The sequence below is a fragment of the Rhizobium sp. PRIMUS64 genome (assembly GCF_023006465.1).
GTDB lineage: Bacteria > Pseudomonadota > Alphaproteobacteria > Rhizobiales > Rhizobiaceae > Rhizobium > Rhizobium leguminosarum.
Map to the genome: position 1 here is coordinate 1 of NZ_JALBGX010000057.1, position 41736 is coordinate 41736.

The window sequence follows — 41736 nt, forward strand, 5'->3', positions numbered from 1 at the left end:
CCACGGGGCGACCAGCCGCGCGGCGACCGGCAGGACCGTGGCGATCGCAAGGATCGCGGTGACCGCAACGATCGTAACGACCGCAACAACAATCGCGGCGGCTCGCAGCCGCTGCGCTTTGAGGCCAAGCCGCCGCGCAAGGAGAAGCCGATCGATCCGGATTCGCCTTTCGCCAAGCTCGCAGCCCTCAAGGAGCAGATGAAGAAGTAGTCATGAGCGGGGAGACACAGCCGACAAGCGGTTCGCGCCAGCGCATCGACAAGTGGCTGTTCTTCGCGCGCATGGCGAAGTCACGCTCGGTGGCGCAGAGCCATATCCAATCAGGCCATGTGCGCATCAACGGCGAGCGCTGCAGCCAGCCGAGCCAGTTGGTCAAGCCGGGTGACCGTATCGAGCTGACGCTAGAGCGGCGCGATGTCGTGCTCGTCGTGCGCCTTGCCGGCGAGCGGCGGGGGCCTTATGAGCAGGCGCGCCTGCTTTACGACGACCAATCCCCGCCGCCCGATGAGGCAAAACGTCTCACGCCCTACGAGCAGGCGATCCGGGCGACCGGCACCGGCCGTCCGACCAAAAAGGAAAGACGTGCAATCGACAGGCTGATGTCGGACGAGGATTAGAAAACTCTGTCTGCGGTGGCGGCTTTTGCAGATCGTTTATCCTTGAAATCCGGCGATAAAGCCGATACGTCACTGACAACCTGCCGGAAGCGTGCTTGCCTCCCAAGCCTGCTCACGCTTTTCCTCCGGCACGGGGATAGGCGCGACGTTCCAGGTTGCCCGGCCCCATCCGCATGGAAATCCTGGAGTTCTTCATGACCTATGTCGTGACCGACAATTGCATCAAGTGCAAATACACCGATTGCGTGGAAGTCTGCCCTGTCGACTGCTTCTATGAGGGCGAGAATTTCCTCGTCATCCATCCCGACGAATGCATCGATTGCGGCGTCTGCGAACCGGAATGTCCCGCCGAGGCGATCAAGCCCGATACCGAGCCGGGCCTCGACAAATGGCTGAAGATCAACACCGAATATGCGACGATCTGGCCGAATATTACGGTCAAGAAGGAGCCGTTGCCTGAGGCCAAGGAAATGGATGGCGAGGCCGGAAAATTCGAGAAATATTTTTCCGAGAAGCCTGGTTCCGGCGATTGAAACAGTGTCCACATTCGGTCGCCGGACTCGGGCGACCGCGGGGCGAAACGTTGTAAAAGCTGCGTGAGGCATATGGGTGACATGTGTTGTCCGCATGACTCAAGCGAAGCAAATTATTGATTTCCTCATATTTTTATGATAGGTTTCGGTTACTGTTCCATTTGTGGCATGACGCATGCCCAAAACCATCACGAAAGCAAAACCAATCCGTACGCGGTTTCCGTGACATATCAACGCTTTGAGCGCCGGGTCCCAAGATCGCGCGCAAGAAGTCTTTGCTTTTGCCCGATGGGACCAGAGTGAAGTCACCCGACGGATACTACCGTCTCACCCGGGCCTGACTGACCCGGCTCCGGCCGCCGCCGGAAGCGTAACAGGGAGTTTTTGAATAGAATGACGACTCAGCAGAAAAAGCCTTCTACAGCACGTCACGGCTTCAAGACCGGTGAATCGATCGTCTACCCCGCTCATGGCGTCGGTACCATCACCGCTATCGAAGAGCAAGAAGTTGCCGGCATGAAGCTCGAACTTTTCGTTATCGATTTCGAGAAGGACAAGATGCGTCTGAAGGTTCCGGTTGCGAAGGCCATGAGCATCGGTATGCGCAAGCTTTCGGAAACGGATTTCGTCGAGCGTGCATTGAAGGTCGTGCAGGGCAAGGCGCGCGTCAAGCGTACCATGTGGTCCCGCCGCGCCCAGGAATATGATGCCAAGATCAATTCCGGCGACCTGATTTCCATCGCTGAAGTTGTGCGCGATCTCTATCGTGCCGAGAACCAGCCCGAGCAGTCCTATTCCGAACGCCAGCTCTATGAGGCTGCGCTCGACCGCATGGCGCGCGAAATCGCCGCTGTCAACAAGATGTCGGAAACCGAAGCCGTCCGTCTCGTCGAGACCAATCTCAACAAGGGTCCCAAGCGCGGCAAGGCGATTGAAGAAGACGATTCGCAGGACGAAGCCGCGTAAAGCGACCCTGTTTTTCTGTCAAAAAACCCGGCCTTCGTGCCGGGTTTTTTTATTGGAACTTTTTCCCGACTGCCGCGTTTATCACACGTAATTGCGGACTGCTCGTCAGGCAATGGCCTCAACGAGCGAACTGCTATTACGTCAATGTTCGATGAGGAGCGGATCATGCCTTTTCTATATTGCCCATCCGGCAAAGTGAAGAAACAGGTCCAGCCCAGCCGTCTTACCGGCACATGATGAGAAATAGGGCCTCCCCCTGAAAAGTCCAGGGGCGAGGCTTTTATGCATTCAGAACCCATTCAATCTGGACAGCGATGTTCCGGAACACGAGTTTTATTGTTCATTTCAGGGCGAGAGGCCTGCTTTGGGAGATCGAAATGAAGAACATGTCTGCAGATCGGCGCATGATCAAAATCGCGATGGCCGCCCCCTATCTTGCCCGTCAGGAAGAGCACGATCTCGCCACCCGCTGGAAGGATCACGACGACCGCGGCGCGCGCAACCAGATCGCCATGGCCCATATGCGCCTCGTCATATCCATGGCTGGCAAGTTCCGCAATTTCGGCCTGCCGATGAGCGATCTTGTGCAGGAGGGCTATGTCGGCCTGCTGGAGGCCGCCGCACGCTTCGAGCCGGAACGCGACGTGCGCTTTTCGACCTATGCAAGCTGGTGGATCCGGGCTTCGATCCAGGATTATATCCTGCGCAACTGGTCGATCGTTCGTGGTGGCACGAGTTCAGCGCAAAAGGCGCTGTTCTTCAATCTGCGTCGTCTGCGCGCCAAGCTCGCCAAGGGTGACACACAGCTGACGCTGCAATCCATTCACCAGGAAATCGCCGCGGCCCTCGGCGTGAGCCTCGCCGATGTGCAGACGATGGATGCCAGGCTTTCCGGTAACGACGCTTCGCTGCAGGCGCCTTCGGTCTCCGGCGATGCCGAGAGCGCAGAGAAGATGGACTTCCTCGTCAGCGACGATCCCCTGCCGGACGAGCAGGTTTCAAACATGATCGACGGCGAGCGTCGCCGCGTCTGGCTCGCTTCGGCGCTGAAACATCTCAACGAACGCGAGATGAAGATCATCAGCGCCCGGCGTCTGGCGGAAGACGGTGCCACGCTCGAAGAACTCGGTGCCGATCTCGGCATTTCCAAGGAACGTGTGCGTCAGATCGAAAGCCGGGCGATGGAAAAACTCCGCAGCGCCCTCGTCAGCGCCGATCCGCATATGGCGGCCTACGCCTGAACCGAAAGCGCGTCGCGATCTTTCAGATTCGCCGGTCGCGCTTTTAGGTGTTTTTTTTACGCATGTCGTTATCGCAAAACCGCTGCCCACTTTTGCGCGACATGCTTGTCCCCTCCAGCAGCACAGACTGGCCCGGCGCAAGCCGGGCCTTTTTTATTCGGCGATGATCTTGACGCGATCGCCTGTTGAAACGGCTGCACCCGTGGGCAGGGCGTTGATGAGCTTGAAGAGATCGAGCTTGCGGTCGGTGCCCATCATGCGGGCAGCGAGCGTCGAGATATTCTCACCCGGCCGGACGGTGACGACGCGGATGCGCAGCGGCTTTAGCGAGGCCGCCTCTGCCGGCGTCATGCGGCGGAAACTCGCGCGTAGCACATTGGCCGTTGGCTCAAGGGCGTCGCTGCCTTTCGGCACGGCGGTCAGGAAACGGAAGATCTGCGAATTGTTGCGGATCACGGTGACATCGAAATCCCAGCGGTCGGCGCTGGCGCGCGCGGTGGCTGCTTCCATGCCGTTGATGGTGATCGGCTGGATGGTCGACGGGTCGAGGCCGGTTACCCAGCCGCTGGAGATATAGTTGGTGAGACTCTGGTTCTGATTGTCGGCGACGCCGTCGAAACGGACGGCGATGTCGTTCGGACCGGTGGCCATCACCGCCTCGACCTTGTTGTCGATGTGGAAATCCGGCGGCACGTCGAAGCGGATGCCGAGGCCGCCATGCAGGAAGGTCTGGCCGCGCACATAGCCTTCTTCCGGGCTGTCGCCGTACAGCAGTCCGTCTATGCCATCGAGATAATAATCGCGGCCTTTGTCGCCGACAGAGCCTTCCTGGCCGAAGGCGCGGGCGTGGGTGCGGGCAAGCTCTATGCGCTGGGCGGAATTCGGATGGCTCGACAGGAAGTCGAGGCTCTGGTCGGCTTCGGGATCAACCGACATGAAGCGACTGTAAGCGGCCATGGAGTCGAGGAAACGGGCAGCGGCATAGGGGTCGTAGCCGGCTTCGCCGAGCATGCGCACACCGATGACATCGGCCTGCAGCTCCTGCTGGCGGGAGAAGGCGGCGAGCCGCAGCTTGCCGCGGGCAAGCGCCTGCTTGCCGGCGATGTCGCTGGAAAGGACTTCGGCGACGACGCGGCTGGCGATGACCTCAGCCTCTTCGCGCTTCTGCCGCTCAATGCCGTGGTTTGCCGTCACATGGCCCATTTCGTGCGACAGCACGGCGGCAACTTCCGAAGCGTCGTTGGCAAGGGCAAGCAGGCCGCGGGTGACGTAGAGATAACCGCCCGGCAGCGCAAAGGCGTTGATCGCCGGCGAATTCAGGATGGTGATGCGGTAGGACTGGCTCGGATTTTCCGACACCGCCGTCAGCGCGCCGGCGATGCGGGCGACGAGGCGCTCGGTTTTGGCGTCCTTGTATTCGCCGCCGTAGCTTGCCACGATGCGCGGATGCTCGCGGGCGCCCATCGCCGCGCGCGGGTCGTTCTTCTGCACCTCGTCGACGATTTGTGGATTGGAAGAAGGCGAAACACTCGGCTGATAGGATTGGTCGATCAGCGTTTGGCAGCCATTCAGCGCCATTGCGACGGCCGAAAGCAGGATCAGGCGACGCGCGAAGCGCCGCGGCGCGGAGATGGCATCACTGGAAAGCGCGGGCGATTTCCACGTCGTCAAGCTGTCCAGTCTGTTTCTCCGCATCATGTCGTTGTTTTGCCGGTTTGCCTGAGATTCGGACCGACCATGGCAAAGGGAATTCAACAGGTGCGCACCCCTGATCTCGCGCTGCACAATCGGCCGATACAAGTCTTTGCTGTAGCTGATTTACGCATCGGTTGCATAGCGAGACTCTGCTTAAATGTGGCGCCGTTGCATTTTGGCAAGCCTCAGGCATTAAGGCCTCCCTTCGCTCGGATGAAATTATGGCGAAAGTTCCGTCACAAAGCGGAGATTCGTCGACGGCGCGGAAAAAGAACGGACCGATTGAAATAACCAGCCCGATAGCGACAGCCATGCGTGAAAATTGCAACCAGAAATATGTTCGCGGTGAGGAGACGCCTCTTGGTAAGGCATTTCCGCGGGGCGATTCGACTATTCGGCAGCTTCCGCTGTCGCCGGTTGCGGCCTCGTCGTTTCGCTGGCGCGGGGCAGTTGCATCGGCTTCAGCATGATGGCGGCCGCAAGGCCGATCAGCGCAATGGCGCAGGAAGTCATGAAGAGCGGTGAGAAGGCGGCGGCATAGGTATCGGCAACGGCCTGGCGGCTCGCTTCGGGAAGGGCGGCCATCATCTTCGGCGTCAACTGCTCGATATCGGCGACGCCGGGAATAGAGACGCCGACCTTACCGAGCTCAGAGGCGATGATGGCGCCGTAGATGGAAATAGCGATCGAGGCGCCGCCCATGCGCGACAGCGTCACCGAGCCGGTGGCGGCGCCGACGTCGCGGGCCGGTGCTGCATTCTGTACGCCGATGACGGGAACCTGCTGGGCAAGGCCGATGCCGATGCCGTGCAGCATCATGATCGCGCCGATGAAGACGATCGGCGTTCCGGCGTGGATCTGCGACATCAACGCAAAGGCAGTGGCGCTGCAGGTGAGGCTTGCGATGGCGAAGGGCTTGTAGCGCCCCGTCTTCGAGATGATCCTGCCTGCTGTCAGCGATCCGCAGACGAGGCCGCCGGTCAGGAGGATGAAGAGCAGGCCGGCGGCCGACGGCGAAAGGCCGGTCGTGGTCTGCAGGAAGAGGGCGAGATAATTGACCATGCCGATGGCGATGGCGCCGCCCATGATCGAGATCACCAGGAGCAGGCCGAAGGTGGAATTGCGAAACAGCTGCAGGGGAACGATCGGCTCCGGCGCGCGGCGCTCTGTGAATACCCAGGTGACGGCGCAGATGACGCCGAAGGCGACGATGCCGATGCTCTGCGGCGAGATCAACGCGCCGAACAGCTCGCTGCTGTCGGTGGCAAGCACGATGCTTGTCGTCGTCATGGCAAGCAGGAGCGCACCGGCATAATCGATCTTGGGGCGGCGATGCGGTTTACGGTAGGGCAGCATGAAGGCAAGACCGGTGAGCACGATGAAGCCGATCGGCACGTTGACGAGGAAGATCGAGCGCCAGCCGAAGAGATCGCTCATCGTGCCGCCAAGCACAGGGCCGATCGCGCCCGATGCCATCAGCACAAGGCTGGAATAGCTCTGGTAGCGAGCCCGCTCGCGCGGTTCGAACAGATCGGCGTTGACGGCGAAGATCGACACCATGATGCCGCCGCCGCCAAGGCCCTGCAGCACGCGGGCGGCGATCAGCGTATTCATCGAGACCGCAAGGCCGCAGACCGCCGAGCCGACGGTGAAGATCATGATCGCCGTCATCATCACATATTTGCGGCCGAACAAGTCGCCGAGCTTGCCGTAGAGCGGCATGACGGCGCTCAGCGACAGGAGATAGGCCGAGCCGATCCAGCCGAAACGCTCGAGATGGCCGAATTCACCGACGATCGTCGGCAGAGCCGTGGAGACGATCTGATTATCAAGCGTCGCCATGAACATGGCGGTCATCAGGAAAAGGAAGAGGATAAGCCGGCGACGAGGATCCGTCACGAGCGGCGCAGGCGCGAGTTGCATGTCCATGGGAGGCATCGTTCCGGGTTGATGTGCTTTTATGTGCTAACAGCATATAGTTGTCAATGGCACATTAATGACGTCGGCATATTCAATTTTCGAATCGGCTCTGTTATGGTCCAGTGATGAGCGACGTCCTGACCAAGACCCTTTCTGCGGAGCCGGCCGAGCCGGATCGTGAAAACGTGCCGCGTATCGGCCGGAGCATGGCACGCATGCGGCTGATGACCGGGCGTCGGCTGATCGGCCGGCTGGCGATCCAGAGTGCTGCACCAGGCCTTGAGCTTTCGCATCTCGACGTGCTCGATGCCGTGCGGAGGGCGCAGCCTGCCGGCGAGGTCACGGTCGGCCTGATCGCGGAGATGCTGCGCATCGATCCGTCACGGGCAAGCCGGGTGGTCGCCGACATGGTCGGGCGTAACGTGTTGCGCCGCGAGGCCTCGCAGGCCGATGCGCGGCGGATCGTCGTCGTCATGACCGAGGTCGGCCAGGACCTGCTTGCCGAGATCGTCGCGCAGAAGCTTGCAATCATTTCCGAGATCGTTTCCGACTGGCCGCAGGAAGATGTCGAGCGCTTCGCAGCGCTTTTCGAGCGCTTCATCGGCGGCTACGAGGCGGTCTTCCTGTCGCGCGACAAGGATACGCCGGGCTAGGCGGCAGTTCAAAGTGATCGAGCGTCCTGTTGGTGTTGGACGCGCGGCGCTTTCAGGCAAGCGGCGCCCCTTCCCCTCGACCCCCCGTTTGCGCTAAGGGCAATGCCCATGAGCCAATCCACCTTCACAATTCTCCTTGGCGGCGAACTCAGCCTGACGGAGCGCCTGCGCCATGCCATCGCCGACAGCCGCTTCATTGCGGCCGATGGCGGCATGCGGCATGCGGCAGCACTCGGCATCGAGCCGGAGCTCTGGGTCGGTGATTTCGATTCGACACCGGCCGATCTCGCGAATGCATTTCCCAATGTGCCGAAACAGCCTTATCCGGCAGCGAAGGCGGCGACGGACGGCGAAATCGCCGTGGCGGAAGCAATCGCGCGGGGCGCGCGGCGGCTCATCCTCGCCGGCGCGCTCGGCGGTGAACGCTCCGACCACGCGCTTCAGCACCTGCTGTCGGCCGTCAGCCTGGCGGAAGAGGGTTTCGACCTGCTGCTGACCTCGGGCAAGGAAGAGGCAGTGCCGCTGGTTGCCGGTACGATCGAACTGGACCTTCCCAAGGGCAGCCTGTTTTCCGTGCCCGGATTCAGCGAGCTGAGAGGGCTTTCCATCGAGAATGCGCGTTATCCGCTGGCGGATTTCCATCTGCCTTTCGGCTCGTCGCGCACCATTTCCAATGTTGCGGAAGGCACCGTTCGCTTTTCGCTCCGCAGCGGCCGGGCAATCGTGCTCGCCCGGCCCTATGATCTTTCCGGAGTCTGATTTTTGGCCCCTCCCATTCTAAAACTCGACGATATCTTCCTGAGCTTCGGCGGCGCACCGCTTCTGGCGGGTGCTAGCCTGCAGATCGAGGCCGGTGACAAAATCTGTCTCGTCGGGCGTAACGGCTCGGGAAAATCGACGCTGCTGAAGATTGCCGCCGGCCTGGTCGAGGCACAGTCCGGCGAGGTCTTCCGCCATCCGTCCTCGACGGTGCGCTATCTCGAACAGGCGCCGGATTTTGCCGGCTTCAATACGGTGCAGGCCTATGCCGAGGCCGGCCTCGGGCCGGGCGATGACCCCTATCGTGTCACCTATCTGCTGTCGCATCTCGGGCTGACCGGCGATGAAGACCCCAGAATGCTGTCCGGTGGCGAATCGCGGCGCGTTGCCCTTGCCCGGGTTATGGCACCGGAGCCGGACATTCTTCTGCTCGACGAACCGACCAACCATCTCGACCTGCCAACGATCGAATGGCTGGAAGGCGAGCTGCAAAAGACGCGCAGCGCCCTGGTGCTGATCTCGCACGACCGGCGTTTTCTCGAAAAGGTCTCGACGGCAACCGTCTGGCTCGACCGCGGCACCTCACGCCGGCTCGACCGCGGCTTTGCGCATTTCGAAGCCTGGCGCGACCAGGTGCTGGAGGCCGAAGAACTGGAGCAGCACAAGCTCGGCAAGTCGATCGAGCGCGAGGAGCACTGGCTGCGCTATGGCGTCACGGCGCGGCGCAAGCGCAATATGCGCCGTCTCGGTGAGCTGCAGACGATGCGCTCGAACTATCGCGGCCACAAGGGGCCGCAGGGCACGGTGCAGGCGACGGTTTCGGACGCGCAGGAATCCGGCAAGCTGGTCATCGAGGCCGACAAGATCACCAAGAGCTTCGGCGAGCGGGCAATCGTCACGCCGTTTTCGATCCGCGTACATCGCGGCGACTGCATTGGTCTCGTGGGGCCGAACGGCGCCGGCAAGACGACGCTGCTGAAGATGCTGACCGGGCAGCTTGCGCCTGATAGCGGCACGGTGAAGCTCGGCACCAATCTGGAGATCGCGACGCTCGACCAGAAGCGCGAGGATCTCGACCCCGAGGATACGCTTGCCAATTATCTGACGGACGGGCGCGGCGAAAACCTGCTCGTCAACGGCGAGCAGCGCCATGTCACCGGCTATATGAAGGAATTTCTGTTCCAGCCGGAACAGGCGCGTACGCCGATCAGAAACCTCTCCGGCGGCGAACGCGCCCGGCTGATGCTGGCGCGCATCCTTTCGCGCCCGACGAATCTCTTGATTCTCGACGAGCCGACCAACGATCTCGATATCGAAACGCTCGATCTCCTGCAGGAGATTGTCGCCGGCTTTCCCGGCACCGTCATTCTCGTCAGCCACGACCGCGATTTCCTCGACCGCACCGTGACCTCGACGATCGCACCCGCCGTGCCGGATGCGCCTGATGGCCGCTGGATCGAATATGCCGGCGGCTACTCGGACATGCTTGTGCAACGCAAGGGCGCGCTCGAGGAGCGCAGAAAAGCCGAGAAGGCGGCGGAGAAGCCGAAGACGCAGGAGGCACCAGCGCCAGGCAGCTCGAAGGTCAAACTCTCCTTCAAGCAGAAATTCGCACTGGAAAACCTGCCGAAGGAAATGGCGAAGGCCGAAGCCGAAATCGCCAAGCGCGAACAGGTGATGGCAGATCCCAATCTTTTCACGCGCGATCCTGCCGCCTTCAACCGACTTGCCAGCGAGATGGAAAAACTGCGCGCCGGCCTGACAAAGATGGAAGAGGAGTGGCTGGAGCTCGAAATGCTGCGGGAAGAGCTGGAAGGCTGAGATTTTCTCGAGGCTGAAGGCTCACTTTTCCTTGATTCGTCAGTGTGTCGTCCTGCGGCATAAGGTGCCGTCCGGCAGCCGGGGATATTGCCGATCGCAATGGCGACAAGGAAAAGTCAGATGTCTCGCAAGCCCTATTCCGGAATTTTCACGGCGTTTGTCGCCGGTAGCCTCGTGACCCTTGCCCTGTCGCAAGCCGCGCAGGCGCAGGATGCCCAGCGCATTCGTGTTCGCGGCGCCATCGAAAGCCTCAGCGGCGATACGCTCGTCGTCAAGACGCGCGAGGGCAGCGATGCGACGATCGCGCTGAAATCCGGCTGGAAGGTCGGCGGCATCAAGAAAGCCTCGGTCGAGGATATCAAGCCCGGCGATTTCGTCGGCGTCGCTTCACTTCCGAAGGGCACGGGCCCGGACGGGGCGATCGAGGTGCTGATCTTTCCGGCGTCGATGAAGGGAACCGGCGAGGGCAACCGTCCCTGGGATGCGCAGCCGAACAGCCAGATGACCAATGCGACCGTCAGCAACGCCGTCAAATCCGTGGACGGCCACACGATCACGCTGACTTATCAGGGCAAGGAAAAGACGATCGCGATTGCCGATGGCACGCCGATCGTGACGTTGGCGCCTGCGACCAAGGATGATCTGAAGCCCGGCGCCGGCGTCGTCGTCACCGGCGAAAAGGCGGCGGACGGCAGCATCTCGGCCAGCCAGATCGCCGTCGGCCTCAACGGCATCACGCCGCCGATGTGACCAGCGGCTCAAATCCTTACCTTATGCAGGCCGTCATCCCAAAACAGCTCCACACTTTTGGGCGGCATGTATTAAAGCGCCGGCGCGGGCACGGCGGCAGCGCCCGCACTGGCGCTGGCGCCGGTCTGGGCGACAGGCGGCTCCTCGGAAATTGACGGCAGCGCTTGCAGATGCAGCACGCGCGGCTTCAGCGCCTCGAGATAGGCCTCGGAGCGGCCGATATAGATCATGCCGCTTTCGGGCATGGAGACGAGCAGGTTGGCCATTGTTTCCTGCAGTTCCGGCTCCATGCCTTCCAGCACTTCGTCGAAGATGATCCAGCGCGGGCGCACGAGCAGGAGGCGGGCAAATCCGATCGCTTTCTGCTGGTCGCCTTCGAGCAGCTTGTCCCAGCGGGCGCGGGTATCGAGCCTTGCGATCAGCGAATGCAGGCCAACCTTGTCGAGGGCCGCCTCGACGGCGGCTTTCTCGTAGGCTTCGGGACGTTCGGGAAAGGCCAGCGCCTCGCGCAGCGTGCCGCCGGGAACATAAGCAACCTGCGGAACGAAGAGCATGTCGTCGATTGGCGGCAGGCCCATCGTGCCACTACCGCACGGCCAGAGGCCGGCCATCGCCTGGAACAGCAGCTTGCGGTTGACGCTGTGATCGCCGTTGATCATGATCCTTTCGCCGGCCTTGATCACGACATTGGTTTCACGCAGTCGGAAACCGCCGCATTCCTCGATATCTTCGCCGACTTTGGCGACGATCACCACATCCTTCAACGTCAGTGTGTCGGGCGCGGCGTTTTCATAGGCGATGCTGTCCTTCAGGTCGAAGTCCTCGTCCATGTCGAGCAGCGCCTGGCGGAAATCGGTGACGCGCATCAGCGTGGCGCGCCACTCGGCGATCGGGCCGAAATTGGAGACATACCAGCGCAGCGCCGTGTTGACCTGGTTGAAGGCGCCGACCGACATCATCAGCTGGCCGAGGGTGAGGCCGCCGGAGAAATAAGCTGGGGCGGCAACGATGATCGGGATGACGATTACCAGCCAGCCGTAGCCGGCCGAAACCCAGGTGAGATTGGTATTGGCCATGGCGAGCCGCTTGACGACTGTCAGTACCGAGCTGATGTCGGTGTTGATACGTCGGCGCTCGTTCTCCTCGCCGCGGGCAACGGTGATCGCCGGCATGTTCTCATTGGCATGCATCAGCGTGAAGCGAAGCTCGGCTTCTTTCGAAAAACGGTCGGCATTGAGCTTGACCAGCTTGCGGCCGACGACCTGGCTCAGCACCGAGGCGGAAGCGGCATAGAAAATCGCCGCCCAGACCATGTAGCCCGGAATGGAGAAGCTGTGGCCGCTGATGCGGAAGATGAAGCCGCTCGAAAGCTCCCAGAGCACGCCGATGAAGCTCACCAGGAGGATGGTCGACTGCAGCAGGCCGAGAACGAGCCCTGTCGTGCTTTCGGCAAGGTTGCGGGAATCCTCGTGCAGACGCTGGTCCGGATTGACGCCGATCAGGCCGCTGGAGGCAAGCCGCAGTGCCCGCTTGCGCTTCAGCCACTGGTCGACGAGATCGCGTGACAGGCCTTCACGCATATAGAGCGCCGTCATCTGGTTCAGCCAGGCCTGCAGCACGTTGAGCAGCAGCAGCGTGCCGGCGATCATCGCGAAGATTTCGAGTTGGTGGAAGAATTCGCCGAGGTCGCGGCGCTCCAGCGAGTCATAGAAGGGCGCATTCCACTCGTTCAATATGACCTGGCCGTAGGACGTCGCCAGGATAACGAGGATCAGCACGGTCGCCAGAAACAGCACCCTGCCACGCACTTCCGAATTCCAGAATGCTGAGAACATGACGCCGAGGCGATATGTCAGGCTGAAATCATACCCTACCCTATCCTGCCTCCGGATGCCCGGCCTCCCCTCAATCTTATCTGCCATTACGCTTTTCCAAATCGCCCATGCCCCTATAAATAACATGGTGGCGTTACGGGTCTATCAACAGATTCTATCATTCATTAAACTGTGATGATGCGGCAGAGGTCACTTGACTGCAGTCGACAGTTGATTCGCGACCCGACTGGGTCTAATTAAAGCGCTCCGTGGTGATTTGGCCGGCCGGCTTGCAGCCACGTTAAAAAAATCGCTAAAGGGCCGCGTGCGGACCGGTAGCGATTTTTTTCGCCGCCGGTTTTTGTTTTTGATCGAGTGACCGCAATGCCCATCAAGATCCCCGATACGCTGCCCGCCTTCGAAACCCTGGTTCAGGAAGGTGTGCGGGTGATGACCGAGACGTTGGCGATCCGTCAGGATATCCGACCGTTGCAGATCGGGCTGCTCAACCTCATGCCGAACAAGATCAAGACCGAATTGCAGATGGCGCGTCTCGTCGGCGCCTCGCCGCTGCAGGTGGAACTGTCGCTCATCCGTATCGGCGGCCACAAGGCGAAGAATACGTCAGAAGATCATCTGCTTGCCTTCTACCAGACCTGGGAGGAGGTAAAACACCGCAAGTTCGACGGCTTCATCATCACCGGGGCGCCGATCGAGCTCTTGCCCTATGAGGACGTCACCTATTGGGCGGAGATGCAGCAGATTCTCGACTGGACGGAAACGAATGTCCATTCGACGATGAACGTCTGCTGGGGCGCGATGGCGGCGATCTATCATTTCCACGGCGTTCCGAAATACGAGCTCAAAGAGAAGGCCTTCGGGGTTTACCGCCACCGCAACCTGAAGCCTTCGTCGATCTATCTCAACGGCTTTTCCGACAATTTCGAAGTGCCGGTGTCGCGCTGGACCGAAGTGCGCCGCGCCGATATCGAGAAGTCCGAAAACCTGGAGATCCTGATGGAATCACCCGAGATGGGCGTGTGTCTCGTGCACGAGAAGAAGGGCCGGCGGCTCTACATGTTCAACCATGTCGAATATGATTCCACCTCGCTTTCCGACGAGTATTTTCGCGACGTCGATGCCGGCGTGCCGATCAAGATGCCGCACAATTACTTCCCGCATAACGATCCGGCGCTTGCGCCGCAGAACCGCTGGCGCAGCCATGCGCATCTCCTGTTCGGCAACTGGATCAACGAAATCTACCAGACGACGCCCTTTGATGTGGAAGAGATCGGCACGGACCTCTGACCTTGCCGATCGCGCCCCGAGCCGGTGCCGCCGCCTCACTGCTGCGGCATTTTCTTTCTGATCCGCCGGTTGCGGAATGAAGCAAATGCGGGCAGGTTCCTGTCCCGAACCCTACCACACCGCGCGTCTTCATCGGACGTGCAATGCACAGTTTGAATCGCTGCAAATTCCTCAAATCGATTCCGAATTGAGGAATTCGCATCAGAGATAGAATGGACGGTCGATCATGTCGGATAAGTTGGAGCGGGACGTTTTCGGGCAGACGAAGGCGGGCGAAACCGTCTATCGCGTCGTGATCAAGGGCGGTGGGCTGACGGCCAAGATCATAAGCTGGGGCGCAGTCATCCAGGATTTGCGCCTCGAGGGACATGACGCGCCGCTGCAGCTCGGCTTCGACGATTTCGACAGCTACCCCCTCTATTCATCCTATTTCGGCGCGACACCCGGCCGCTGCGCCAACCGCGTCGGCGGCGGCAGGTTTACGCTTGACGACAAGGACTATCAGCTCGAACTGAATGAAAACGGCGTGACGCATCTGCATGGCGGCAGCGACAATATCGCCAAACGCAACTGGACGATCGTCGAGCATGACGTCGACCGCGTGGTGCTGAAGATCGTCGATCCCGATGGCCGCGCCGGCTATCCCGGCAATTGCACCATCCAGGCGACTTTCTGGGTGCATGGCAACGGTGAACTGTCGATCACCTACGAATCGACCAGCGACCAGCCGACGCTCGCCAATGTCTGCCAGCACGCCTATTTCAATCTCGACGGTCGCGACGATGCGCTTGGCCACGATATCATGATTGCCGCCGATCATTATCTGCCGACCGATGAGAAGCAGGTGCCGACCGGCGAGATCCGTTCCGTCGAGGGCACCGAATTCGATTTCCGCGAGATGGCGCCGATGAAGCGTTTCGTCGGCAGCGAACAGGTGTTCTACGACCATAATTTCTGCCTGTCCGCCGAGCGCACCGCCAAACGAACCGTTGCGCTCGCCCGCAGCCTTTATTCCGGTGTGTCGCTGGAAGTGCGCAGCACCGAGCCAGGCGTCCAGTTCTATGCCGGCTTCAAGCTCGATACCGGGGCTCCCGGCATCGGCGGGCGCAAATACGGTCCATTCGCCGGCTTCTGCCTGGAGACGCAGGTCTGGCCGGATGCCATCAATCACCAGGGTTTTCCGAATGCGGTTCTGCGCCCCGGCGAAGTGCTGCGCCAGGAGACGGATTATATCTTCACCAAGAACTGAGCGTCCTCCAGCGCCGCGCGTTTCTAACGCGGGGCGCTGTCGACGCACGGTTGTCAGATTTGGTCGCTATGAAAACCCTCGCCGGCCCGCCGGCGAGGGTTTTTTCTTTCGGCACTCGATTCTGTCTTGCCGATTGGTCCTATATAGGTTCTATTGCGCGTCCATGGATAGAACCAGTCTGATAGCGGAATTGAATAGCCGCGGCCTGCGTGACGAGGCATTGACCGGGCCGCTCTACAAGCGGCTGGCGCAGACGCTGACCGGCCTCATTCAGGAAGGGCTGCTGAAGCCCGGCACCGCACTCCCGGGCGAGCGCGACCTTGCCGAAGCTCTGAAGCTCGGCCGTGTGACCGTGCGCACCGCCTATCGCGATCTGATGGCGTCCGGCGCATTGGAATCGCGCCACGGAAGCGGTACTTTCGTGTCGAGCAGAGTGGAGCGGATGGAACAGTCGCTCTGGCGGCTTTCCTCCTTCTCCGCCGACATGCGTTCACGCGGGCGTCTGCCGGCCGCACGGATATTGTCGCGGGCGGTCAATACGCCGTCGCCGGAGGAATCCTTCCTGCTCGGCCTCGGCGGCGACGAGCCGGTGCTGAGACTCGACCGCTTGCGCCTTGCCGACGGCCTGCCGCTGGCGATTGAACGCGCCGTGGTGCCGATCAAGTTCCTCGGGCACGATGCCGGCGGCGAGGGATCGCTCTACGATGCGCTGACGGCCAGCGGCCACAGGCCCGTGCGCGCGCTGCAGCGGCTGACGGCGGTCACGCTCGACCCGTCCTCCGCCGCAATCCTGAACGTCAAATCAGGCGCGCCGGCGCTCCTGATCGAACGCGTCTCGCGCCTGGAAGACCAGCGCGTCGTCGAATACACCCGCTCGCATTATCGCGGCGATGCCTATGATTTCGTAGCCGAATTGAGAATCGGAGATGACCTATGAATGACAACCAGTCACTGATGCTGCAAGAAGCCGGCCAATCGCCAGAGGTGGTGGCCACGCTTCTCGAAAAGGAAAAACCGGTCTTTGCCGAGATTGCCCGGCTGTTTTCGTCCGCCCGCCCGAGCGTGGTGACGACGGCGGCGCGCGGCTCCTCGGACCACGCCGCCACCTTTTTCAAATATCTTTTCGAGATTACCTGCGGCGTTCCGGTCGCCTCGGTCGGTCCGTCGATCGCTTCCGTCTACGGTGCGGCGCTGCATCTGAAGGGCGGCGTCCATTTCACCGTCTCGCAGTCGGGTGCCAGCCCCGATATCGTCGCGTTGCAGGATGCGGCGAAGAAGGGCGGAGCGACGACGATCGCCGTCGTCAACGTCACCGACAGCCCGCTTGCGAAACAGGCCGATATCGTTCTCGGCCTCAATGCCGGCGCGGAAAAGAGCGTCGCGGCGACGAAATCCTTCATAGCCTCGGTCGCCGCCCTTGCCGGTGTGACGGCTGCGATCGGCGGCGCGTCCGACCTGCAGGCCGCGCTCGACAAGCTGCCGCAGGCGCTGTCGGCGACCGCCGGGATCGACACGGCGGCAGCCGAGGAGGTGCTGTTCAATGCGACCTCGCTCTATACCGCCGGCCGCGGCCCGGCCTTTGCGATCGCACTCGAAGCGGCGCTGAAGGCCAAGGAAACCTCCGGCCTGCATGCCGAGGCCTTCTCGCTGGCGGAACTGATGCACGGCCCCATGCGCCTGGTGCAGCCGGGCTTCCCGATCGTCGCCTTCGCACCCGACGATGCGGCCTTCGCCAACAATGTCCAGGCGCTGGAGCGCCTGCAGAAGCTCGGCGCCACCACTGTCGGCTTCTCGGCGCAGCCGCTTTCCGGTGTCCATCTGCGCGTGCCGACAACGGGCAACGGCCTCGTCGATCCGCTGGTGTCGCTGCTCGTCTATTACCGGCTGATCGAGTCGGTGACGCGCCGCAAGGGCTTTGATCCCGACAAGCCGGCGAACCTGCTCAAGGTGACGGAGACGGTCTGATGGTCCGCAAGATCTTCCTCGGCGCCCGCATCTTCGACGGCGAGCGCTTCCATGACGACAAGGCGCTCATCGTTGCCGATGGCCGCGTCGAAGCGATCGTCGCCAGAGATGATCTGCCGGACGGCGAGGTGGTGACGCTTGCGGGCGGTATTCTGTCGGCCGGCTTCATCGATGCGCAGGTCAATGGCGGCGCCGGGCGGATGCTGAACGACGAGCCTTCCGCCGCCTCGATGGACATTATCGCCGGCGGGCACCGGCCCTATGGCACGACGTCGCTGCTGCCGACACTGATTACCGATACATCAGAAGCGTCCATTGCCGCCATCGAGGCGGCCAAGGAGGCTGTCAAGGCGAACCGCGGCGTTGCCGGTCTGCATCTCGAAGGTCCGCATCTGGCGCCTGCGAGGAAGGGTGCGCATCTGGCCGAACTGATGCGACCGGTGGAGGACCGCGACGTCAAGGCCTTCATCCAGGCACGCGAGGCGATCGGCACTCTGCTCGTCACAATGGCGGCCGAGCAGGTGACGGTTGCCCAGGTGCGCGAGCTTGCGGAAGCCGGTGTCACCATCAGCATCGGCCATTCCGATTGTTCGAGCGAGGCGGCGGAAGAGCGTTTCGATGCCGGCGCGCGGGGCGTCACGCATCTCTTCAACGCCATGAGCCAGCTGGGACACCGTGCGCCTGGTCTCGTCGGCGCGGCGATCGATCATCCCTCGACCTGGTGCGGCATCATCGCCGATGGCCATCACGTCGATCCGAAGGCCTTGCGCACGGCACTGCGCGCCAAGCGCGGCGAAGGCAAGCTGTTCTTCGTCACCGACGCGATGTCGCTTGTCGGCTCGGAGAAGGATTCGTTCACGCTGAACGGGCGCACCGTCCGGCGCGAAAGAGGCGGCTTCTGCTCGAAGCTGGTGCTTTCCGACGGCACGCTGGCCGGTTCCGATGTCGACATGATCTCGACGATCCGTTACGGCGTCACCTATCTCGATCTGACGCTCGCCGAGGCGTTACGCATGGCGACCCTTTATCCGGCCCGGTTCCTCCGGCTTGCTGATCGCGGCCATCTCTCGCCGGGGACACGCGCCGATCTCGTGCATCTGACCGATGCGCTTGCCGTCACCGCCACCTGGCTCGGCGGCGAAGCGGCCTGAACGCTAAGGCGCGTTGCGATCTTTCAGATTCGCTCTTCGCGCTTTAGATCTTTGTTTTTACGCATGTCGTTATCGCAAAACCGCGGCACACTTTTGCGCGACATGCTCTAGGAGAAGCGGGATGACCGACATTACCGATGCCTATTTCTCCAACCTGATCGGCCGGCTGGAAGAGCTGAAGCAGGTGCTTGCCGAGCCGATGGCGCAGGCAGCAGCCGTCATCCTTGATGCTGCCCACGGCGACAAGCGCGTCTATGTCTTTGGCACCGGCCATTCGCATATGCTGGCGGAAGAGGTGCACTATCGTGCCGGCGGGCTCGCTTTCACCGTGCCGGTGCTCGTCGGCTCGGCCATGCTGCATGAGGGTGCGGTCATCAGTTCGGTGTATGAGCGGACACAGGGCCTGGTGCGGCCGATGCTGGAGCGTTACGGCATGCAGCCGGGCGATGTCATCATCATTGCCTCCAATTCCGGCGTCAACGCCGCGCCGATCGAGGCCGCCGACTATGCGCGCGAAATCGGCGCAAAGGTGATCGCCATCACCTCGATCGCCTATTCCTCAGCGATCGCCAATGGCCGCCGGCGGCTCGCCGACGTGGCCGATGTGGTGCTCGATAACGGGCTGCCGCCGGGTGATGCCGTTGTCAATCTCGAAGGCACGGGGCTTCGGGTCGGGCCGGTCTCGACGGCGGTCGGGGTGACGGTCATCAACGCGATCTTCGCCGAAGTCGCCTCGGAGCTTTCGAAATCCGGCGATGCACCGGTCTATCTCAGCGCCAACATGCCGGGTGCTGCCGAGATCAACCAGAAGCTCGTGCGGAAATACCGGCCGCGCAACCCGCATCTCTGATGATGGGAGCGAAGCGGTGTCGCAATCACAGTTCCGTATGTCACGACATGCTCCTGACGCGATCAAGCGGCAAGAATGGAGCTGACCATCCGAGCCGTCCGCGGTGCCAGCGTCAAACCGATATGCCCGTGTCCAAAAGCAAACACCACGTCCCTTCCTCCTCTTGAAGGCCGGATGACCGGAACGGAATCGGGCATGGAAGGGCGGAAGCCCATCCAACTGCGGCTTGGTTCGCCAAGCGTCGGGAAAATCCTGCGAGCGTTTGCCAACAACACTTCGAGGCGCCTTGGGTTCGAAGGCGCGGTGATGCCTCCGAGTTCCACAGTGCCGGCCACCCGCAGGCGGCCGCGCATCGGGGAAAAATAAAATCCATGATGCGTCGGGCATACCGGTCGTTCCACCGGCAATGTTTCCATATCGAATTCGAGATGATAACCCCGCTCGGTATCCAGGGGGACCCGCTCTCCGAGCTGCAGAGCCAGACCGCGGGAATGGGCGCCGGCAGCGATCACCGCCGCTCGGGCATGGATGCTGTGGGCCGAAGCCATCATCCTCACTCCGCTCCGCTCACGCGAAATAGTCGTCACCGAGTCTCGAACGAACTCGACGCCCGCTCGTTTGGCGGCGGCTTCCATCACGCTCATGACCTGGCCGGGATCGGTGAAGTTTATCGCTTTCGGAAAGAAAAGCCCTCCGCCATGGACCTGCGGCAGCCGAGGCTCCAGGCTTTGCACCTGGTCGGGTGTGAGAAGCTGCTGCGCTATCCCATAGGTTCGGCGAAGCTCGACATCCGAAGCGGCTGCCTTGAAGGCCTCGGGCGTCTGGTAGAGATAGAGGCATCCCTTCGCGCTCAAAAGATCGGATGCGCCGATCTCTGCCGCGAGTTCGAGCCATTCCGATGAAGCGTCGGACAGAAGGTCGGCGATGCGGCTCGTATTGTCTCTGTATCTGTGCGGGAGAGATTCGTAGGCAAAACGCATCAGCCAAGGAAACAGCGTGGGCAATGCCGTTTTGCGGATGGACAGCGGGCTGTCGGAATTGAGAAGCAGCGAAGCCAGGTTTTTGAGGACGGCGGGCGTACCGACGGGAATGATTGCATAGTCGGCGATCGTTCCAGCATTGCCGTAAGATGCTCCCGAACCGGGTTTGTTAGGTTCGATCACTACGACATCGCGACCGTCTGCACGTAGCCGCAGCGCGGTTGCCACGCCGATCACACCGCCGCCGATGACGGCGATATCTGTCGTTAGTTTGTCCATGAAATTATGTATCTACCTCGGCGCCTTGTGATGCCGCGATCCGTTATGTGAATTCGCCAACCCGGCGGCGCCATGCGCCGCCGGGCCGGTTCGGTTCAATCGAGGACTAAGGCGCGTCGCGATCTTTCAGATTCGCTCCTTGCGCTTTAGCTCTTTATTTCTACGCATGTCGTTGCCGCAAAACCGCTGCACACTTTTGCGCGACATGCTTTAGCCTGGCGAAGCGTAGCGCGCGACATAAGCCGCCGTGCGTGCTTCGGTTGGACGGTCAAGGACATCTCCGGCGGTTCCCTGCTCGATGATAAGACCACCGTCGATGAACACGACCCAGTCGGACACTTCCTTCGCGAAGGGCAGCTCATGCGTGACCAGGATCATCGTCATGCCGTCGGCCGCAAGTTCCCGCATGACGCGTAGCACTTCCCCGGTCGATTCAGGATCGAGCGCCGATGTCGGCTCGTCGAACAGCAACACCGTTGGTTCTAGCGCCAGGGCGCGTGCGATCGCCACACGCTGCTGCTCGCCGCCCGACATCTGTTCCGGATAAGCCATCGCCCGTTTGGCGAGGCCTACTCTCGTCAGAAGTTCCACGGCCCGTTCCACAGCCTCTCTCTCGCCGATCCCGGCTGCATGCATCTGAGCGAGAACGACGTTCTCCACGGCCGTCAGATGCGGGAACAGATTGAAGCGCTGAAACACCATGCCGACACGTTGCCGAAGCTTTGCAAGGTTGCGGCAGGTCACCTCGCCATTGGCGAAGATCGTCTCATCGCCGACGGTGATCGTTCCCTGACCGGGACGTTCAAGCAAATTGACGCAGCGCATGAGGGTGGTCTTTCCTCCGCCGCTCTGGCCAATGATGCTCACGATCTTGCCAGCGGGAACCTCGAGATCGACGCGGTCAAGCACCAGGCGCCCATCGAAAGACTTGCGCAATCCGCTGATTTTGACGGCCGGGCGTCCGACCGGCTGCCGTGACACGAAAGGAGTTTTGGCAGGGATGGTCGTCATGGGCAGATCTTCCCCTCGGCGAGGTAGGTCCTCGCTAATTTCAGCCGGCGCCTTCTGGCCAAGGACAATGGCACGCCCGCATGGATCTTGCGCTCCAGCAGAAGCAGACATTGTGACACCGGGTAGCAGATAGCGAAATAGGCCGTAGAGATCACGAGATACACTTCAAGCCCTCGGAATGTTTCCGAGGCTATCAACTGTGCCTGTGTCATCAGTTCGGCGGCGGAGATCGTGACAAGCAGCGAGGTCGACTTGATCAGGTCGACGAACATTGTGTTCGTACCGGGAAGCGCGAGCCGCACTGCCTGCGGCAGGACGACATGGGTGAACGTTTTGCCGCGCCCTAGCCCGAGAGCTTGAGACGCCTCTTGCTGTCCTTGGTGTACGCCGGCGATAGCGGCCCGAAAGATCTCGGACAGGTAAGCGGCGTAGAAGAGCACCAAGCTCAACACTCCAGCCTCGAAAACCTCCAGCCTGATGCCTACGGAAGGCAGGCCGAAGTATGTGAGGAATATGATCGCCAGAAGCGGTACGTTTTTAAAGAGCTCGGTATAGAACGCTGCAGGGACGCGGACGAGCCGCAGCCGGTTGAGCCTCATCAACGCAAGTGCAAGACCAAGAATCGTCGCGCCAATGAAGCTGGCCACGGTGTAGCCGAGGGTCCTGAGCAGACCCCCGGCAATGCTTCCGACGTAGTCATTCCAGGGAACCTGGAAAACATCGGTGAAGGATGACAGCGCCGTCATGCCCCGATCTCACTTCGCGATGGAAGGCGGGTTCCAGTCGGCGGGACGGTCAACGCCGCGCCGCTGTGCCGCCATCTCGGGCGATGGAACCAGGAACTGCTTGGGATCGCCGCCCCATTTCGTGATCAAAGCCGCAAGGGATCCATCCTTGTACATGCCGTCGATCTGATCGGATACAGCCTTGGCCAGCTTCGGCGACTGCTTGGGAAGGTAGAATCCGGTCATGTAGGCTTGAAAATATTTGTAATCGGGGTGTGCGGCCACCTGTTCGTTTGTCGGCGGCTTCAGATATTCGATGCGGACCTTCATGTCGGGGCGCTGCTGCTGTTGATAGGTGATCAGCAGCGGATCAAGAAAGCCAACGTCCAGACGTCCGGAAGAAATATCCTGGAACACACCTTCGGCGTTCGGGAACGTATGTGGTGATGCGTTAGGGACCTGCGCGATCGATTTCGCCCAGACATACCCCGTCACAGTGCCGAGATTTTTGCCTTCCAGACTCGCAACATCCGGAAAGCTCGCCGTGCCGCTCACCGCCATGGCCGGCGGCGAATAGTACGGAGGGTCCGTGAACAGGCCGACCTTCTGGCGAGCGTCGGACCATGCAATTCCGCCAATGGTTATATCAGCCCGCTGCGTCTGGACGGAAGCCAGCATGCCTGGAAAGTCGGTGACGTTGATTTCCATTTTGAGGCCGAGCTTATCGGCCACGGCTGTCAGGATGTCGCTGTCGAGACCGACCAGCTTTCCATCCTTGACCGCCGTATAGGGCATGTAAGGCTGCACTGCAACGACGAGTGTGCCCGGCTTCATCAGCTCCAGATCGTCGGCGTTTGCAGTGGATGGCACCGCCGTCGCGAATAGCCCCAAACCCAAGACCGCCAAGGCAATAATCCCGTTTGCCTGCGATTTTTTCGTCAATTCAGCATGTTTCATTGGAACCCCTCTTTGTGGTTATATATTGCTGATATATTAAGAATATGCAGACATGATATGGAGTCAAGCAGATTCGTTGAGCGGCTTTTTTCTAGGCGGAAAAGCGTCTAGCTATGCGGAAACGGGCAGAGAGAGGAAAACGCTGAATATGTCGGCATTCGAAGTGGATTACGAAGCGGCGGAATCGACACTGGCGGAACGGACGTACATTCGGCTGCGCGACGACATCATTACGACGCTGCTTCCTCCGGGCACGCTTCTGCGCGAAGCCGAAATCATGAAACGCATGGACGTCGGGCGCACGCCGGTCCGGGAGGCGATTCAGCGTCTGCAATATGATGGTTTCGTTGTCGTCAGCGCGCGGCGCGGCACATTTGTGAGCAAGATCGATATCAATGATCTTACTGCGGTTTATGAGGCGCGAGCACGGATCGAGTCCTGGGCGACCCGACTAGCTGCGGAAAGGCTGCGCGAGTTCGAGCGGCAAGAAGCGCGGCAACTGATCGATGAGCTCAAGCAAACAACCGGTCCGATGGCGTTGGAGGACATACTTGCTCTCGATCGCCGGGTTCACCGCTTCATTTACAAAGTGGCGAAAAACCCTTTCCTGTCCGATACGCTGGATCACTACCACAATCTGTCGCTGAGAATCCTGTACGTCGCCATGAAACGGTTTCCAAGTTTGGTGCCGCGCCTTGAGGACGTCTTGCATGATCAGGTCCTCATGCTTGAGGCGGTGTGCAGAGGTGACGCAGATGAGGCCGAAAAGATCGCGATGGCTCATGTCATGAGCTTTGAGAGCGAGGTCCGGAAGGTAATCTGAATTCGGATCTGGGGATTGGATGCAGCTTCAGCTGAACGAAGATATTTCCGGCAGAATGGGCCGTCTGAAACGATCTCGTGCTGCGAGTGGACTCGGCATCGACACCTGCCTGAATTCCACATCTCAGTGAGAGGCCGGCGTGAGCCGGCCTCTTGAATAGGCTGAAACCAGGATCAGTCCTTGGCGCGTTCGACGTAGGAATTGTCTTCCGTGGCGATGACGACGCGGGTGCCGGCATTGATGTGCGGGGGCACCAGAGTGCGGACGCCGTTCGACAGCATGGCCGGCTTGTAGGAGGACGATGCCGTCTGGCCCTTGACGACCGGTTCCGTCTCCATGATTTCGAGCGTGACGTGGCGCGGCATCTGGATCGCCAGCGCAATGCCTTCATGCATTGACAGAACGCAGGTCATGCCTTCCTGCAGATAAGCTTTGTCGTCCCCCATCGTGTCGACATCGACGACGACCTGATCGTAGTTTCCAGGGTTCATGAAGTGAAAGCCTTCGCCGTCCTCGTAGAGGAATTGATGGTTCACGTCCTCGACGAAGGCGCGCTCGACCTGTTCGGTGGTGCGCCAACGCTCGGAAACCTTCACGCCGTCGACGATGCGGCGCATGTCGACCTGGGTGACCGGTGTGCCCTTGCCCGGATGAAAGTTCTGGGCGGTGAGAACGACGTAAAGCTTGCCGTCGACATCGAGAACGTTGCCCTTGCGGACCGAAGAGGCGATGACCTTGACCATAAGACTTCCTTGTAACTCGGCTTTCGGCGTCGTAGATGACTGCCGAGACGCTCCGAAGACGCAAATGTTTTTCTTTGGGGCGCAACTAACCTAAAATCCGGGAAATAGCCACCCCCTATACCGGCTTCTCCGGCGAAGAAAGCTTGGAATGAACTCTTCGGCGAAAGCGTCCCCCTGGTGGACCCCGTCCGTGCATGCCGACCGCCGTCCGTTCCTGATCGGGCGCAATGCGATCCAGGCGGCGTTGCGCGGGTTTTTCGCGCGCGAGGATTTCGTCGAGGTGGATACGGCTGTGCTGCAGGTCTCGCCCGGCAACGAGGCACATCTGCATGCCTTCGCCACGGAAGCACTGACGACGGATGGGCAAAAGGCGCCATTCTACCTGCACACCTCGCCGGAATTCGCCTGCAAGAAACTGGTTGCGGCGGGCGAGGAACGCATCTCGTGTTTTGCCCATGTCTATCGCAACCGCGAGCGCGGGCCGCTGCACCATCCCGAATTCACCATGCTCGAATGGTATCGGGCCGGCGAAAGCTACGAGAGCCTGATGATGGATTGCGTGCGGATCCTGGCGCTTGCAGCCGAAACGGTGAAGACCGCGAAGCTTGCCTTTGGCGGCGCCGAGAGCGATCCCTTTGCCGGGCCGGAGCGGATCGGCGTTGCCGAAGCGTTTGAGCGTCATGCCGGCATCGATCTTCTCGCCTCGGTCGCCGCCGACGGTTCGACCGATCGCGACCATCTGGCGGCCGAGCTCAGGCGCGTCGGCATGCGTGTTGCCGATGACGACGGCTGGGCCGATCTCTTCAGCCGGGTGCTGGTCGAAAAGATCGAGCCGCGTCTCGGCTTTGGCCGCATCACCATCCTCGACGAATATCCGATCTCGGAGGCGGCACTTGCGCGTCCCTCGATACGCGACCCCAGGGTTGCCGAGCGTTTCGAGCTCTATGCCTGCGGCGTCGAACTGGCGAACGGCTTCGGCGAACTAACCAACGCTGCCGAACAGCGGCGACGGTTCGAGATCGAGATGACCGAGAAGGCACGGATCTACGGCGAGACCTATCCGATCGACGAGGATTTCCTTGCCGCACTGGCGCTGATGCCTGAGGCAAGCGGCATCGCGCTCGGCTTCGACCGGCTGGTGATGCTGGCAACGGGAGCATCACGCATCGACCAGGTGCTCTGGGCGCCGGTTGCGGAGTACGGAAGATGAATGTCGTCAAACCGATCAAGAGCGTCGATGATCTTGTAAAGGCAGGTCTGGTCGCGCCTGCCGATCGCGCAAGTCTCGAGGAGGTTGCCGCGCGTTACGCGATTGCGCTGACGCCAGCGATCAGCAAGCTCATCGACCGCACCGATCCCGATGATCCGATCGCTCGGCAATTCGTGCCTGATGCAGCCGAACTCACTGTCGCTCGCGAAGAACGCGCCGATCCGATCGGCGATCATGCCCACAGCCCCGTCGAAGGCATCGTTCACCGCTATCCCGATCGTGTGTTGCTCAAGGCCGTGCATGTCTGCCCGGTCTATTGCCGCTTCTGCTTCCGGCGCGAAATGGTCGGGCCGCAGGGCCTCGGCACGCTCGATGCGGCAGCGATGCAGGCCGCTTTCGATTATATCCGCGGTCACGAGGAGATCTGGGAAGTCATCCTCACCGGCGGCGATCCGCTGGTGCTTTCTCCGCGCCGGCTCCACGAGATCATGGAGACGCTTGCCGGGATCGCGCATGTGAAGATCGTGCGTTTCCACACCCGCGTTCCGGTCGTCGATCCCGAAAAGATCGATGCGGCGCTGATCGACGCGCTGAGGGCAAGCGGCAAGACGGTTTATGTGGCGCTGCACGCCAATCATGTGAGAGAACTGACGCCGGAAGCGCGGGCCGCCTGCGCCCGCCTCGCCGATGCCGGCATCGCCATGGTCAGCCAGTCGGTGCTGCTCAAGGGTGTCAACGACGATCCCGCCGTGCTTGCGGAGTTGATGAAGGCTTTCGTCGAAATCCGCGTCAAACCCTATTACCTGCATCATCCAGATCTGGCGCCCGGCACCGGCCATTTCAGAGTGACGATCGAAGAGGGGCAGGAGATCGTCGCGGCGCTGCGCGGGCGGATTTCCGGTCTCTGCCAGCCGGCCTACATCCTCGATATCCCAGGCGGTCACGGCAAGGCCGTCGTCAGTGGGAGCGCGATCCGGGCGACCGGCGACGGATGTTATTCCGTCACCGATTATCGCGGTGGCGAGCATTCCTATCCGCCCGCCGATTGAGACAAAAAGGCGGCGTTTTGCGTGTCATTTCTGTACTCGCCACGCCAGACGCTAGAGTGTGTCGCAGCGTCGAAATTATCATAAGTCACTGATATAAAATGGTTGTTTACGACAGTGCGGAAAGGATCGCTAAAATCCTAACTATGAGCCTTAGTCATATTTAACTCAATTAATTAGCGGAATGTTCTGTTTTCCGCACTAAAAGAACGCTCATGACAAGGCGATGAACGCCGGTTCGGGATCATGAGAATCTTGGAGTGATGGGATGAATAAGGCAATCCGCGACCTCGTAGCCAAATTCGGCAAGCTTCCTGGGTCGATCGACCAGGTCGCCGACGACGCCGATCTTTATGCGGCAGGTTTGACGTCCTTTGCTTCTGTGCAGTTGATGCTTGGCCTCGAAGAGGCTTTCGACATCGAATTTCCCGACAATCTCCTGAACCGCAAATCCTTCGCGAGCATCTCGGCCATCGCCAGGACCGTCGATCTCATCCGGGACAGCCGGAAGGTCGCGTGATGAATTTCCCCGTCAAGATCATGCAGGACGGTCTTGTCGCAAGGGTGGCCCGCGTCGCCGAAATCGCTGCGAAGCACGCGGATGCCGTTGATGCTGAAGCCCGTTTCCCCCGGGAAGCCGTGGATGCGATGAAGGCCGAAAGGCTGCTCGGCATCCAGGTGCCGCGCCATCTCGGCGGCGAATCCGCCTCGATCACCGAGATCGCCGAATTGTGCTCGCTGCTCGGCCAGGTTTGCGCCGCGAGCGCCATGGTCTTCGCCATGCACCACATCAAGCTGTCGAGCCTCGTTGAACACGGCGGCGACAGCGAATGGCATCGCGGTTTCATGCGCCGCATCGCCGCTGAGCAGCTGCTGATCGCATCCGCCACCACCGAAGGCGGTATCGGCGGAAACCTGCGCAACAGCATCTGTGCGGTCGAGGTCGATGGCGACACGTGCCGTCTCGAAAAGGATGCGACCGTCATTTCCTATGGCTCGCATGCCGACGCCATTCTCATCACCTCGCGTGCCCACGCGCAGGCGGCTTCCTCCGATCAGGTGCTGACGGCCTTCCTCAAGGACCAGTACACGCTCGAGAAAACGCATGTCTGGAATACGCTCGGCATGCGCGGAACCTGCTCCGACGGCTTCCTGTTCAAGGGCGAAGCGCCGGCCCATCAGATCCTGCCGAAGCCTTTCGCGGAGATCGCGGCACAATCCATGCTTGCCTCCTCGCACCTCTTGTGGAGCGGCGTCTGGTACGGCATCGCCGTCGATGCCGTTGTGCGCGCCCAGGCTTTCGTGCGTGCCGCTGCCCGAAAGGCGCCGGATGCCCAGCCGCCGGGCGCGCTGCGCCTTGCCGAGGTTTCGAACCTGCTCCAGATGGTGAAATCCAACGTGGTTGCCGGCCTCAAGGCCTATGAAGATGCCAAGGCCGATGCCGACAGGCTATCTTCGATGGGATTTGCGGTGGCGATGAACAACGTCAAGATCGCCTCGTCCGAGACGATCCTGGAGATCGTCAACCATGCCATGCTGATCTGCGGCATCATGGGCTACAAGAACGGCACGCCCTTCAGCCTCGGACGCCATCTGCGCGACGCGCATTCCGCACAGCTCATGATCTCGAATGACCGCATCCTCGGCAACACGTCGAGCATGCTTCTTGTCCATAAGCAGGACACTAGCCTACTGGGGTGACAGTCATGGATATGCAGACCTCGTTTCTGGACCGGCTTTTCGAATCCGGTCTGCTGATCGATACCGGCATCGACGGGCTTTACGGCCGTAGTGGCCAGTTCGAAGACGTGATCGCTGCCTTCGAGCGCCTGATCGACACGTTCGGCGGCGCCGATGGTGCCGAAGCCATGCGCTTTCCGCCCGGCATGAACCGCGCCTTCTTCGAAAAGAGCGGCTACATGAAGAGCTTTCCGCAGCTCGCCGGCACGGTGCACAGCTTCTGCGGCAGCGAACTCGATCATGTCAGCCTGCTGCAATGCATGGAAGTCGGCGAGGACTGGACCAAGGGGCAGGAGGCGACCGACATCGTGCTGACGCCGGCTGCCTGCTATCCGCTCTATCCGACGATCGCCAAACGCGGCAACCTGCCGAAGTCGGGCGGCCTCTTCGACCTGCAATCCTATTGCTTCCGCCATGAGCCGTCGAAAGACCCGGCCCGCCAGCAGCTGTTCCGCATGCGTGAATATGTCTGCATGGGTACCGAGCTGCACGTCACCGATTTCCGCCAGCGCTGGATGGATCGTGGCGTCGAGATGATGAAGGCCGTCGGTCTCGACGTGACGATCGACGTCGCCAATGATCCGTTCTTCGGCCGCGCCGGCAAGATGCTCGCCAATAATCAGCGCGACCAGAACCTGAAGTTCGAGCTGCTGATCCCGATTACCTCGGCTGCCAATCCGACCGCCTGCATGAGCTTCAACTACCATCAGGATGCCTTCGGCACGAAATGGGGTCTCAATCTCGAAGACGGCAGTGTCGCGCACACCGCCTGCGTCGGCTTCGGACTGGAGCGCATCGCCCTTGCCCTCTTCCATCATCACGGGCTCGATGTGAAGCAATGGCCGGCCAGCGTACGGAAAGCGTTGTGGGGCTGAGCAAATCGATGACATCGGTATTTTCGGGAATCGACCCGAAAACCTACCGGGCGCATGCGCTGCATTCCGGCGAGCGCGCCTGGCCGGAAACCAATTGCTATGTCGATCTCTGGATCGAAGTGCTGGCGACATCAGGCGTTGCACCAGAGGCGATGCTGGGTTTTACCCTGACGCAGGATTTCGAGGGCGACCAGTTCACCTTCTTCAAGGTGCCGCTCGAGGATCTCGAAGCGCTCTACGGCATTCGTGCGACTGAGCTTGCCATCTACGACCGTGTCGAACGCCATGCCGAGGTTCAGATCGCGCGGGGCCGTCTCTGCCTGATCGAAATGGATTCCTTTTACATGCCGGATACGCGCGGCACCGCCTACCGGCAGGAGCATGGCAAGACGACGGTTGCGATCAACCGGCTGGATGTTGCGGCAAAGCGCGTCGATTATTTCCACAATGCCGGTTATTTCCGTCTCGAAGGCGAGGATTTCGACGGTCTGTTCCAGCTGCAGCTGACTGAAAACGACCCGCCGTTCCTGCCCTACACGGAATTTGCCCGATTCCCGGAAAGACCGGCTGATGAAGAGCATCTGCGATCGACCGCGCGGCGGCTGGCCGGCTTTCACTTCATCAGGCGTCCCCGCGAAAACCCGATCCGCGCCTTTGCAAGCATCTTTCCGCAACAGGTCGAGGCGGTGGCGGAACGGCCGTTCGGCTTCTTCCATAAATACGCCTTCAACACGCTTCGCCAGGTCGGCGCCAATTTCGAGCTGGCGGCCGATCATCTCACCTGGCTCTCCCCTAGTGAATTTGCGGCTGCCGCCGAGCATGCCAGGCGCATTTCGGAAGTGGCGAAATCGGTGCAGTTCCAGCTTGCCCGCGCTGTCACCCGCAAGAAGTTCGAGCCGTTGCAGGCGGCACTTGATCCGGCCGCCGATGCATGGGATTTCATGATGGCGTCGCTTGCGGGGCGAATCTGAGGCCGGAGATCTGACCATGCGGGGGCGTTTGGCGAGCATCGGTGCCGAGGAAAGTCTACTTTCCGAAGGCTGGAACCTGATCCTGACGGAGCCGGGCGCCTGCGCCGTGCCGCACGACATCCCGCTCTCGGCGCAGTTGATTCCAGCACCGGTTCCCGGCACCGTCGCCGCCGCGCTTGAAAAAGCCGGGCTCTTCGACCGGGAAAATCCCGAGCCGCTGAACACACGGGATGCCTGGTATCTCTGCCGGCTTTTCGATGCCGAGCCCGGCGACGCGATCCTGCGTTTCGAAGGACTGGCGACGCTCTGCCATGTCTTCCTGAACGGCCAGGAAATCCTGTTTTCCGAGAGCATGTTCACGGCGCGTGAGATTCCGGTGACGCTTTCGGGCGGCGATGAACTGGCTTTGTGCTTCCGGGCGCTCGGTCCCCGCCTGTCGGAGCCGGGGCCCCGTGCGCGCTGGCGGCCGCAGATGATCACGCCGGCGGGCTTGAAGAATTTCCGCACGACGCTGCTCGGTCATATGCCGGGCTGGTGCCCCGATATCCATGCCGTCGGGCCATGGCGGCCGATTTCGATGGTGCGGCGCAATCCCGTCTCGATCGACAATGTCTCCATCCGCGCCGTATTCGAGGAGAGTGGTGTCGGCCGTCTCAGCGTGTCCCTGCATAGCAATGCCGAGAATCCCTTAATGTTGCTGCGCTGCGGCGGGATGGAGCAGCCCTTCGAGAAGGTCGGCGACAGTCATTACTCGGCTATCCTCAAGCTTTCCGATATCGAGCCCTGGTGGCCGCATACGCATGGCGCTGCGCGTCTCTATGAGCTGACGCTGGTTTCCGACGGGGTGGAATATCCGCTCGGCAGGACCGGCTTCCGGCGCATCGACGTCGACCGCGGTGCAGATGGCGATGACTTCGCGCTCCTCGTCAACGGCGAACGCATCTTCTGCCGTGGCGCCGTGTGGACGACGGCCGATATCGCGCGATTACCGGGCGGGCGGGCGGATTATGAGCCGTTCCTGCGGCTTGCCGCCGGAGCCGGCATGAACATGATCCGCATCGGCGGCACCATGGCCTACGAAACGCCTGATTTCTTCGCGCTCTGCGACGAGCTCGGTCTGCTCGTCTGGCAGGATTTCATGTTCGCCAATTTCGATTATCCGCGCAACGACAAGGCTTTTCTCGGTCACGTGCATGCGGAGGTCGAGGAATTTCTGCACGGCGTGCAGGCGTCGCCTTCGCTGGCCGTGCTCTGCGGCGGCAGCGAAATCCACCAGCAGGCGGCAATGCTCGGTCTGCCGGCGGAATTCTGGAGCGGACCGGTCACCGATGAAATCATCCCGGCGGTCGTCGCGCGCATGCGCCCCGATGTGCCCTATGTCCCGAACTCGCCCTATGGCGGAGCGATGCCCTTTTCGCCGAATGCCGGTATCGCCCATTATTACGGCGTCGGCGCCTATATGCGGCCGATTGCCGATGCGCGCCGCGCCGATGTGCGTTTTGCCTCCGAAAGCCTCGCCTTCGCGCATGTGCCGCAGCAGAGGACGCTGCAACGTCATCTCGACGTGCCCGCCGTCCACAGCCCGCTATGGAAGGCTCGCGTGCCCCGCGACCGCAGCGCATCGTGGGATTTCGAGGATGTCCGCGACTTTTACTTGCTGCTTATCTACGGTTTCGATCCGGCCCAGCTGCGCCGCGAAGATCCGGAACGCTATCTCGATCTCTCCCGCGCCGTCACCGGCGAGGTGATCGAAGAGACTTTTGCCGAATGGCGGCGCAAAGGCTCGGCCTGCAATGGCGCGCTTGTCTGGACGCTGCAGGACCTGCTGCCCGGCCCCGGCTGGGGGGTGATCGATTCCACCGGAGAGCCGAAGCCCGTCTGGTATGCGATGCGCCGTGCCTTCCGGCCGGTTCAGGCAATCTTCACCGACGAGGGAACGAACGGTCTCGACGTGCATGTCGTCAACGAGACGGATGCCGCGCTCGACGTCGAGCTCGAGGTCGTCTGCCTGCGCGACGGAAAACAGCAGGTCGTCAGCGGCAGCAGGGCCTTCAAGCTGGCGGCAAGGGACACGGAGCGCCTTGCCTGCACCGCGCTGTTCGGCGCCTTCTTCGATACGACCTATGCCTTCCGTTTCGGGCCGCCGGCGCATGATGCAAGCGTCGCACGCCTGCGCTCGCTGGTAGACGGCGCCATTCTCGCCGAGAGCTTCCACTTCCCCTGCGGACGGGGGAGGGCGCTGCATGACGCAGGGATCGAAGCATCATTCGGCAGAGACGACGACTGGTTCGTCGATCTCAGGACCGACCGGCTGGCGCAATCGGTGCATATCGACGTCGAGGGCTATCGGGCCGACGACGACTGGTTCCACCTTGCCCCCGGCGCGATGCGGCGGGTGAAGCTCCACCCGCTGTCCGGCGCGGAAAGCGATACTCCGCCTGCGGGAGAGATCAGAAGTCTAGGCAGTTCGCATCGCGTCGCAATCGAGGGCTGATGCCCCTGCGAAGAATGATGCCGATCCATTGGGAAAGACCGTGATTTGAGAACGATATACCGCCTTCTGCGCGCCCATGTCCTGCAGCGGCTGATCCCGCGGTCGCGTGTTGCCTTCAACCCACGCAGGCCGGTGGAAGTCGTCGGTTATCTCTCGATGGCGGTCGGTGTCGGCGAATCGGCAAGGCTCTGCGCTGACGCATTGTCTGAGGCGGGGCTGGCGATTTCACTCTCCGACGTCAGCACGCATCCTGACGAGAATTCATTCGCCGGATGGACGCCGTCGCATCTTTCCACCGAACCGGCGGGAAGCCGGATCTGGCATCTTAATCCGCCGATGCTGCCGCGCGCCATCCTGAAGAAGGGCGTTGCGAATTTCAGCCGCGCTTTCAACATCGGCTATTTCGCCTGGGAGCTCGAAGTCGTGCCGGCGGAGTGGCGCAATGCGATGCATTACATGAATGCCGTCTTCGTGCCGTCGGAATTCACCAGGCGGGCGATTGCGCCTCTCACCACGGCGCCCGTCATCGTCGTTCCGCATCCCGTCACCGAGAAGCCGGCGACCGAAGGCATGCGCCAGAAATTCGGCATCGAGGAAGACGCCTTTCTCGTCAGCTTCATCTTCAGCGCCGGCTCCTCGATCAACCGGAAGAATCCGCAGGCCGTCATCGAGGCCTTCCGGATATTCGCCGCCGAATGCCCCAGCGCCTTCCTCTTGATGAAGGCCAGCGGCGATATCGGCAAGGACGAAGGCCTGCGCGAACTGGTCGCTTCGGTTAAGGGCGACAACCGGATCAGGATCGTCACCGACAGGTTATCGAACTCCGATATCAACGGCCTCATCCGCTGTTCCGACGCCTATCTTTCGCTGCATCGTTCCGAAGGTTTCGGGCTGACGGTTGCCGAGGCGATCATGCAGCATACGCCCATCATTTCCACGGCCTGGTCGGGAACAGTAGATTTCTGCGATCCCGACAATAGCTGGCTGGTTGGCTCTCCCCTTATTCCTGTGGTCGATACCCATCCCGAATTTGCCGGGCTCGAGGGTGCAGTCTGGGCCGACCCCTCACCCGAGGCGGCGGCCGGGTACTTGAGGGAAATTTTCCGCGCGCCCGAGCGTGCACGAGAGAAGGCCGGGAAGGCGCGGGAGTTCCTGCTGCGCTACCTTGCGGAAAACAGCTACGAGAAGGCGCTTCAGACATTGACGGCGATGCAGGCCAGCTAAGCTGAGGTCGTCACTCCGCTTTATTTTAACATTTTCGCATTAGAGATGGCGGGTATGCGGCGGTAGGCCGATCCTGACGGATGGACAGATGTCGAAGGGTATTATCGCAAACTCGGTGATGAACGCGGCGGCAGGCATGCTGCTGCTTCTGACGGGCTTCGTTTCCTCGATCATAACCGCGCGGTTGCTCGGGCCGGAGGCCAACGGCATCGTCGCCTTTTCGCTCTGGCTGGTGGTGACCGGCGCCTCGATTGCCGAGCTCGGCTCCAGCATCACACTGCTGAAGACGTTGCCGCAACTTTCGGCGGAGGGTTTCGATGCGCGCCGCCGGCGGGGTTTTGCCGCCATCCTCGTCAGCTTCATGATGTTCTCGACCGTCGTGCTGCTGGCGCTCTACGCGCTGTTCTTCCTGACGTCCGAAAAGATGCACTGGGCCGACACCGCGCCATCCGTCGCTCTGGTCACCGGCGTGCTGTTCTTCATCCAGGCGATCGGATCCTTCGTCAAATTCTACCTGATCGGCGAAAAGAAGCTTGGCGCTTTCTTTAAGCTGACGGTCGCCGTCTCGATCGTGCAGCTTGCCGGCGTTGCCGTCGGTGCCGTTTTCTATGGCGTCGAGGGTGTTCTCGTCGGTTATGCGCTCGGCCAGCTGGTCCTGTTTTTCGCCACGCTGCCGATCCTTCTTGCACGGCGCGACTGGTGCGGGGTCTCGCTGAAATATCTCGCCTCTTCCTCCGTCATCCTGTCGATCCAGTTCATCATCGATTCCATTTTCCTCAACCGGCTCGAGCTGCTCTTCCTGCAGCAGTTCTGGTCGGTGGAGATGGTCGGTTATTATGCCGTCGGCCTGTCGATCGCGAATATCGCGTTGCAATTGCCGATCCAGATGACCGGCAGCCTGCTGCCCTATTATTCCGAGCGGCGCCACAGCAGCGACGATTCGACATTGCCGGTCGAGGTCTTCGCCGCCGTCACCCGCAGCATGGCCTATATCGTGCTGCCGATGAGCCTCGGGCTTGCCGCGATCTCCAGCGAACTGGTGCTCGTGGTGTTCGGCGAAGCGTTCCGCCGCAGCGGAACGGTGGTGGCGCTGCTTGCGCTCGTCGCTCCCGCCTATACTTTCATGCAGATCCTCAGCCTCTACCTGCTGTCGATGGACAGGGCCCGCTCCCGCCTGAACATCAGTGTGATAGGTGGCCTACTGATGGTAGCGGGTTGTTTACTGATCGTACCTAGGCTTGCGGCCGAGGGTGCTGCACTTGTGCGCATCCTCGTATTCGTTGCGATGTCGGTGATGATGATCAGACAGACAGGATTCGGATCCCAGCTTTCGGGTCTTTACGCAAGCCTGACGAAGGTGACGCTCGCCTCCGTCCTCTGTGCTTGCGGAGCGATTTCCGTGCTGGAATTCGTCCAAGGTCCGGCCGGATTGGTCGGCGCGATCATCGCCGGCGCATTCGCCTATTTCGCGGCGCTCCGTGTGCTGCGCGCCGTGCCGGGCGAGGATGTCGAAGTCATGCGCTCCATTCTCGACAAGATGCCGTCCCTGCTGCGGCGACCGGTTGGCCACGCGATCAATTTCATCGCGCCGCGGCTTCCCGGCGATCCCGATCGCGCCAAAGTCGCGCCCGGCGAATTCTCGCTGGAACCGGCCGAGGGGGCGGGACGCAACGCTGCCCTGCCTGTCGTCTTCGACGGCACGATCGGGCTGTTCATGCCTGAGAATCCTCTCACGAAGAAACGTTCGGCCGCCGTGCTCTTCGTCAGCCCCTGGGGTTTCGAGGAGATGTGCAGCCGCAAATTCTTCCGCGTCGCGGCCGAGCATTTCTCGGATATCGGCGTGCCGAGCCTGCGCTTCGACTATCGCGGCACCGGTGACGCGCTCGATTTCGGGGTGCTGCCGGCAAGGCTGGAAACCTGGGAAAACTCGATCCGTGCGGCCGCTGACAAGCTGAAGTCGCTGAGCGGCTGCGACCGTATCATCCTCATCGCACAGGGCCTCGGCGCGACGCTTGCCCACCGCGTCGGTTCTTCGATCGAAGGCGTCGACAGCCTCGTCATGCTGGCGCCGGTGCTGAGCGGCAGGGCCTATCTGCGCGAACTCAACATGTGGTCCAAGATCATCGATGCCGATCTCGGCCTCGGCAAGGAGCATGTCCACACCGCGAAGGTGCAGATCGCCGGGCTCGTCATGCCCGAGGAAATCGCTGCCGAGCTCGGCAAGCTCAACATCACCTCGCCGCAGGGGCTCGCAGCCTCGCGCTATCTCATCCTCGAACGTCCTGCCAAGGCCGAGGATACCGGCTTTGCCGATGCGCTGAAGGCGCTTGGCGCCGATGTCGAGCAGAAGGCCTTCGAAGGCTATGACGAGCTCGCCACCAATCCGCTGTTTGCCAAGACGCCGATGGCTGTCGTCGCGCTGCTGACGACGTGGCTGGAGGCAACAACGACAGAGACATCCGCCGCCCATTCGCCGGCGGTGATCGACAACCCGCTGCTTGCCGGCGATGATTTTGCGGAAACGCCTGTCCGTTTCGGAAGCCATAATCATCTGGTCGGCGTCGTCAGCCGGCCGCTCGGCGAGATCAAGGGCAATGCCGTGCTCTTTCTGTCGACGGCCTATGACCGGCATGCCGGCTGGGGACGGACGACGGTCGACATGGCGCGCGAGCTCGCCCGCCAAGGCGTCGTGTCGCTGCGTTTCGATTCCGCCAATGTCGGCGACAGCCCGCCGCGGCCGGATGCACCGGAACAGGTACTTTATTCCGATACGCAGACCGGAGATGCGGTCGCCGCGCTCGATCTGCTCGAAGGCGTCTTCGCCGGCCCGGTCATGGTCGCCGGCCGATGCAGCGGCGGCTATGTCGCCTTCCGCGCCGGCGTCGCCGACGAGCGCTTGAAGGCTGTCGTGTCGATCAATCCCTTCGTCTATTACTGGGATCCTGACATGCCGGTGCGCAGGGAGCATGTCGTCTCCGTTCCCCGCAGCCTGGATGATTACAGCCAGCGCCTGGCGCGGCTCGACACGCTGAAGCGGCTGCTGCGCGGCCAGGTGGATGTCGTTGCGGCGCTGCAGAATATCGTCATCGCCGCCGGCCGCCGGCTGTCGCCGTGGATCGCGCCGGTGCTCGAGCTGCTTCCCGACCGGCGCAATATCGCCCGCGAGGTCCGGCACTCCTTCGCGCTGTTCGGCAAGCGCAAGGTCCCGCTGACGCTGATCTACAGCGAGGGCGATGTCGGGCTCGACCACGTCTATTTCCACTTCGGGCCGCGTGGCGCCAGGCTTTCCCGCTATCCGAACGTGCGCCTGCTGATGCTGCCGGATGCCGACCACAATCTGACGCCGCCGCAATCACGCAAATTTGTGCTCGACGAGATCATCCGTCTCGCCAGAGCATGACCGGGATTTCAGCTAAAGCGGTTCAGCTTTTAACGGAAGCGCAGGACCGCTCTAGCCTTTTGTATTTACGCAATTCCGGACGGAAAACCGCTTCGCACTTTTCCTGGAATTGCTCTGAAGCATGTCGCGCAAAAGTGTGCAGCGGTTTTGCGCCGAAGACATGCGGAAAGCAAAGATCTAAAGTCCGGCAAGCGAATCTGAAAGATCGCGACGCGCTTTAGGCGGGATCAGATGTTTTCCGCGGCGACGACATCAAGCGATCTGTAGAGATCGATATAGCGTTCGGCGACGATATCCCAGGAATAGCCGCGCGCGGCGTCGAGAAGCCCGGCCCGCACCACGTCCGGTTGGCGCGAAAGGTCTTCATAGGCCGTTTCGATCGCCGTGGCGGCGGTCTCAGGATTCGTGAAATCGGCAAGCATGAGAACGGGATGCCGGGCGGCAAGCGTCGCAAAGGCATCGTTGGCGTTCAGCACCGGCAGGAGGCCGGCGCTCATCGCCTCCAGCGCCACCAGGCCGAAACCTTCATATTCCGAGGCGGAGGCGAAAATCGAGGATTCTGCGATGATGCGCCGGATGGTGTCGTTGTCGGGCGACACATGCAGGGTGACGCGGCCGGAAAGATGACGGCGTTCAATTGCGCCTTCGACATCCGCCCGGTTCAGGTCGGATTCGGCGCCGACGATGTCGAGATGCCATTCCGGGTCGCGGGTCTTCAACGCGGCCATCGCATCGAGCAGATGGTCGATGCGCTTGTTCACGGAGAACCGGCCGATTGTGACGATGCGGCGCTTTGCCCGGCGTGATGCGGTGTCGGCGAACTTGCCGATATCGGCGCCGTTTTCGATCAGGAGACTGTCTGGCACGATCTCGGAAAACTGCTTGAGGTCGGAGGCGCTGCAGCAGATGACGCGGCGATAGGCCATCGCTGAAGCGCGGGTCAGCGTCCGGAACCAGATCTTCTTGATTGCCGCGTATTTCCGCGTGTGGAAGAAGCCGCCATGGGTGGTGACGATCATCGGTTTTCCGTGCAGCAGCCGGCCCCAGGCGAGCGCGTCGAAGAAGAAGTCGATGGCGTGGACATGGACGAGATCGGCATCGGCGAGATGGCGGAAAACCTGCGGTGCCAGCGGATAGCGGCTGGAGCCGGACCAGGGAATGCGCACCACCTCGATGCCGTCGATATCTTCGCGAAGCGGCAGCTTGTCTTCAGGCGCGGTGAAGAGCGAATCCAGCGTGACGACGCGCACGCGGTAACCGCGGCGCACGGTCTGGCGGGCGAGATTGGCGACCACGTCTTCCAAGCCGCCGCGATTGGGCAGGAATTGGCGCACGACATGGACGATCAGCGGAGCTGTTTCCAACTTCGGCTTCGCGCGCACCCTATCTGCCTCGACGATCGACATTTTCCACCTATCGCTGCACGTGCCGGCCCGCGCTGATGCGGGCCCGTGATAACAACGACCAGATATGCCCGGCGTTAAGGCGCGGTTTAGGCGACCGCTTGCGAGGGCCAATCTTCGCGAAAAGGGTTAACCGTGTCTGACGGGAATTTAGAGCGTTTCCGTTTTTCTCGAATCACGGAAACGCTCTATCTCTTTTGTTTTCACGCAATTCCCGGCAATAGCGTTTCACGCTTTGCCTGGCAAAACCGCTACGCACTTTTGCTGGAATTGCTCTAGAATGCCTTGAAGGTCAGCGTGGTCAGCGAGCGGACGATGCCGGGAATATTGGCGATGTTGTCGTTGATGAATTTGCCGATATCCTGGCCTTCCTCGATATAGACCTTCAGCAGCAGATCGTAGTCGCCGCTTGTGGAATAGAGCTCCGAGACCAGTTCAGTCTGGTAGATGGCGTCGGCGACATCATAGGTCTTGCCGGGTGCGCATTGGAGCTGGACGAAGATCGGCTTCATGGAGATTTCCTGCAAAGTTGTTTGGAGCGCATAATGGTCGAAAGCGCCATGCCGATGCAAGCCGTTCGTCACACAGCCAGGTTGGTGGTCGCTTCCGCGACGATCCAGTCACGAAAGGCGGCAAGCGGCGCATAATCGGCGCGCTCGGGCGGAAAGGCGAGATAATAGCGCTCGCGACTTTCCATTTCACGGTCGACAGCGGCGACGAGATCGCCGCGCCCGATCTCCTCCTGCATCAGGAATGTTGGCAGCAGGGCGACGCCGAGGCCGGCGATTGCCGCCTGCGCGGCGGTGGCGAACTGGTCGAAGAGCATGCCGTGGACGTTTTCGAAGGAAACGTCGTTGCTGGCGAACCACTGCTCCCAGGCGTCAGGGCGCGTCGTCAGATGCAGAAGCGGAACGGCAAGCAGATCCTCTGGCGCTTTGATCGCGTGTCGCTGCAGAAAATCAGGACTGCAGGCCGGCACCGTGCGCTCCGACATCAGGAAGGCGAGTTCGGCGCCCGGCCAGTGCGGATGGCCGAAATGGATGGCGGCGTCGATCGAATCGAGGCGGAAATCGAAGGGCGAAAGTCGGGTCACCAGATTGATGGTCACGCCGGCATTGGCGGCGAGAAAGCGCCCCAGGCGCGGCGCCAGCCAGCGCGTGCCGAAGGTCGGCAGGATGGCGAGATTGAGCGTGCCGCCATGCGGATTGGCGCGCAGGTTCAGCGAGGCGCTCGATATCCGCCGCAGCGCCTCGCGAATCTCGCGAGCATATCCGTCACCGGCAAGCGTCAGCCGCATGGTCTGGCGTTCGCGCAGGAAGAGCTCGACGCCAAGCTGCTCCTCCAGCGCACTTACCTGGCGGCTGACGGCGCTCTGCGTCAGATCGAGTTCGCGCGCCGCTGCGGTCACGCTGCCGGTGCGGGCAACCGCCTCGAAGGCGGCGAGATGCGAAATCGATGGCAGAAAACGTCTAGACGTGAGCATGGTCATTCCATTTCAGAATGGGCTATTTCCGAAATAGCGATATTTGCGGCTTTGTCGCGCGTGTAAAGAGGTTCTTCCTGCAAAAACGGAATGAGCCGGAGTTTCCCAATGCCGCAAGCCTTCGTTTCCCCAGACCGCATCCGATCGCTGTTCACCGAGGCGATGTCGCAGATGTACCGGGCGGAGGTGCCGCAATACGGCACGCTGATCGAACTGGTGGCGGATGTGAATGCCGGCTGCCTCGAAAACGATCCCGATCTGCGCGAACGTCTGGCCCAGGCCGGCGAGCTGGAGCGCATCGATGTCGAGCGCCACGGTGCCATCCGGCTCGGTACGGCTGACGAGCTCTTCACCATTCGCCGGCTGTTTGCGGTCATGGGCATGCAGCCGGTTGGCTACTACGATCTTTCGGTCGCCGGCGTGCCGGTTCATTCCACCAGCTTCCGGCCAATCGACGAGGCAGCGCTCAACGTCAATCCATTCCGCGTCTTCACCTCGCTGTTGCGATTGGAGCTGATCGAGGACGAGGGGTTGCGCGGCGAAGCCGAAGCCATTCTGGCGAAACGGCGGATCTACACGCCGCGTGCCGTCGCGCTGATCGAGCGCCACGAGCAGAACGGCGGCCTGACCGAGGCGGAAGCGACGGAATTCGTCGCCGAGGCGCTGGAAACCTTCCGCTGGCATGGCGAAGCGACAGTCAGCGCCGAAACCTATAAGCGGCTGCATGATGCGCATCGGCTGATCGCCGACGTCGTCAGCTTCAAGGGGCCGCACATCAACCATCTGACGCCGCGCACGCTCGATATCGACGCGGTCCAGGCCCGCATGCCGGAACGCGGCATCACGCCGAAGGCTGTCATCGAAGGGCCGCCGCGCCGTCATTGCGATATCCTGCTGCGACAGACGAGTTTCAAGGCGCTGGAGGAAGCGATCGCCTTTTCCGATGATGATGGTGCGGTTCAAGGGACGCATACCGCCCGCTTCGGGGAGATCGAACAGCGCGGCGTGGCGTTGACGGCGAAGGGCCGGGCGCTCTACGACCGGCTGCTCGCCTCGGTTCGCGGCGAGGTGCAGGTGGGC

Annotated in this window: 37 protein-coding genes and 1 riboswitch; of the genes, 26 read left to right on the plus strand and 11 right to left on the minus strand. The window is 61.4% G+C overall.

Going from position 1 to position 41736, the window contains the following annotated elements; genetic code table 11:
* The 5 genes from MOV76_RS21485 to MOV76_RS21505 form a co-directional block, all read left to right on the plus strand.
* On the plus strand, nucleotides 1–210 hold a 210-nt coding region (locus MOV76_RS21485), incomplete at its 5' end, for a hypothetical protein (RefSeq protein ID WP_247265237.1).
* A gap of 2 nt (nucleotides 211–212) precedes the next feature.
* Nucleotides 213–617, plus strand: coding sequence for an RNA-binding S4 domain-containing protein (locus MOV76_RS21490; RefSeq protein ID WP_047620232.1), 405 nt, complete (start codon nucleotides 213–215; stop codon nucleotides 615–617).
* A gap of 194 nt (nucleotides 618–811) precedes the next feature.
* Nucleotides 812–1150 carry a ferredoxin FdxA gene (gene fdxA, locus MOV76_RS21495; protein ID WP_130653283.1) on the plus strand — a complete coding sequence of 113 codons (339 nt, stop codon included), beginning with the start codon at nucleotides 812–814 and terminating at the stop codon, nucleotides 1148–1150.
* A gap of 393 nt (nucleotides 1151–1543) precedes the next feature.
* Complete coding sequence (locus MOV76_RS21500; protein ID WP_003543775.1) at nucleotides 1544–2116, plus strand: CarD family transcriptional regulator; 573 nt, start codon at nucleotides 1544–1546, stop codon at nucleotides 2114–2116.
* A 377-nt stretch (nucleotides 2117–2493) separates the two neighbouring features.
* Entirely contained in the window at nucleotides 2494–3357 is an 864-nt protein-coding gene (locus MOV76_RS21505) for an RNA polymerase factor sigma-32 (RefSeq protein WP_018244054.1), read from the plus strand.
* Nucleotides 3358–3510: 153 nt separating this feature from the next.
* On the opposite strand, the gene MOV76_RS21510 is transcribed toward MOV76_RS21505, so the two are convergent.
* Nucleotides 3511–5055 carry a M48 family metalloprotease gene (locus MOV76_RS21510; protein WP_018244053.1) on the minus strand — a complete coding sequence of 515 codons (1545 nt, stop codon included), beginning with the start codon at nucleotides 5053–5055 and terminating at the stop codon, nucleotides 3511–3513.
* A gap of 387 nt (nucleotides 5056–5442) precedes the next feature.
* A complete protein-coding gene (locus MOV76_RS21515; protein WP_247265238.1) occupies nucleotides 5443–6981 on the minus strand; it encodes an MDR family MFS transporter in 1539 nt (512 codons plus the stop codon).
* 116 nt (nucleotides 6982–7097) lie between these two features.
* Here MOV76_RS21515 and MOV76_RS21520 point away from each other — a divergent pair, with 116 nt between their 5' ends.
* The 4 genes from MOV76_RS21520 (at nucleotide 7098) to MOV76_RS21535 (ending at nucleotide 10955) form a co-directional block, all read left to right on the plus strand.
* Entirely contained in the window at nucleotides 7098–7625 is a 528-nt protein-coding gene (locus MOV76_RS21520) for a MarR family winged helix-turn-helix transcriptional regulator (RefSeq protein WP_026188553.1), read from the plus strand.
* A 102-nt stretch (nucleotides 7626–7727) separates the two neighbouring features.
* On the plus strand, nucleotides 7728–8384 hold the full coding sequence (locus MOV76_RS21525; protein WP_182564461.1) for a thiamine diphosphokinase: 657 nt from the start codon (nucleotides 7728–7730) through the stop codon (nucleotides 8382–8384).
* Between the two features lie 3 nt (nucleotides 8385–8387).
* The gene (locus tag MOV76_RS21530; protein WP_018244049.1) at nucleotides 8388–10205 is read left to right on the plus strand and encodes an ABC-F family ATP-binding cassette domain-containing protein; all 1818 of its coding nucleotides are present in this window, start codon (nucleotides 8388–8390) and stop codon (nucleotides 10203–10205) included.
* A gap of 120 nt (nucleotides 10206–10325) precedes the next feature.
* Entirely contained in the window at nucleotides 10326–10955 is a 630-nt protein-coding gene (locus MOV76_RS21535; protein ID WP_032980592.1) for a hypothetical protein, read from the plus strand.
* Nucleotides 10956–11026: 71 nt separating this feature from the next.
* Here MOV76_RS21535 and MOV76_RS21540 read toward each other — a convergent pair whose 3' ends face one another.
* The gene (locus tag MOV76_RS21540; protein ID WP_247265239.1) at nucleotides 11027–12916 is read right to left on the minus strand and encodes an ABC transporter ATP-binding protein/permease; all 1890 of its coding nucleotides are present in this window, start codon (nucleotides 12914–12916) and stop codon (nucleotides 11027–11029) included.
* A gap of 112 nt (nucleotides 12917–13028) precedes the next feature.
* Nucleotides 13029–13106, plus strand: a riboswitch (SAM riboswitch).
* 47 nt (nucleotides 13107–13153) lie between these two features.
* Here MOV76_RS21540 and metA point away from each other — a divergent pair.
* The 6 genes from metA (at nucleotide 13154) to MOV76_RS21570 (ending at nucleotide 19292) form a co-directional block, all read left to right on the plus strand.
* Nucleotides 13154–14077 carry a homoserine O-succinyltransferase gene (gene metA, locus MOV76_RS21545; RefSeq protein ID WP_018244046.1) on the plus strand — a complete coding sequence of 308 codons (924 nt, stop codon included), beginning with the start codon at nucleotides 13154–13156 and terminating at the stop codon, nucleotides 14075–14077.
* A 226-nt stretch (nucleotides 14078–14303) separates the two neighbouring features.
* Nucleotides 14304–15326 carry an aldose epimerase family protein gene (locus MOV76_RS21550; RefSeq protein WP_247265240.1) on the plus strand — a complete coding sequence of 341 codons (1023 nt, stop codon included), beginning with the start codon at nucleotides 14304–14306 and terminating at the stop codon, nucleotides 15324–15326.
* Between the two features lie 163 nt (nucleotides 15327–15489).
* On the plus strand, nucleotides 15490–16263 hold the full coding sequence (locus MOV76_RS21555) for a GntR family transcriptional regulator (protein WP_003543751.1): 774 nt from the start codon (nucleotides 15490–15492) through the stop codon (nucleotides 16261–16263).
* The gene (locus tag MOV76_RS21560; RefSeq protein ID WP_047620237.1) at nucleotides 16260–17291 is read left to right on the plus strand and encodes an SIS domain-containing protein; all 1032 of its coding nucleotides are present in this window, start codon (nucleotides 16260–16262) and stop codon (nucleotides 17289–17291) included. The genes MOV76_RS21555 and MOV76_RS21560 overlap by 4 nt, the downstream gene beginning before the upstream one ends.
* Nucleotides 17291–18442 (plus strand): N-acetylglucosamine-6-phosphate deacetylase, encoded by a 1152-nt coding sequence (gene nagA, locus MOV76_RS21565; protein ID WP_182564464.1) that lies wholly within the window; start codon nucleotides 17291–17293, stop codon nucleotides 18440–18442. Before MOV76_RS21560 ends, nagA begins: the two co-directional genes overlap by 1 nt.
* A gap of 121 nt (nucleotides 18443–18563) precedes the next feature.
* Nucleotides 18564–19292 (plus strand): SIS domain-containing protein, encoded by a 729-nt coding sequence (locus MOV76_RS21570; RefSeq protein ID WP_131605686.1) that lies wholly within the window; start codon nucleotides 18564–18566, stop codon nucleotides 19290–19292.
* Between the two features lie 62 nt (nucleotides 19293–19354).
* Here the strand turns inward: MOV76_RS21570 and MOV76_RS21575 are convergent, their stop codons facing one another.
* The 4 genes from MOV76_RS21575 to MOV76_RS21590 form a co-directional block, all read right to left on the minus strand.
* Nucleotides 19355–20551 (minus strand): FAD-binding oxidoreductase, encoded by a 1197-nt coding sequence (locus MOV76_RS21575; RefSeq protein ID WP_247265241.1) that lies wholly within the window; start codon nucleotides 20549–20551, stop codon nucleotides 19355–19357.
* A 210-nt stretch (nucleotides 20552–20761) separates the two neighbouring features.
* The gene (locus MOV76_RS21580; RefSeq protein ID WP_247265242.1) at nucleotides 20762–21562 is read right to left on the minus strand and encodes an amino acid ABC transporter ATP-binding protein; all 801 of its coding nucleotides are present in this window, start codon (nucleotides 21560–21562) and stop codon (nucleotides 20762–20764) included.
* On the minus strand, nucleotides 21559–22308 hold the full coding sequence (locus MOV76_RS21585; protein ID WP_047620240.1) for an amino acid ABC transporter permease: 750 nt from the start codon (nucleotides 22306–22308) through the stop codon (nucleotides 21559–21561). Before MOV76_RS21585 ends, MOV76_RS21580 begins: the two co-directional genes overlap by 4 nt.
* A gap of 9 nt (nucleotides 22309–22317) precedes the next feature.
* Nucleotides 22318–23244 (minus strand): ABC transporter substrate-binding protein, encoded by a 927-nt coding sequence (locus MOV76_RS21590; protein WP_018244038.1) that lies wholly within the window; start codon nucleotides 23242–23244, stop codon nucleotides 22318–22320.
* A 148-nt stretch (nucleotides 23245–23392) separates the two neighbouring features.
* Between MOV76_RS21590 and MOV76_RS21595 the strand changes: the two genes are divergently transcribed.
* On the plus strand, nucleotides 23393–24067 hold the full coding sequence (locus MOV76_RS21595) for a GntR family transcriptional regulator (RefSeq protein WP_018244037.1): 675 nt from the start codon (nucleotides 23393–23395) through the stop codon (nucleotides 24065–24067).
* Nucleotides 24068–24240: 173 nt separating this feature from the next.
* Here MOV76_RS21595 and efp read toward each other — a convergent pair whose 3' ends face one another.
* On the minus strand, nucleotides 24241–24810 hold the full coding sequence (gene efp, locus MOV76_RS21600; protein ID WP_018244036.1) for an elongation factor P: 570 nt from the start codon (nucleotides 24808–24810) through the stop codon (nucleotides 24241–24243).
* Between the two features lie 148 nt (nucleotides 24811–24958).
* Here efp and epmA point away from each other — a divergent pair, with 148 nt between their 5' ends.
* The 9 genes from epmA to MOV76_RS21645 all read left to right on the plus strand — a co-directional run bounded on the left by epmA (nucleotide 24959) and on the right by MOV76_RS21645 (nucleotide 37770).
* A complete protein-coding gene (gene epmA / locus MOV76_RS21605) occupies nucleotides 24959–26020 on the plus strand; it encodes an EF-P lysine aminoacylase EpmA (protein ID WP_247265243.1) in 1062 nt (353 codons plus the stop codon).
* A complete protein-coding gene (locus tag MOV76_RS21610; protein WP_047620242.1) occupies nucleotides 26017–27069 on the plus strand; it encodes a lysine-2,3-aminomutase-like protein in 1053 nt (350 codons plus the stop codon). Before epmA ends, MOV76_RS21610 begins: the two co-directional genes overlap by 4 nt.
* Before the next feature lie 265 nt (nucleotides 27070–27334).
* Nucleotides 27335–27586 (plus strand): acyl carrier protein, encoded by a 252-nt coding sequence (locus MOV76_RS21615; RefSeq protein WP_003543737.1) that lies wholly within the window; start codon nucleotides 27335–27337, stop codon nucleotides 27584–27586.
* On the plus strand, nucleotides 27586–28767 hold the full coding sequence (locus tag MOV76_RS21620) for an acyl-CoA dehydrogenase family protein (RefSeq protein ID WP_247265250.1): 1182 nt from the start codon (nucleotides 27586–27588) through the stop codon (nucleotides 28765–28767). The genes MOV76_RS21615 and MOV76_RS21620 overlap by 1 nt, the downstream gene beginning before the upstream one ends.
* Nucleotides 28768–28772: 5 nt before the next feature.
* Nucleotides 28773–29681, plus strand: a complete 909-nt coding sequence (locus MOV76_RS21625; RefSeq protein WP_018448307.1) for an amino acid--[acyl-carrier-protein] ligase — start codon at nucleotides 28773–28775, stop codon at nucleotides 29679–29681.
* Nucleotides 29672–30652 (plus strand): DUF1839 family protein, encoded by a 981-nt coding sequence (locus MOV76_RS21630; protein WP_247265244.1) that lies wholly within the window; start codon nucleotides 29672–29674, stop codon nucleotides 30650–30652. The genes MOV76_RS21625 and MOV76_RS21630 overlap by 10 nt, the downstream gene beginning before the upstream one ends.
* A 16-nt stretch (nucleotides 30653–30668) precedes the next feature.
* Entirely contained in the window at nucleotides 30669–33146 is a 2478-nt protein-coding gene (locus MOV76_RS21635) for a glycosyl hydrolase 2 galactose-binding domain-containing protein (protein WP_247265245.1), read from the plus strand.
* A gap of 45 nt (nucleotides 33147–33191) precedes the next feature.
* Nucleotides 33192–34370: a glycosyltransferase family 4 protein gene (locus MOV76_RS21640; RefSeq protein WP_018448304.1), complete on the plus strand. Its 1179-nt coding sequence runs from the start codon at nucleotides 33192–33194 to the stop codon at nucleotides 34368–34370.
* Between the two features lie 88 nt (nucleotides 34371–34458).
* Entirely contained in the window at nucleotides 34459–37770 is a 3312-nt protein-coding gene (locus MOV76_RS21645; RefSeq protein ID WP_247265246.1) for an oligosaccharide flippase family protein, read from the plus strand.
* 227 nt (nucleotides 37771–37997) lie between these two features.
* On the opposite strand, the gene MOV76_RS21650 is transcribed toward MOV76_RS21645, so the two are convergent.
* The 3 genes from MOV76_RS21650 to MOV76_RS21660 form a co-directional block, all read right to left on the minus strand.
* Nucleotides 37998–39176, minus strand: a complete 1179-nt coding sequence (locus MOV76_RS21650; RefSeq protein WP_247265247.1) for a glycosyltransferase family 4 protein — start codon at nucleotides 39174–39176, stop codon at nucleotides 37998–38000.
* A 272-nt stretch (nucleotides 39177–39448) separates the two neighbouring features.
* Nucleotides 39449–39685, minus strand: coding sequence for an Lrp/AsnC ligand binding domain-containing protein (locus MOV76_RS21655; RefSeq protein ID WP_003543721.1), 237 nt, complete (start codon nucleotides 39683–39685; stop codon nucleotides 39449–39451).
* Between the two features lie 68 nt (nucleotides 39686–39753).
* Nucleotides 39754–40662 (minus strand): LysR family transcriptional regulator, encoded by a 909-nt coding sequence (locus MOV76_RS21660; protein ID WP_247265248.1) that lies wholly within the window; start codon nucleotides 40660–40662, stop codon nucleotides 39754–39756.
* 84 nt (nucleotides 40663–40746) lie between these two features.
* On the opposite strand from MOV76_RS21660, the gene MOV76_RS21665 reads away from it, so the two are divergent.
* Nucleotides 40747–41736, plus strand: a 990-nt coding sequence (locus MOV76_RS21665; RefSeq protein ID WP_247265249.1) for a VOC family protein, incomplete at its 3' end; no start/stop codon positions are given.

Coding starts and splice junctions, on each gene's coding strand:
- efp (WP_018244036.1), bottom strand. CDS start 24,810: ATGGTCAAGGTCATCGCCTCTTCGGTCCGCAAGGGCAACGTTCTCGAT.
- MOV76_RS21535 (WP_032980592.1), top strand. CDS start 10,326: ATGTCTCGCAAGCCCTATTCCGGAATTTTCACGGCGTTTGTCGCCGGT.
- fdxA (WP_130653283.1), top strand. CDS start 812: ATGACCTATGTCGTGACCGACAATTGCATCAAGTGCAAATACACCGAT.
- MOV76_RS21585 (WP_047620240.1), bottom strand. CDS start 22,308: ATGACGGCGCTGTCATCCTTCACCGATGTTTTCCAGGTTCCCTGGAAT.
- MOV76_RS21500 (WP_003543775.1), top strand. CDS start 1,544: ATGACGACTCAGCAGAAAAAGCCTTCTACAGCACGTCACGGCTTCAAG.
- MOV76_RS21570 (WP_131605686.1), top strand. CDS start 18,564: ATGACCGACATTACCGATGCCTATTTCTCCAACCTGATCGGCCGGCTG.
- MOV76_RS21615 (WP_003543737.1), top strand. CDS start 27,335: ATGAATAAGGCAATCCGCGACCTCGTAGCCAAATTCGGCAAGCTTCCT.
- MOV76_RS21555 (WP_003543751.1), top strand. CDS start 15,490: ATGGATAGAACCAGTCTGATAGCGGAATTGAATAGCCGCGGCCTGCGT.
- MOV76_RS21550 (WP_247265240.1), top strand. CDS start 14,304: ATGTCGGATAAGTTGGAGCGGGACGTTTTCGGGCAGACGAAGGCGGGC.
- MOV76_RS21540 (WP_247265239.1), bottom strand. CDS start 12,916: ATGTTATTTATAGGGGCATGGGCGATTTGGAAAAGCGTAATGGCAGAT.
- MOV76_RS21590 (WP_018244038.1), bottom strand. CDS start 23,244: ATGAAACATGCTGAATTGACGAAAAAATCGCAGGCAAACGGGATTATT.
- MOV76_RS21595 (WP_018244037.1), top strand. CDS start 23,393: ATGTCGGCATTCGAAGTGGATTACGAAGCGGCGGAATCGACACTGGCG.
- MOV76_RS21660 (WP_247265248.1), bottom strand. CDS start 40,662: ATGACCATGCTCACGTCTAGACGTTTTCTGCCATCGATTTCGCATCTC.
- MOV76_RS21620 (WP_247265250.1), top strand. CDS start 27,586: ATGAATTTCCCCGTCAAGATCATGCAGGACGGTCTTGTCGCAAGGGTG.
- epmA (WP_247265243.1), top strand. CDS start 24,959: ATGAACTCTTCGGCGAAAGCGTCCCCCTGGTGGACCCCGTCCGTGCAT.
- MOV76_RS21650 (WP_247265247.1), bottom strand. CDS start 39,176: ATGTCGATCGTCGAGGCAGATAGGGTGCGCGCGAAGCCGAAGTTGGAA.
- MOV76_RS21645 (WP_247265246.1), top strand. CDS start 34,459: ATGTCGAAGGGTATTATCGCAAACTCGGTGATGAACGCGGCGGCAGGC.
- MOV76_RS21505 (WP_018244054.1), top strand. CDS start 2,494: ATGAAGAACATGTCTGCAGATCGGCGCATGATCAAAATCGCGATGGCC.
- MOV76_RS21515 (WP_247265238.1), bottom strand. CDS start 6,981: ATGGACATGCAACTCGCGCCTGCGCCGCTCGTGACGGATCCTCGTCGC.
- metA (WP_018244046.1), top strand. CDS start 13,154: ATGCCCATCAAGATCCCCGATACGCTGCCCGCCTTCGAAACCCTGGTT.
- MOV76_RS21635 (WP_247265245.1), top strand. CDS start 30,669: ATGCGGGGGCGTTTGGCGAGCATCGGTGCCGAGGAAAGTCTACTTTCC.
- MOV76_RS21525 (WP_182564461.1), top strand. CDS start 7,728: ATGCCCATGAGCCAATCCACCTTCACAATTCTCCTTGGCGGCGAACTC.
- MOV76_RS21575 (WP_247265241.1), bottom strand. CDS start 20,551: ATGGACAAACTAACGACAGATATCGCCGTCATCGGCGGCGGTGTGATC.
- nagA (WP_182564464.1), top strand. CDS start 17,291: ATGGTCCGCAAGATCTTCCTCGGCGCCCGCATCTTCGACGGCGAGCGC.
- MOV76_RS21580 (WP_247265242.1), bottom strand. CDS start 21,562: ATGACGACCATCCCTGCCAAAACTCCTTTCGTGTCACGGCAGCCGGTC.
- MOV76_RS21560 (WP_047620237.1), top strand. CDS start 16,260: ATGAATGACAACCAGTCACTGATGCTGCAAGAAGCCGGCCAATCGCCA.
- MOV76_RS21625 (WP_018448307.1), top strand. CDS start 28,773: ATGGATATGCAGACCTCGTTTCTGGACCGGCTTTTCGAATCCGGTCTG.
- MOV76_RS21655 (WP_003543721.1), bottom strand. CDS start 39,685: ATGAAGCCGATCTTCGTCCAGCTCCAATGCGCACCCGGCAAGACCTAT.
- MOV76_RS21510 (WP_018244053.1), bottom strand. CDS start 5,055: ATGATGCGGAGAAACAGACTGGACAGCTTGACGACGTGGAAATCGCCC.
- MOV76_RS21490 (WP_047620232.1), top strand. CDS start 213: ATGAGCGGGGAGACACAGCCGACAAGCGGTTCGCGCCAGCGCATCGAC.
- MOV76_RS21520 (WP_026188553.1), top strand. CDS start 7,098: ATGAGCGACGTCCTGACCAAGACCCTTTCTGCGGAGCCGGCCGAGCCG.
- MOV76_RS21610 (WP_047620242.1), top strand. CDS start 26,017: ATGAATGTCGTCAAACCGATCAAGAGCGTCGATGATCTTGTAAAGGCA.